At 50.6% G+C, this 57,186-nt stretch carries 58 protein-coding genes, 2 tRNA genes and 1 other RNA gene (1 of these 61 only partly in view); 50 read left to right on the top strand and 11 right to left on the bottom strand.

Going from position 1 to position 57,186, the window contains the following annotated elements; genetic code table 11:
* The 9 genes from CHM34_RS16955 to CHM34_RS16990 all read left to right on the top strand — a co-directional run.
* A partial coding sequence (locus tag CHM34_RS16955) for a phage distal tail protein (protein WP_141201752.1) occupies positions 1–437 on the top strand: 437 nt, incomplete at its 5' end.
* Positions 434–2,908, top strand: a complete 2,475-nt coding sequence (locus tag CHM34_RS16960; protein ID WP_169713798.1) for a phage tail protein — start codon at positions 434–436, stop codon at positions 2,906–2,908. The genes CHM34_RS16955 and CHM34_RS16960, both read left to right, overlap by 4 nt.
* Positions 2,908–3,252, top strand: coding sequence for a hypothetical protein (locus tag CHM34_RS16965; protein WP_094265807.1), 345 nt, complete (start codon positions 2,908–2,910; stop codon positions 3,250–3,252). Before CHM34_RS16960 ends, CHM34_RS16965 begins: the two co-directional genes overlap by 1 nt.
* 16 nt (positions 3,253–3,268) lie before the next feature.
* Entirely contained in the window at positions 3,269–3,676 is a 408-nt protein-coding gene (locus CHM34_RS16970; RefSeq protein ID WP_094265808.1) for a phage holin family protein, read from the top strand.
* Positions 3,663–4,568: a peptidoglycan-binding protein gene (locus CHM34_RS16975; RefSeq protein WP_094265809.1), complete on the top strand. Its 906-nt coding sequence runs from the start codon at positions 3,663–3,665 to the stop codon at positions 4,566–4,568. The genes CHM34_RS16970 and CHM34_RS16975 overlap by 14 nt, the downstream gene beginning before the upstream one ends.
* Before the next feature lie 124 nt (positions 4,569–4,692).
* On the top strand, positions 4,693–5,448 hold the full coding sequence (locus CHM34_RS16980; RefSeq protein WP_094265810.1) for a hypothetical protein: 756 nt from the start codon (positions 4,693–4,695) through the stop codon (positions 5,446–5,448).
* A gap of 553 nt (positions 5,449–6,001) precedes the next feature.
* Positions 6,002–6,139, top strand: a complete 138-nt coding sequence (locus CHM34_RS19415; RefSeq protein WP_169713799.1) for a hypothetical protein — start codon at positions 6,002–6,004, stop codon at positions 6,137–6,139.
* A gap of 228 nt (positions 6,140–6,367) precedes the next feature.
* Positions 6,368–6,625 carry a helix-turn-helix domain-containing protein gene (locus CHM34_RS16985; RefSeq protein ID WP_094265811.1) on the top strand — a complete coding sequence of 86 codons (258 nt, stop codon included), beginning with the start codon at positions 6,368–6,370 and terminating at the stop codon, positions 6,623–6,625.
* A complete protein-coding gene (locus tag CHM34_RS16990) occupies positions 6,622–7,506 on the top strand; it encodes a hypothetical protein (protein WP_094265812.1) in 885 nt (294 codons plus the stop codon). Before CHM34_RS16985 ends, CHM34_RS16990 begins: the two co-directional genes overlap by 4 nt.
* A 29-nt stretch (positions 7,507–7,535) precedes the next feature.
* Here the strand turns inward: CHM34_RS16990 and CHM34_RS16995 are convergent, their stop codons facing one another.
* The 3 genes from CHM34_RS16995 to CHM34_RS17005 all read right to left on the bottom strand — a co-directional run bounded on the left by CHM34_RS16995 (position 7,536) and on the right by CHM34_RS17005 (position 11,138).
* Positions 7,536–8,162, bottom strand: coding sequence for a hypothetical protein (locus CHM34_RS16995; RefSeq protein ID WP_094265813.1), 627 nt, complete (start codon positions 8,160–8,162; stop codon positions 7,536–7,538).
* Positions 8,163–8,518: 356 nt separating this feature from the next.
* A complete protein-coding gene (locus tag CHM34_RS17000; RefSeq protein WP_094265814.1) occupies positions 8,519–9,838 on the bottom strand; it encodes a Na+/H+ antiporter family protein in 1,320 nt (439 codons plus the stop codon).
* 484 nt (positions 9,839–10,322) lie between these two features.
* Positions 10,323–11,138 carry a ZIP family metal transporter gene (locus CHM34_RS17005; RefSeq protein WP_094265863.1) on the bottom strand — a complete coding sequence of 272 codons (816 nt, stop codon included), beginning with the start codon at positions 11,136–11,138 and terminating at the stop codon, positions 10,323–10,325.
* 180 nt (positions 11,139–11,318) lie between these two features.
* Here CHM34_RS17005 and CHM34_RS17010 point away from each other — a divergent pair, with 180 nt between their 5' ends.
* From CHM34_RS17010 to CHM34_RS17030, 5 genes are all read left to right on the top strand, one after another.
* The gene (locus tag CHM34_RS17010; RefSeq protein ID WP_094265815.1) at positions 11,319–11,900 is read left to right on the top strand and encodes a TetR/AcrR family transcriptional regulator; all 582 of its coding nucleotides are present in this window, start codon (positions 11,319–11,321) and stop codon (positions 11,898–11,900) included.
* 211 nt (positions 11,901–12,111) lie between these two features.
* Entirely contained in the window at positions 12,112–13,098 is a 987-nt protein-coding gene (locus CHM34_RS17015; RefSeq protein ID WP_094265816.1) for an ATP-binding cassette domain-containing protein, read from the top strand.
* Positions 13,098–13,931, top strand: coding sequence for an ABC transporter permease (locus CHM34_RS17020; RefSeq protein WP_094265817.1), 834 nt, complete (start codon positions 13,098–13,100; stop codon positions 13,929–13,931). The genes CHM34_RS17015 and CHM34_RS17020 overlap by 1 nt, the downstream gene beginning before the upstream one ends.
* Positions 13,932–14,233: 302 nt before the next feature.
* Positions 14,234–15,307 carry a chitinase gene (locus CHM34_RS17025; RefSeq protein ID WP_439116343.1) on the top strand — a complete coding sequence of 358 codons (1,074 nt, stop codon included), beginning with the start codon at positions 14,234–14,236 and terminating at the stop codon, positions 15,305–15,307.
* Positions 15,308–15,462: 155 nt separating this feature from the next.
* Positions 15,463–16,311 (top strand): endonuclease/exonuclease/phosphatase family protein, encoded by an 849-nt coding sequence (locus tag CHM34_RS17030; protein WP_206093834.1) that lies wholly within the window; start codon positions 15,463–15,465, stop codon positions 16,309–16,311.
* A gap of 58 nt (positions 16,312–16,369) precedes the next feature.
* Here CHM34_RS17030 and CHM34_RS17035 read toward each other — a convergent pair whose 3' ends face one another.
* On the bottom strand, positions 16,370–16,678 hold the full coding sequence (locus tag CHM34_RS17035; RefSeq protein WP_094265819.1) for an ArsR/SmtB family transcription factor: 309 nt from the start codon (positions 16,676–16,678) through the stop codon (positions 16,370–16,372).
* A gap of 482 nt (positions 16,679–17,160) precedes the next feature.
* Between CHM34_RS17035 and CHM34_RS17040 the strand changes: the two genes are divergently transcribed.
* Complete coding sequence (locus tag CHM34_RS17040; protein ID WP_094265820.1) at positions 17,161–18,075, top strand: cation diffusion facilitator family transporter; 915 nt, start codon at positions 17,161–17,163, stop codon at positions 18,073–18,075.
* Between the two features lie 266 nt (positions 18,076–18,341).
* On the opposite strand, the gene CHM34_RS17045 is transcribed toward CHM34_RS17040, so the two are convergent.
* Complete coding sequence (locus tag CHM34_RS17045) at positions 18,342–18,629, bottom strand: hypothetical protein (RefSeq protein WP_094265821.1); 288 nt, start codon at positions 18,627–18,629, stop codon at positions 18,342–18,344.
* Between the two features lie 63 nt (positions 18,630–18,692).
* A complete protein-coding gene (locus CHM34_RS17050) occupies positions 18,693–19,343 on the bottom strand; it encodes a hypothetical protein (protein WP_094265822.1) in 651 nt (216 codons plus the stop codon).
* Positions 19,344–19,624: 281 nt separating this feature from the next.
* Here CHM34_RS17050 and CHM34_RS17055 point away from each other — a divergent pair, with 281 nt between their 5' ends.
* Positions 19,625–20,407, top strand: a complete 783-nt coding sequence (locus CHM34_RS17055; protein ID WP_169713800.1) for a 4'-phosphopantetheinyl transferase family protein — start codon at positions 19,625–19,627, stop codon at positions 20,405–20,407.
* Between the two features lie 187 nt (positions 20,408–20,594).
* On the opposite strand, the gene CHM34_RS17060 is transcribed toward CHM34_RS17055, so the two are convergent.
* From CHM34_RS17060 to CHM34_RS17075, 4 genes are all read right to left on the bottom strand, one after another.
* Entirely contained in the window at positions 20,595–21,704 is a 1,110-nt protein-coding gene (locus CHM34_RS17060; protein ID WP_094265824.1) for a GerAB/ArcD/ProY family transporter, read from the bottom strand.
* A 23-nt stretch (positions 21,705–21,727) separates the two neighbouring features.
* Positions 21,728–22,945: a Ger(x)C family spore germination protein gene (locus CHM34_RS17065; RefSeq protein WP_094265825.1), complete on the bottom strand. Its 1,218-nt coding sequence runs from the start codon at positions 22,943–22,945 to the stop codon at positions 21,728–21,730.
* Positions 22,942–24,525, bottom strand: coding sequence for a spore germination protein (locus CHM34_RS17070; protein ID WP_094265826.1), 1,584 nt, complete (start codon positions 24,523–24,525; stop codon positions 22,942–22,944). The genes CHM34_RS17065 and CHM34_RS17070 overlap by 4 nt, the downstream gene beginning before the upstream one ends.
* A 127-nt stretch (positions 24,526–24,652) precedes the next feature.
* The gene (locus CHM34_RS17075) at positions 24,653–25,240 is read right to left on the bottom strand and encodes a spore coat protein (protein WP_094265827.1); all 588 of its coding nucleotides are present in this window, start codon (positions 25,238–25,240) and stop codon (positions 24,653–24,655) included.
* A 305-nt stretch (positions 25,241–25,545) separates the two neighbouring features.
* On the opposite strand from CHM34_RS17075, the gene CHM34_RS17080 reads away from it, so the two are divergent.
* The 19 genes from CHM34_RS17080 (at position 25,546) to CHM34_RS17165 (ending at position 43,208) form a co-directional block, all read left to right on the top strand.
* Positions 25,546–26,445 carry an SDR family oxidoreductase gene (locus CHM34_RS17080; RefSeq protein WP_094265828.1) on the top strand — a complete coding sequence of 300 codons (900 nt, stop codon included), beginning with the start codon at positions 25,546–25,548 and terminating at the stop codon, positions 26,443–26,445.
* Positions 26,446–26,609: 164 nt separating this feature from the next.
* Entirely contained in the window at positions 26,610–26,834 is a 225-nt protein-coding gene (locus CHM34_RS17085; RefSeq protein ID WP_094265829.1) for a YczF family membrane protein, read from the top strand.
* A 173-nt stretch (positions 26,835–27,007) separates the two neighbouring features.
* Complete coding sequence (brnQ, locus tag CHM34_RS17090) at positions 27,008–28,330, top strand: branched-chain amino acid transport system II carrier protein (RefSeq protein WP_094265830.1); 1,323 nt, start codon at positions 27,008–27,010, stop codon at positions 28,328–28,330.
* Positions 28,331–28,542: 212 nt separating this feature from the next.
* Positions 28,543–30,387: an asparagine synthase (glutamine-hydrolyzing) gene (gene asnB, locus CHM34_RS17095; RefSeq protein ID WP_094265831.1), complete on the top strand. Its 1,845-nt coding sequence runs from the start codon at positions 28,543–28,545 to the stop codon at positions 30,385–30,387.
* A gap of 123 nt (positions 30,388–30,510) precedes the next feature.
* Complete coding sequence (locus CHM34_RS19420) at positions 30,511–30,648, top strand: hypothetical protein (protein WP_169713801.1); 138 nt, start codon at positions 30,511–30,513, stop codon at positions 30,646–30,648.
* A gap of 382 nt (positions 30,649–31,030) precedes the next feature.
* Entirely contained in the window at positions 31,031–31,993 is a 963-nt protein-coding gene (locus tag CHM34_RS17100) for a tyrosine-type recombinase/integrase (protein WP_169713802.1), read from the top strand.
* 334 nt (positions 31,994–32,327) lie between these two features.
* On the top strand, positions 32,328–32,531 hold the full coding sequence (locus CHM34_RS17105) for a helix-turn-helix transcriptional regulator (protein WP_094265833.1): 204 nt from the start codon (positions 32,328–32,330) through the stop codon (positions 32,529–32,531).
* Between the two features lie 203 nt (positions 32,532–32,734).
* Positions 32,735–33,700, top strand: a complete 966-nt coding sequence (locus CHM34_RS17110) for a hypothetical protein (RefSeq protein WP_141201753.1) — start codon at positions 32,735–32,737, stop codon at positions 33,698–33,700.
* A 246-nt stretch (positions 33,701–33,946) separates the two neighbouring features.
* Complete coding sequence (locus CHM34_RS17115; protein WP_169713803.1) at positions 33,947–34,177, top strand: helix-turn-helix domain-containing protein; 231 nt, start codon at positions 33,947–33,949, stop codon at positions 34,175–34,177.
* A gap of 165 nt (positions 34,178–34,342) precedes the next feature.
* Positions 34,343–35,332 (top strand): hypothetical protein, encoded by a 990-nt coding sequence (locus tag CHM34_RS17120; protein ID WP_141201754.1) that lies wholly within the window; start codon positions 34,343–34,345, stop codon positions 35,330–35,332.
* 190 nt (positions 35,333–35,522) lie between these two features.
* On the top strand, positions 35,523–36,335 hold the full coding sequence (locus CHM34_RS17125; protein WP_094265837.1) for a hypothetical protein: 813 nt from the start codon (positions 35,523–35,525) through the stop codon (positions 36,333–36,335).
* Between the two features lie 127 nt (positions 36,336–36,462).
* The gene (locus tag CHM34_RS17130) at positions 36,463–37,359 is read left to right on the top strand and encodes a hypothetical protein (RefSeq protein ID WP_094265838.1); all 897 of its coding nucleotides are present in this window, start codon (positions 36,463–36,465) and stop codon (positions 37,357–37,359) included.
* 1,550 nt (positions 37,360–38,909) lie between these two features.
* On the top strand, positions 38,910–39,311 hold the full coding sequence (locus CHM34_RS17140; RefSeq protein WP_094265840.1) for a hypothetical protein: 402 nt from the start codon (positions 38,910–38,912) through the stop codon (positions 39,309–39,311).
* 32 nt (positions 39,312–39,343) lie between these two features.
* Entirely contained in the window at positions 39,344–39,766 is a 423-nt protein-coding gene (locus CHM34_RS17145) for a hypothetical protein (protein ID WP_141201755.1), read from the top strand.
* Between the two features lie 192 nt (positions 39,767–39,958).
* Entirely contained in the window at positions 39,959–40,318 is a 360-nt protein-coding gene (locus tag CHM34_RS17150) for a hypothetical protein (RefSeq protein ID WP_094265842.1), read from the top strand.
* A 113-nt stretch (positions 40,319–40,431) separates the two neighbouring features.
* Positions 40,432–40,572 (top strand): hypothetical protein, encoded by a 141-nt coding sequence (locus CHM34_RS19425; RefSeq protein ID WP_169713804.1) that lies wholly within the window; start codon positions 40,432–40,434, stop codon positions 40,570–40,572.
* Complete coding sequence (locus CHM34_RS17155; protein ID WP_094265843.1) at positions 40,572–41,039, top strand: hypothetical protein; 468 nt, start codon at positions 40,572–40,574, stop codon at positions 41,037–41,039. The genes CHM34_RS19425 and CHM34_RS17155 overlap by 1 nt, the downstream gene beginning before the upstream one ends.
* A complete protein-coding gene (locus CHM34_RS17160; RefSeq protein ID WP_094265844.1) occupies positions 41,039–41,551 on the top strand; it encodes a phBC6A51 family helix-turn-helix protein in 513 nt (170 codons plus the stop codon). Before CHM34_RS17155 ends, CHM34_RS17160 begins: the two co-directional genes overlap by 1 nt.
* A 1,066-nt stretch (positions 41,552–42,617) precedes the next feature.
* The gene (locus tag CHM34_RS17165; protein ID WP_094265845.1) at positions 42,618–43,208 is read left to right on the top strand and encodes a site-specific integrase; all 591 of its coding nucleotides are present in this window, start codon (positions 42,618–42,620) and stop codon (positions 43,206–43,208) included.
* Between the two features lie 93 nt (positions 43,209–43,301).
* On the opposite strand, the gene CHM34_RS17170 is transcribed toward CHM34_RS17165, so the two are convergent.
* The gene (locus tag CHM34_RS17170) at positions 43,302–43,592 is read right to left on the bottom strand and encodes a helix-turn-helix domain-containing protein (protein WP_094265846.1); all 291 of its coding nucleotides are present in this window, start codon (positions 43,590–43,592) and stop codon (positions 43,302–43,304) included.
* 198 nt (positions 43,593–43,790) lie between these two features.
* Between CHM34_RS17170 and CHM34_RS17175 the strand changes: the two genes are divergently transcribed.
* The 15 genes from CHM34_RS17175 to CHM34_RS17250 all read left to right on the top strand — a co-directional run.
* Positions 43,791–44,720, top strand: coding sequence for a winged helix DNA-binding protein (locus CHM34_RS17175; protein ID WP_094265847.1), 930 nt, complete (start codon positions 43,791–43,793; stop codon positions 44,718–44,720).
* A gap of 281 nt (positions 44,721–45,001) precedes the next feature.
* Entirely contained in the window at positions 45,002–46,063 is a 1,062-nt protein-coding gene (locus tag CHM34_RS17180) for a DNA adenine methylase (protein ID WP_206093835.1), read from the top strand.
* A gap of 12 nt (positions 46,064–46,075) precedes the next feature.
* A complete protein-coding gene (locus CHM34_RS17185; protein ID WP_094265848.1) occupies positions 46,076–46,933 on the top strand; it encodes a hypothetical protein in 858 nt (285 codons plus the stop codon).
* A 93-nt stretch (positions 46,934–47,026) separates the two neighbouring features.
* Positions 47,027–47,293 (top strand): hypothetical protein, encoded by a 267-nt coding sequence (locus CHM34_RS17190; protein WP_094265849.1) that lies wholly within the window; start codon positions 47,027–47,029, stop codon positions 47,291–47,293.
* Between the two features lie 438 nt (positions 47,294–47,731).
* A tRNA-Arg gene (locus CHM34_RS17200) sits at positions 47,732–47,807 on the top strand.
* Positions 47,808–48,041: 234 nt separating this feature from the next.
* The gene (locus CHM34_RS17205) at positions 48,042–48,653 is read left to right on the top strand and encodes a TetR/AcrR family transcriptional regulator (RefSeq protein ID WP_094265851.1); all 612 of its coding nucleotides are present in this window, start codon (positions 48,042–48,044) and stop codon (positions 48,651–48,653) included.
* Between the two features lie 81 nt (positions 48,654–48,734).
* Positions 48,735–50,780 (top strand): YhgE/Pip domain-containing protein, encoded by a 2,046-nt coding sequence (locus tag CHM34_RS17210; RefSeq protein WP_094265852.1) that lies wholly within the window; start codon positions 48,735–48,737, stop codon positions 50,778–50,780.
* Between the two features lie 216 nt (positions 50,781–50,996).
* Positions 50,997–51,770 carry a metal ABC transporter ATP-binding protein gene (locus CHM34_RS17215; RefSeq protein WP_094265853.1) on the top strand — a complete coding sequence of 258 codons (774 nt, stop codon included), beginning with the start codon at positions 50,997–50,999 and terminating at the stop codon, positions 51,768–51,770.
* A gap of 62 nt (positions 51,771–51,832) precedes the next feature.
* A complete protein-coding gene (locus tag CHM34_RS17220) occupies positions 51,833–52,702 on the top strand; it encodes a metal ABC transporter permease (RefSeq protein WP_439116344.1) in 870 nt (289 codons plus the stop codon).
* A gap of 16 nt (positions 52,703–52,718) precedes the next feature.
* Positions 52,719–53,162 carry a Fur family transcriptional regulator gene (locus CHM34_RS17225; RefSeq protein WP_094265854.1) on the top strand — a complete coding sequence of 148 codons (444 nt, stop codon included), beginning with the start codon at positions 52,719–52,721 and terminating at the stop codon, positions 53,160–53,162.
* A 10-nt stretch (positions 53,163–53,172) separates the two neighbouring features.
* A complete protein-coding gene (gene tadA, locus CHM34_RS17230; RefSeq protein WP_094265855.1) occupies positions 53,173–53,637 on the top strand; it encodes a tRNA adenosine(34) deaminase TadA in 465 nt (154 codons plus the stop codon).
* Between the two features lie 144 nt (positions 53,638–53,781).
* Positions 53,782–53,874: transfer RNA gene (locus CHM34_RS17235), tRNA-Ser, on the top strand.
* Between the two features lie 135 nt (positions 53,875–54,009).
* Positions 54,010–54,930, top strand: coding sequence for a Gfo/Idh/MocA family protein (locus tag CHM34_RS17240; protein WP_094265856.1), 921 nt, complete (start codon positions 54,010–54,012; stop codon positions 54,928–54,930).
* 326 nt (positions 54,931–55,256) lie between these two features.
* Positions 55,257–55,523, top strand: an RNA gene (ffs, locus tag CHM34_RS17245) — signal recognition particle sRNA large type.
* 256 nt (positions 55,524–55,779) lie between these two features.
* Positions 55,780–57,186 carry the 5' portion of an ATP-binding protein gene (locus CHM34_RS17250; RefSeq protein WP_094265857.1) on the top strand. It continues 27 nt past the right edge of the window, so 1,407 of the gene's 1,434 nt are visible here — the first part of the coding sequence; the start codon lies at positions 55,780–55,782; the stop codon falls past the right edge of the window.

The raw sequence follows: 57,186 nt of genomic DNA on the forward strand, positions 1-57,186 counted from the left end.
AAGTCGGTACGGATATGACCGGGAAGGCCGTTTACACGCGGCAGGTGTTGAAAACCAGCGATCCCGAAACAACACCGACCCTTCACCGTCAGCTATGGACAGTGGAGCCGGATAGCGACGATGCCGTGGACTATGCCGGAACCTATCGTGCCTATCCGGTTATGACGGTTGAGTTTAAGGATTACGCCGACCACTTCGAGATATCCGACCCGAACACGGGAAACCGGGTATTCGTGGACTATTCGTTTGAGCCGGGGGACGTGTTGGAGATCGACAACACGAAAGGCTCGGTTCGGATTAACGGAGTTTTGTCACTGGACCGGGTTCCGTTGGGCGCGGAGCAATGGATCTATTTTCAAAAAGGATCCAACCCGATCAACATCGATCCGGTTGGATCTGCTGAGGTCCGCGGTAAATGGAGGGAGGTGTTCAAGTGAGCAATACGCCGGATATCCATATTTTCGCCCATGGCACCGAAGACAACCCGCGAGAACACCGGATAGCGACGTTGAGTAACGATCTGCCGGAGGCTTGCAAGATCCAAGAAATGAAGCTCAAACAAAAAATCAATGGAGGCGAAACGCTGACCTTCTCCGTCCCCGCCCACCATCCTGAGGCGGGTTTTGTTATGCGCGGATATTGGGCGGTTTTCAAGGACTTGGACGGATCGTTTCGGGCCTTTGTCATTCAAGAAGAGACGGAAAGGCACAACCAGGGCGAAATGGTCCGGGAAGCCTGTTGCGAAGAGTTGGCCGTGGTGGAGTTGAATGACGAAATTGTGGAGGATGTCCGGCCGCGAAACACCAACGTCCGAGATGCGTTGAACCGCCTTTTGGAGGATTCCCAGTGGGTAGCGGGAACCGTTGATGATCTGGGTACCGGAAGCGCCAACTTTTACTATGAAAACCGGATGTCTGGGATCAAAAAGATCATCGAGGAATGGGGCGGAGAAATCCGGTTCCGGGTGGATATCGAAGCCAATAACACCATCACCGGTCGGTACGTTGACGTTCTGGCACAGCGGGGGCGCCGCACAGGGAAGCGCTTTGAATACTCCAAGGACTTGACCAGCGTGGAACGGATCACCGACATGAAGCCGATCAAGACTGCGCTTTACGGACGGGGAAAAGGAGAGGAAACGGATTCTGGTGGTTACGGGCGGCGGCTTACCTTTGCCGATGTGGAATGGAGCGAGGGCGACGGGGACCCGGTTGACAAACCAAAGGGCCAAGAATGGGTTGGAGATCCGGACGCGCTGGCAACGTGGGGCCATGTCAATCCCGACGGGACCCGGCGACACCGATTCGGGGTGTACACCAACGAGCAACAAGAGGACGCGGCGCAATTGTTACAAGAGACATGGGAAGAGCTGAAGCGCCAACGACAACCAGAGATTACCTATAAAATGGATGTTCTCGACTTAGAGCAGGTAAATGCAGGGGAATACAGTCATGAAGCGGTCCGCTTGGGAGATACCGTGGCCGTCATTGATCGAAATTTTGCATGGGATGTTCAAATCGAGGCCCGGGTATCTGAGATCGAGCGGGACTTTATCGCACCGGAGAATACCCGGATCACCCTGGGGAACGTTTTGAAGGATATAACCGGGGTGGTTCGGGAAATTCAGGACCGGGTGGAAGAGAAGATTGGACGGGATGACCCGATTGGGTGGTTGCGGGGCATAATTGATGCGGCCCGCTCCGAGTTTCATTCGCAGAATGGCTACGTCTACATCACAGATGAGGACGGGATTTTGATCACAAATCGTCCGCGTGACAATATCGATAACCCACCGGATCAGGCTATGCAATTGAAGCACGGAGGCCTTGCCATTGCAGGAAGCCGAAACCCTGACGGAACATTCAACTGGGAAACTTTTGTGCTGGGTGATCAAGTGATTGCCGACCGGATCAATACCGGGCGGATCAGAACAGATAATGTGACTGTCGGGGATGATTCGGGAATGGTCCGGATCAGCGGCGGCAATGTTGTTATTAAGGGCGGCGGCTTGGAAGTCTACAGCACGCCGGACGCCTCCGACAATGGGGTGATGATCCGGGGGAATAAGATTTCGACTAACTTTATTAAAAACGGGGATTTTGATAACCAACCTTCCGGAGATGAGGCGATCGATTGGAGATACATGGGGACGGCCCATTACAATTCATCCGGACGACGGATTGATATAGACGTCTCGCCCGATATGGGGCCACAACACGGCGTAGTACAGGAATTTCCGGTATTTAACGAACGGGCCACTTTCCAGGCTTTATTCCGCTGCAACATCACGCGTGGCTCGGCGACCAATCGGGTCCGGTTTTACTGGTTTTTCTACGACAGCGAGACAGGTGGACGTTTTGATGAGTTGGAATATGTGGAAGAGCTAGCACTCTATCAGGATTGGCACCTATTAACCCGAACCATTGATTTTCCGCCGGGGACTGTCAGGGCAAGATTATATGTACAAGCGTGGACCGATGGTCAAACAATGGATGATGGTTTTGAGATTCATTGGGTGCGCGGATACTATGACGAGATGGTTCGTCAGGATCAGTTGCTGGAATATCCTCGTGACCTGCACAGTGTTCAGGCTGCCCCAGAAATTCAACAGTTTTCTATATTTATAACTCTCACTAAAGACTTAGGAACCGAAACATATAGCGCTGGGAATATGTATTTTCCGCGTGTGTTTAGCGATCCGGGTTCACTAGGGCGTATAGCCGTTGTATTAACAGGGGTAGATGGATGGTCCCCTTACTACAACTACGGAGCCTATAATATCTCCCGTTCAGGTTTTGAACTCAAAATTAAACCAAGAGGAACCGCGCTTTCGGCAGGAACCGAATTGAGTTTAAATGGAATTGCCTACCGGGTCGGATACCTTGGTAGTACAGGGGGGAGCATTTAATGAAAATTCGAGAATCGAAGATTTTAGCGGGTTCGGATGGAATGTCTGGACTTGATGTAATGTTTGATCCCGCCACGCTGACCGTCGAGGTTTCCGGCGGGATTTTATGTGGTGTGGTTTTTGAGAATGCAACCTTTCAAGCCGATTCGACAGATGAAGACACAAAAATAGATGTCCGTCTATTACAAAACGGTGAGATCCATTTTGAGCAACAACCGATTCAAAATCCAAAAGAGCGGGTGGAAGACTTACCGCTACTTCATAACTTAGCGGAGCTTCGGTTTCATTCCGGAGTGGGAAACAAGGATGACCGCGATTTTATCCATATCGGAAGACTGGTTTAAAAGGGGATGAAAGAGAGTGGAAACAGTGTTGAAAACCTTGGTGGGAATTGGGGCGGGGATCGCCTCTTTTTTATGGGGAGGTTGGTCCGCCGCGTTGGGATCTCTGTTGTTTTTTGTGGCGACTGACTATGTCACAGGAGTGGTTGCAGCAGCGAAAGAAGGTCAACTTTCCAGCCAAGTCGGGGTATACGGAATTGCCCGCAAGGTCGGGGTATTCGCGATTGTGGCTCTGGCCCACATGGTTGATCAGCAACTGGGAGATGGTCACATGTTCCGGGACGGGACGGTGGCCTTTTATCTTGCGAATGAGGCTTTAAGTATTATTGAAAATGCTGGGCGGATCGGGGTGCCGATTCCGCCGAAGGTCCAAGAAATGATCGAAACCCTTCGAAGAAAAGGGGAGAAGAAGAATGAAAATCAATAAGAAGTACATTCCGGTCAGTCATAAGAAAACCCGTCCGGGATACCAAATAAATCCCCGATATATAACGGTTCATAATACCGGAAATACCAGTGCAGGTGCTGACGCTGAAGCCCATGCCCGCCTTCTTTACAACGGTAACAGTCGCCAGGCATCATGGCATTTCACAGTCGATGATAAAGAAATTTGGCAACATCTCCCGACAGATGAAAACGGTTGGCACGCCGGAGATGGACGAGGATCGGGAAACATGGCCAGTATCGGAGTGGAAATCTGTGAAAACCGGGATGGAGACTTTGCCAAAGCAGAGGCTAACGCTGCTCAATTGGTACGTCATTTGTGCGATGAGCTGGACATTCCCGTCAGCCGGGTGGTCCCGCATCGCCACTGGAGCGGGAAAAACTGTCCGCATCGGACATTACATCATTGGAGCCAGTTCATAGAGATGGTGAAAGGATCAAAATGGGATGGGAAGAGCTTCCCAGGGCGGAGTGCTTTCAAGATAGGGAAGAAACACCCGGCGGTAACAGTGCTGGGTGAACGCCTCCATGAACATGGGTATGGGAAATACTACAAAGTAGGTCCTGGACCGCGTTTCTCTGAGGTTGATCGAAAAGCAACAGCGGCTTTCCAACGGGATCAAGGTTGGAGCGGAAGCGGAGCCGATGGCTATCCAGGGCCACTTACTTGGGAAAGGTTGATGGAGCCACCGAAGAAGAAAGAGGAAAAGAAATTGAAGGAATTTTGGAGGCTCTACAAGAATGGGGAGCAATTCGGGTATTTTGATGTTGATGAGAATGCCCGAAGAAAAATTGCTGAAGTACTTGAGAAATCCATGACGGACAATGAAAAGGAAATCAATATCAAAGTTGAACGCGATTTGAAATATATTTGAATATATACTGAAAACCAGGTGGAGAGTTAACCTTATATTTGGAGCCACTCTTTGGGAGAGTGGCTTTTTGCTCCTTGTTACGTGTCGTATAATCAAAGGGAAAAGGTTGCAAGGAGGAATCAGATTGTTTGGTTTGAATAAGGAAATATGGTCTGCAATAGACGCCATTGGTGGCTGGTTAGCTGCTTTTGGTACGATCTTAGCAGTTTGGGTGGCGGTTAATCAGAATCGAGGTAAAGCAAAATTGGTTGCATCCGAAATTAAAAGAATTTCGAGTGAAAACCCGGATACACAAGGAGGAATAAAGATTATACTTCGGAATCCAACAAATGTGGATTTGTGTGTTATTGACTATGGGATAGTGATACGCAAACCGTGGATCTCAACACCTAGATGGTTGAAAAAGACTTTGGATATGGTAGGAAATTGGTGGAAACGTGGATCTGAATGGCGGAAGAAATACATCTGGGATTATTTTGATCGGTGGGAAGTAGGTAGTTTCGTTTTACGGCGCTGGATAGTTCAATTGTATAAAAAGTGGAGATATGTTTCTTTGTTGTGGAAGCCAATAGCTATGATTAAACCATTAAGTCGGTTCAAAATAGGGGTAGAAGGGCTAGATCCAAAAGGGAAAAAAGGGAAGAAAGTTGAATGTCCATTTACAGTGGAAGCAATGTCTTGTAAACAATATTACATCAACTTCTTACATATAGTGAATACTGTAGATGAAATCAAAGAGCGGACATTGATTCAATTTTATTTTTTTAATATTGACAATCGATCTTTTCGAACACCCCCCTTTTGGATGGACCCGGATGAATGGAGAAGTTATGAAATATTGGATATAGAGGAACAATCAAATAAGATACCATTGAAATGAAGAAAAAAAGAGGAAAAAGCCTATGTATAGAAAATGAACATTTGTATATCATCTGTAAGCTTTAAGTTGAATATCCTCACACAAAACGTGTATAATAAGGGCAAGAGAGAACAGAGTAGGGATGCCCCACTGTGGGCCTGTAGCCGTTAACGAGATGCCGACTCGTTAGCGGCTTTTAATTATGCTAGCCCAAATCCAAGGGGTCAACGCCGCTTATTCCGGCGGCGATCATGCCACTCTAGGAAGAAGCGAGCAATGGTCACAAGTGCGACGATTATCGCCGCAATTCCTTGCAGCCATTCCATACGCCTCACCCCCTTTGCCGTAAACTCGGCCCTGGCGGTGAGGCTTTTCCGTTCTCTCTTGCCTATGAATATTTTACCATGCAAAGGAATAATAGACTAGGCGAACAATTCATATAGATCGGATAAACCGGACAGGGAAATATCCTTGTCCGGTATTTTATTGATGGAAAAATCCGAATAATTCTTAAAAATCTATTTACTTATATTCATAGGTTTGGTATTATAGAATCAGAAAGGAGGTGAGGGAAGTGGAATTTTGGATCAAGGTTCTGGCTCTGATCGTCGGGGTACTAACCATCATCGAAAAGATGATGACCATCCTCGAAAAGATGGAGCCAAAAAAGAAAAAGACTCACCACAAACGCCGTCGGAAGCGTAAAAAGTAGTGAGTCACAGGAGGGGGAACGCCCCTCCCCCTCCTAAAATTATACCAAAATTCCACTTCAAATATCCATGGGTAAACTAATGGGAGCGACATTCTGGGTGTTTTTCGTAATATACCTGGCTGTTCGAGAATGGCCATTTGGTGATACGTTTCAAACCGTTACGGATACCCTAGTATTAATCGCTGCAGGTTTAACCGTTGTCAATTATTTCTTAAAAAGGTGATATGGATGAAATTCAAGGATCGGGAGGATCTGGTCCGCTTTCTGGCGGACCAGGTTCTTACCACAGCGGAAGTGATGGAAATATTGGGTGTTACTCGGCAGAACATCACCCGATTGATGAAAAAGGGTGACCTCAGGACGATTAAAGATGCTTCCGTCAAATTGTTCCTCCGCCAGGACGTGGAGGAATTAAAGCCACGGCTTGAGAAATTACGGGCGCAATACCGCCCATATGACAAAAAGGAGGAGGAAGGCGACAAATGAAAGAGACGGCCCGACAACCGGCGGGGGACATGGCGTCCAACCTTACCCCGCCGATCACAACAGACCGTCCAGGTGAAACTATATCATATTTGAAAACAAAAATCTTCACTCGATGGGTGACTGGTATTCTAAGCACGGTCATATTCGGTTGTGCTCAAACCCTTTCTTACCTTCACACATTGCATCTTTTTGAGCGGCATGGATACACCGGGTGGCAGGCTCATCTAGGTGTGATTATGTTTGAAGCGTTGTTTTTCTTGGGTGCATTCGTTACCACTGTATTCCATTTCATTGGGACCCAACCGGGTATCCCTGTGAGGGTGGCCACATTATTGGGTGCGTCGTTTGTGGCCTGGTCGAATATATCGTATGGTTGGGAATTTGGTCGTGGCGGGGTGGCGATTGGTATAGCTATTATCCTTTGCGCGCTCGTGGCTGAGGCAGTTGTTGGAAAAGCAATCCTACATACCGGGCAGAAGACCTCCACCACCAAGCTGGAGAATCAGGTGGAGAGGGTGGAGAAGTCCACCCATGAATGTGGAGAAGTGGAGAAGCATTCTCCTGCCACATTGGAGATGGAGGATGGAGATGTGGAGAATCCTTCACACAATGTAGGAAAACGGGAGAGTTCCTCCACCCTGGAGGTGGAGGGGGTGGAGCCTGCCTCCATGTCTCCACCCTCCACCTCCACCTCGGAGACTGGAGAAAGCTCCACCATTGTTTACTCTCCAGGAGATGATCCCCTGGAGATAGCCCTGGAGATAATGAAGATGGAGAATAGACGTCCAGGACGTCCACGTCTCATGAAAGCAGGTATGAGCGAACACACAGCCAAGATGACAGCCAATAAACTGAAGAAACTAGAACAAAAGGCATCATAAAAACCGGGAGGGATCACCCTGCCCGGTTTTTAATAAGAGATATTACGAAACTCAGGATGCCACCAGTTTATAGCGAGTTCATCGAAATTGTTAAGAGATATATTCTCCCAATTGATTTTTTCGGCTTCTGTTCGGTCTAAATTAGCGCCTATAATACTAAGTTTATCCTCATCTCCATATTTATCTTGACTTGCGACAAATACTTGAAGAAGTACCTTGTCTACTTCTTTTCGGTTAAAAATTCCTTGCATTGTATCTGCAATATCACTGTTTAGAGTTATCTTTTGATTACTGTCTATGGAAACAAGCTTTCCATAGTATATTTGTACTTCGACTTCTCCTTTGTCCTTTGAGTATTCAACTTTTTGTGCAGTGTCTTTTCCATTTTTCTTATCTCCGAAAACTTTATGTACAACATTTTTTACATGTTGTTCAATAGATGGTTTTGGTTTGTCGGCTCCAGTATCAGCTTCTGTACCCTCACTGGTACCCTCACTGATGGCTCCTCCAATTACACTGAATATAAAGAACAACAATCCACCACAGGTTATTAGAGCTGCCTGTTTTCTTGATCTTATTATCCAAAACGGTTTAATCAAAGTGACAAAGCCAACCAGAAAGAGGAACGTAGACAATATAGCTAAGAATAGGAACATAACACTCCACCTTTCATATTTTCACTTGAAAACAATATAATCCCATTTTTATTCTTCGTACACCCTTTCTATTTTTAGTCCACTTTTTCCTTTTTGCCACTGCAAACGCTTTGCAAACCAACTGCAAACAAAAAATGCAATTGAATTTGATTTTGATAGATAAACAGTGGATATTATGGGCTAATTGAACGGTATCAAACGATATTGAATTATAGGCATCAAACTTGAAAACCGCCGAGGGTTTACGCCCTCCGTGGGTTCGAATCCCACCCTCTCCGCCAATCGATCAAATACGGCCGTTTGTCAGCCTCAGAAAAAGCCGCCCAGTTCGGGCGGCTTTTTGTAGTGCTGGGGATTTATAAGACAAGAGCGGCGACCACCCCGAATAGGACGAGTGGAATATTAAAATGCAGAAATGTCGGCACGCAGGTATCCCAAATGTGGTGGTGATTCCCATCCGCATTGAGCCCGGATGTCGGCCCCAGCGTACTGTCCGACGCCGGTGATCCGGCATCTCCGATCGCACCCGCCGTTCCGATCAAGGCGGCGGTGGCTAAGGCGGAAAATCCGGCTTCAGCACAGAGGGGCACATACAAAGCCGCTATAATCGGAATGGTACCGAAAGAGGAGCCGATGCCGATCGTCACTAATAAACCGACCAGCAGCATCACGACGGCGATCAATAATTGGTTATCCCCTAAAAGGTCGGCGGCGGAAGCGACCAGGGATTTAATCGCACCTGTTTCCTGCAGAACCGTTGCATAGCCGGAGGCGATCAGCATCACAAAAGCAATCATACCCATCATTTTAATGCCTTCATGAACGATATGATCGCCTTGACGGAACGGAACAACAAAAAATATAAACATGGATATCACGCCGGTCAACGCACCTAAAACGAGAGAGTCGGTTGTCAATTGAACCGCGAGGGCAGCGGTAATGGCGACAAGGGTGAACAAATGGTGCCTCGAAAATGTTTCCACAGCCCCTTCATCAGCAGCGGAAACCTCGGCTTCGCCGGGAGTCACATGGGCTTTGCGAGGTTCACGTTCTTTTCTGTACGAAACAAAGACAGCAAATAATAAACCGAAAATCATGCCTGTACCGGGGATCAGCATGGCGGTTGAAACCGAGGAAAGTGCGATTTCCATCCCATTGGCCTTCATTTCATCAGCAATAATCCCCTGAAAAATAAGACCGAACCCTGCCGGGATCATCATATAAGGTGCTTTCAGTCCGAATGTTAACGCTGTGGCCACCCCGCGGCGATCAATTTTCATGGTGTCAAACAAATGCAGCAGCGGAGGAATCAGAATCGGTATGAATGCGATATGAACCGGTACCGCATTTTGTGACAAAGAGGCCACTCCGGCAATGGCGAGAAAAAGAACGGAACGTTTTCCTTTCAGTAATCGGATCATCCGTTTAACCAAAAATCCGACAATTCCCGAATAGCCGATCATAACCGCAAAAAAGCCCAATAATAAATAACTTAAGGCCGTATTGGCTTGTCCGCCCATCCCGGAGACCAGTAAATCGGTCGTTTCCGTCAACGATAAGCCGGCCATCAAACCTGCCGCCAGTGCCGCGATTAATAGGGCCAGAATGACGTTGACCCTGAACAAACTCAAAGTGATCAGTAAAAGTACCGAGAGAACAACGACCGCAGCTCCCATTTTATCCCCCCTTGATGTCCATTTCTATTTTGGATGCTTCTATGTTTATTTTTATACTGAACATGATCATCCCTTTCCTTTATATCAAAACATGAAAAAATTCTTCAGCCATTGGTTCCCCCAGCTGAAGAATCGCATCCATGCGGGACTGTGGTTTTACTATGAACGCCGACTGTCGGAAGCGTCTCGATCTCTAAAACAGATAAGAAATCAAGAGGTAAGCAAGGAAACCGAGTACGACGAGCACAGCCGGGACAAATCTCCAGAGTTGGGCAATGGTCATTTGAGTGGCAAAAGTCCTGGTCGTCAAATCCGCGTTGGGGTTTCTTTTTATTCGAGTCCATAAAGAAAGCCTTCTGTGAGGAAAATCCGGTTTGTTCCCAAGTCTATCATATGATTGATAGAAAGTCCTACTTTTTACCCTTTACCCATTTTATCACAATGATGTACCGGAAAGAAGTGCTTCATTGGAAAAAAGACGGTGTTACCCCAGCGCCACGTCCAGAATCATCATAATGGCGAAACCGGCCATCAGGGACATGGAGGCGAGATCTGTATTTCCTTCTTCCTGCGATCCGGGAATCACTTCCTCAACGACGACGAAAATCATCGCACCTGCGGCAAAACTGAGGGCATAGGGTAAAAGAGGCTGAACAAAGATAACCGCCAGTGCACCGATTACACCGGCGATCGGTTCCACAATACCGGATAGTTGGCCGTAAAAAAAGCTTTTTTTACGGGACATTCCGTCCCGCCTGAGGGGGAAGGAGACTGCCACGCCTTCGGGAAAGTTTTGAATGCCGATGCCGAGACCGAGGGCGACGGCTCCAGCCAGTGATGCAGACGGAAAATCGGCCGCCACCGCCCCGAATGCGACACCGACGGCAAGACCTTCAGGGATATTATGAAGCGTGATTGCCAGTACAAGTAATGTACTGCGCCGTCGGGTTTTCGGATAGAATCCTTCCGCTTCACTTTTCGGCAATGTCGGATGAAGATGCGGTAACACTTTATCCACGATTAACAGGAAAATGCCTCCTGATATAAAACCGATTGCCGCCGGGATCCATTCCGGGATTTCGGATTGCCTCGCCATTTCAAGAGCCGGTGAAAGCAGAGACCAGAAACTGGCGGCGATCATGACACCTCCGGCAAAACCGAGCATCCCGTCTAAAAGTTTTTGGTTGATTTTTCTTGTCATAAAAACCAGTGCGGCTCCGAGTGCGGTCATTAACCAAGTGAATAATGTTGTAATCAAAGCCTGAAAGACAGGGTCCAGCCCGATAAAAAAGTCAATCATCACGAGATCCATTCCTTTCTCATCATCTTACAGTAACCCAAAATCAGTGTATGATAAAATATTTTGTTTCAGGTCTGCTAATCCATGCGGGCCGAATCAAGACGCGGTTGATGGATGGGGAAAAAAGATGTATGATTTACATTGTTAGTGTTTACTAACACGGAATGCGGAGGTTGGATCATGGCTACAGACTCTATGGACACCAAAGACAAAATTCTGCTCGCGGCAATCGATCGGTTTGCGGAGAGAGGGTTTCGCTCCGTGACGACGAAAGAGATTGCCAACGCCGCTTCCGTCAGCGAAATGACGGTTTTTCGCCACTTCGGCACCAAGAAAAACATCCTGGATTACGCCATCGATCAATCGTCTCATGACAGCCCCATGCAAACGTTTTTCAAGGAGAAGATTGTCTGGGATTTGGAAACGGATCTGTTGATGTTCAGCCGGGAGTACCGGCGCCATATAAAGAAAAACGAAAAAGTGTTTCGGGTTTTCATGCACGAGATCCGAAACTTTCCGGATTTGGAACAAAAGATGTTATATAAAAATCCCCATCAGTTGAAAAAGCTCCTGGCGGACTATTTTTCCCGGATGCAGGAGAAGGGGAAGCTGCTTCAGACCGAGCCAGAGGCTCCGGCAATCGCGGTGGTCTTCCTCAATATGGTCGGGGTGATCGGAGTGGAAGAAATGTTTTCGGATATCAAGGATGAAGATTTTATCAAGGATGCGATCCGTATATTCGCCCGCGGTCTTACTCCCTAGTGCCCCTTCTAAGAAAGTCGATCGTGTTTCCGACAAGGGAGGGGCCGGTTTTTCACGGAGTGCCTTCATTTGTCGATGCGAAGCGAAGGGGAAAACCGGCTCCGACCGTTCCTGTGGCCCACCCTTGGCAGAAAGACAGAACCAAGTGGCCTGAAGGGGCACTAGAAGAAAAGAACGGTTCACCTTTTAAATCGGTCCGGGAGGAGTCATCATGGATCCCATTATTGAAGTCAAGGGTCTCAAAAAAGATTTCAAACAGTTTGAAGCAGTGAAAGAGGTCGACTTTTCTGTGGAACAGGGTGAAATCTTCGGCTTTTTGGGCCCGAACGGAGCGGGAAAGAGTACCACGATCAACATGTTGTCCACCATGCTGAAACCGACGGGGGGCGAGGCGAGGATCAACGGTTTTGATATCGTAAAAAGCCGAAATGATGTCCGAAACAGTATCGGCATCATCTTTCAGGAAACAACACTGGATGATAAATTGACAGCCAACGAAAACCTCATGCTCCATTGTAAGTTTTATGGCGTAGATCCGTCGATCAGGGAAGAGCGAATCAGAGAAGTACTCCATATTGTCGATCTAGCGGATAAGCGCAAACAAATCGTGGAAACCTTTTCCGGCGGTATGAAAAGACGTTTGGAGATTGCCCGGGGGTTGTTGCATTATCCCAAGGTTCTTTTTCTGGATGAACCGACGGTGGGGCTGGATCCTCAGACGAGATCCCACATTTGGGAGTATATTTTAAAGCTGAAGGAGAAGGCCGGGATCACCATTTTTTTGACTACTCATTACATGGATGAGGCGGAAATATGCGATCGCATCGCCGTGATGGATCATGGTGAGCTGATTGCGCTGGATACGCCCTATGAATTGAAAAACAAGGTCGGCGGCGATGTTGTGGAAATTTCCACCTCGGATAATGAAGCCGCTCAGGCCAAGATCGAGCAGAACTATGAAAGAAACGTGAAGAACAAAGACAACCGGCTGACCTTTCATGTGACCAAAGGGGATGAATTTTTGGTTCAATTCGTCAGGGAATTTGAGGTTCCCCTTCACAGTGTCAATCTGCGCAGACCGACGCTGAACGATGTTTTTCTACACCTGACCGGTAGAGAAATCAGGGAAGAAACCGCTTCTCAAAAGGAGATCATGAAACGGAATATGAAAATGAGCATGAGAAAGGGGCGTCGATAATGGCGGGAATCGTGGCCATATGGCAGCGGGATGTTTTGAAATTCTTCCGGGACCGGGCCCGGTTGGTCGGCTCTTTTGCCATGCCGTTCATGTTCTTGATCTTGTTCGGAAGCGGTATGAGCGGGGCGATGAAAGCCATGATGGGCGGGACGGGTGCTTCCGGTCCGCTGCGCGATTTCGATTTTGTGGAGTTCATGTTTCCGGGGATCGTCGGTATGGCAGTGTTTACAACTTCCATATTTTCCGCATTATCTGTCGTACAGGATAAAGAGTTCGGTTATATGCGTGAGATCCTCGTTTCTCCGATCTCCCGGATGTCCATCGCCATTGGAAAAGTACTCGGGGGCAGTACTGTCGCTGTCTTTCAGGGATTGCTGATGATGATTTTCGTGCCGTTCATCGGCCTGGAAATCAATCTGTCCATCATCTTGCGGCTGATCCCGGTCATGTTTTTGGTTGCGTTCGTCATTTCCTCGATCGGCCTGCTGATCGCCAGTACCTTGAAGACGTCACAAGCGTTTCAAATGGTGATCCAAATCCTCATTTTTCCCATGCTGTTTCTGTCAGGCGCCTTCTTTCCCCTTAGTGGAATGCCGGCCTGGATGAATGTGTTGGTAAAGATCAATCCGCTGACCTATGCGGTCGACATGTTTAAAAAGATCATTTTGCAGGCGGATCAGATGACTCCTGCATTAAAAGAAGCGATGGGATTAAACTTATCCGTTTTCAATCACACCATCACCTTTACGGAAGAAGTTTTGTTCATGGTGGCGGCGGGGCTTATCTTTATCATTTTGGCCACCGTCAGCTTCAGCCGAACGGAAGCCACATAAAAGAAGTCCGAAAAGCCCTCTTCTGTTCTTTCGGAAGAGGGCTTTTATATAAGAAAAATTGGTATAGACATCCGCATCCCATTTATATAAAATACGAAATAGGTGGAAAATTCATTCCCTGATAGCCGATGATGTTCAAGGAGGTGTGAACCCCCGAACCAACAGGATGGTGAATGGTTGTATCGGTCTGTCCCTTATTTTCCGACTAGTCGGAAGAATGGTGATCGAAAGGGGAGGAATCCGTTATGGGGATGAGAAGGACAAGCTTTCAAAAGCGAGCTTAGTTAAAAAGCGGATCGGTGTTGACGTTGGTTTTGACTCTTCTCCTCGCTTGGATCCCGGTTCATGGATTTGCGGCAGTTGAAGGGCAATCTGTCGCCGAACAAGGGGGGAGTAAGTCCCTGATCGGTTATTGGCACAATTTCGATAATGGGTCGGAAGTGCTTCGTCTCCGGGAAGTTTCGCCCCGGTTTGATGTAATTAATGTTGCTTTTGCAGAACCGACCGGAAGGGTTCCCGGCGAAATGGGGTTCACCCCTTTTCAGGCCACCCCCGAAGAATTTAAGGCGGATATCGAATATCTCCAAAATCAGGGCAAAAAAGTGATCATCTCCATCGGCGGGGCCAACGGTCATATCCGGCTGGAAAACAGCACGGAGAGAGAACGTTTTGTCGAATCCATGTCAGAGATTATACGGAGTTACGGTTTTGATGGAATCGATATCGATCTGGAAGGCAGTTCTCTTTTCTTGGACCCCGGGGACACGGATTTTAAAAATCCGACGACACCAGCGATTACTCATATGATTTCCGCGATTCGTTCGATCCGCAGCGGTTTTGGCTCCGATTTTGTCTTATCGATGGCTCCCGAGACCGCTTATGTTCAGGGAGGATATACCGTTTACGGCGGGCCTTGGGGAGCCTATCTCCCTGTCATCCATGCCCTCAGGGATGAGCTTACTTATATTCATGTCCAACACTATAATTCAGGGGCGATGACCGGGCTTGACGGTCGCAGCTACGCCCAGGGAACCCCTGATTTTCAGGTAGCGATGGCTGAGATGTTATTACACGGCTTTCCTGTGGCAAACGATTCTGATCAATTCTTTCCGGGATTGAGAGAAGATCAAGTCGCGTTCGGCCTTCCGGCTTCTCCATCCGCCGCTCCGTCGGGAGGATATCTGGAGCCGGCGGGGATTGAAAAAGCCCTGAATTATCTCGCGAAGGGCGACTCTTTCGGAGGTACTTACCAGCTGAGAAAATCCGGTGGTTATCCCGGGATCAAAGGTGTCATGACTTGGTCGATCAACTGGGACCTGGCCGCAGGCGAGACATTCTCCTCCAATGTCCGAAACGTTCTCGATGCCTTGAAATAAACCGGTGACGACCCGTATCCGACTGAACTCCCTCTGAGCGGTCCGTACTCCGAGGGGGTTTTTTCATAAGATAGAAACAGAATAAAATAATCAATCCTTTGACCTCATCCCTCAGTGTTCCGCCTGTCGTGAACGGGTAACGAAGGAGGATGGATATGAACAGGTTTTTTTCCGCAGGGCTTGTTTTTTTGATCGGAATGACCTTCTTGTTTTTCCCGGTAAACATCGAAAAAGCCCGAGCCGGCCCCCAACAAACCCTTCGGGTTATGAGCTATAACATTCATGCCGGGATCGGTTGGGATCAGTCTTATGATCTGGACCGGATCGCGAGGGTGATCCGTGAATCCGAAGCGGAAGTGGTCGGTCTGCAGGAGGTGGATGTTCATTGGGGAAGCCGCAGTCGTTTTGAAAACGGAATCGAGATTCTGGCTCAAAAGCTGAATATGAATGTTTTTTTTGCCCCGATTTACAGTCGGGACGGTCAACCCCCCAGGGAATTCGGAGTAGCTGTATTAACGGAATACCCGATATTGGATGCCAGGAATCACGAGATTACCCGGCTTTCCACCCAGGAGCCCGATCCTTCTCCGAAGCCGGCCCCCGGTTTTGCCGAGGTGGTGGTCAATGTGAGGGGAGTGCATCTTCCGGTTTATGTGACCCATTTGGACTACCGGTCGGATCCGTCGATCCGGGAAATGCAAGTGAAAGACATGTTAAACATTGTGTCCCGGCGTCATCGTGAACATCTTTTGATAGGGGATTTGAATGCCACACCGGAAGCGCAGGAGTTAAAGGATTTGTTCCAAAAATATGAGGATGCATGGGCTTCCCGTTCGGACCCGGGTTACACCTTTCCTGCCGGTGAACCGACAAAACGGATCGACTATGTGCTGGCCACACCGGGAATTCGGGTTGAATCGGCCCATGTGCCGAACACCCTGGCCTCCGATCATCGACCGGTCATCGCAGACTTAACGTTGAGGCGCGGATCGCCCCATCCATAGGCGAAACAGGCGGGCGTACACCAAAGCACTCTCCGATACTGGAGAGTGCTTTGGTGTTTTAATCGTGTTCGATATGACGAATGGTTTGTTTTAATAAGGTAATCACGTGGTCATCATCACAAGAGTAATAAAACGTATGCCCGGCTCTGCGATAGCGGACCAGATGGAGATTTCTCAGCAATGCGAGCTGGTGTGAAACAGCGGATTGGGATAGTTCCAGCACTTCCGAAATGTGGCCCACCGAACACTCCTCCTGGGAGAGGAGATACAAAATTTTGATGCGGGTAGGATCCGCCAGTGCCTTAAAGGTTTGGGAGACTTCCTCTACTAATTCCGGAGACAGGAAATCGTGATCGCAGGCTTTCAATATGTACCCCCCCTTAAAATGGATCGTCCTCCAAAGGCGATGGGACGAAAGGGTTATTCAAAAATGGAATCGTTACCACGGCACAAACGTATGACATGATCGGATGAACTCTGTCTTCCAGTATAAATCGATCTTGTATGTAAGGGCAAAAAATAGACAAACAGAGGATTGTTATACAGTCACTGGTGTTTTTGTAGATACCAAAAATCATTCACTGATAAGGCCGCTGGTCCGTATAAAGAAAAGGCTCCAGCATACAGAGATGAAGGTATAACCCTGAAAAAGGAGCTTGATAAACCCCTGTACTTGCGATAAACTATAATAAACTAAATATGAGCATATACTCATATAAAAAATAATAAACATATTTTGTAAAAGCGAGTGTTTAGGAAACAGCGATCAAGGAGGTTGGAAAGTCCGGGCGATAAAAGGGAAAACCGGATCTGGTCGATATTCACTCTGACGATAGGGGAGAGGAATGTATGCATCACCATCATCACCACGGACATCATCCTCAGATCGATCAACGGAAGGGAAACAAAAAGGGCCTGACGATCGCTTTTGTCATTACGACGGGAATCATGTTGCTGGAGTTCTTTGGGGGATTGGTAACCAATAGCCTGGCATTGCTGTCGGATTCCGGACACATGCTGAGCGATGCAGGCTCTCTCGGGTTGAGCCTGCTTGCCATGCGGTTCGCTACACGTCCACCTTCCCCTTATAAAACCTTTGGTTTTTATCGTTTTGAAGTCCTGGCGGCTCTGTTTAATGCAGTGACGTTATTTGTGATCGCCGGCTTTATCATATGGGAAGCCGTCCAGCGATTCATCGAACCTCCCCGAGTCGCCGGCGGTTCGATGATGGTCATCGCTTTGATCGGTTTGGTTGCCAATCTTTTCAGCGCCTGGTCCTTGGTCAGCCAAGGGGATGTCAAAGGCAATGTGAATCTGAGGAGTGCCTACCTGCATGTGATCGGAGATGCATTGGGCTCTATCGGAGCGATTGTCGCGGGATTGATGATGATGCTGTTTTCCTGGTATCTGGCTGATCCTTTCATCAGTGTGCTGGTCGCTCTGTTGATTCTGAAAAGCGCCTGGGGGGTTTTACGACAAACCATACACATTTTGATGGAAGGAACACCGGTTGCGATCGATCAAAAAGAGGTCAGAAAATCGCTGCGGAATATATCCGGCGTTTCCGATGTTCATGATCTGCACATTTGGACGATTACTTCCGGTTTAGACGCATTAAGTTGTCATCTTGTCATCGAGGAAGACCGGGACGGACAAAAGATCTTACGAGAGGCGCTTCAAAAGGTGGAAGAGGAATTTCATATTCGCCATACCACCATTCAAATCGAGACCTCTTGCTTGCAATATTCACAGATGATTGTGTAGGCCAAAGGCGGGAAAAAGGGACGGACTGCCGGCTTGAAAAAAAACCCTGTATCGCAGGGGATAAGGGGTCATTTCGCCGTTTCCTTCACGCCGGTCAGGCGGCGGTCGAAATCGGGTTCGAGAACCAAAACACACGTTTTGCAATGAAGCGACTATCGATTGGACAAAAAAGGATGACTGTTCTCCGGATGGAGAAAAATCGGTACGTTCCATGAAAAATCCGAGACGAACGCGGATGTTAAAGGTCTTTTAGACGGGGGAAACGGTTAAGCATGAAATTCGGTATCGAAAACCGTTTCCTCCCGGAAGTGTTTTAATGGATTTTTGAACTGTTTTAATGGACGAATTTGAAGCAGATAATCGACGGTACTTTGGACATCTTGGGAATAGTACGGGTTCGTTCGAGTCGGTATTTCAACAACCCAATACATTTCGGCTGCCCGCATCACCCGGCGGATATGGATCTGCGTATGGTTGACGGTGAAGGGAAAGGTCAAGGTCTGGTTTAACTGCATACTTTGAAGTAATTCCACGATTTGTTCCCGATTCGTCAACAGGCTCCCCCTTCCTGTAGTGGAAGCCCACACCCCTGAGGGGTGCAGGCAGTATCCAGTATCTTATGAAGCGACCGAACGGAACTTCCACAAGATCCCCCCTGCCAGAAGGGTCATGGAACCGATCAACAACTGGATCGGTTCAGATGTGGCGGTATCAGGCATTTCCCCGCCGCCTTTAGCGTTATCGATCCGGTCTTCCGGGGATTTTTGGTTGTCCTTCGGTTGGTTATTGTTGTCATCGGTTTTTTCGCCATCCTTCGGTTGGTCCCCGTCATCCGGCTGGTTTTCTTCATCCGGGTTTTCCTGATCCGGTTTTTCGGGAATCGTCACCTTGTCTTCCTCACATTCGACCAGTTTAACCTCTTCCGTACCCACTTCGGCTTGGAAGCACTCTTCGACGGTGACTTTTTTCCCAGCAACGGTTCCGTAGAAGGTGACACTACCCTTGTAAGTGTGGCCTTTCTCCAAACCTTTCAGAGTCTCCTCGAAATGAGGGCCCTGTTGGTCCATCACAATCGGTTTCTTCCCATGAATGTGGATCGTTGTCTTTCCTTGGACTTGATTGGCATCAGCGTTGACTTTTCCCTTCAGCAGGTGATCCCCCTCCGATGTTAGTTGAATATCGACTGGGGCTTTGGCGAAGGTGGCAGGAGCCGAAAGGACAGATATGAAGCAGAACGCCAAGGCTGCCGACAAAATACGCATGTGCATGAGAAAAAACCCTTTCTGAAGAGATTTGTTAACTTACATATTCAGTGTATATGTCAGTTAACAAAAATACTATCCATAAAAAGATTTAATTTTTTGTAGGTCCCAGGGTCATATAAAATGTGGTGATCGGCTTATCCGGCCTAGTTCCCTTTGATCAGGTGAATGTTCCCTCGGTTGGAGGTCCCATGGTTTCGTGAACAGGAATTGAATGCCCGGATGAAGAAAGTTCATGTACTGGTGAACGTCGAATATGATCTTTCGCATGATGGGGGATGGCGGTTTTGCAGGAGAGAAGAGTATTACAGCCGGGGGAATGTCACGTCTGGTGGGCTCGGTCGACGGATTTTTCCCCTTTTTTGATCCATCTGTTTGATCAGGATGAAAGGAAACGCTTTCATGCATATCGCTTCTCAGCCGACCGCGATCGATTCGCCGTTGCCTGCGGGGTGATGCGGCTGGGTCTCGCTTCGTACTCGGGGCAGCCCCCGGAATCCATCCCGATCTCGCGGAGTTGTCCGCAGTGCGGAAAACCGCACGGCAAACCGGAGGTGACAAATCTGTCGCCGCCGGGAATCCAATTCTCCATATCCCACGCCGGGGACCGTGTCATCGTCGCCTTTGCCGTAAATACTCCGGTGGGTGTCGATGTTGAGGAGGTTTTTTCGGAATGGTCGGGAGAAAGCGTAGCGGAAGCGGCGTTGACGGTGGGGGAGATGCGAGCTTTCAGCCGTATAAAAGAAGCGGAGAGAGCCGCCGGTTTTCTCACGTACTGGACACAAAAGGAGGCGGTGGTTAAAGCCGTCGGGGAAGGGTTTACCATCCCTCCGAACCGTTTCAGCGTTTCCGGAAGGTCGGATTCTCCGCAGCTTCTCAGCTGGCCGAGGGATCCCGGACTTCTCCGGCGGATCTCCCTTTACGATCTATCGCCGGGGCCGGATACCGTGGCCAGCCTCGCCGTTTTGGGCGGCTGCTGTCGGATTCGATACCTGGACGGCTCCGCTTTGATCGGGGATTGGTGCGGGCGGGATCGTGCAGATTCGTCCATACGCGGGCCGTCGCTGTGATTTTTCCCATATGGCGGTCTGTATCGGTACCCGGGAGAGACCGCCGGCCATACGATCCGAGAATAGAAAGGCTGCGACAGTGATGGGCTCAGATTTGCACGGACCCGGTAGCGGGTTCGTGCCTCTTTCTTTTCAGGACTCTTCCATATAACTTCCTCCTCAATCCCTTTTTTGAAATACTCTTTCCTTACGGCCGAGGATGTTGAGAGCGACCCATCCGTCTTTTGATCCAGCTCACCCCCAGGAGGAGAAGAGGGATTCCGGTCTGAAGCGGAAGGTGTAGATACCGGGGAACGATTTCGAGACCCTGTTTCAGATGTTCGGAAAGACTGCTGGAAATCATCATCGCCAAAAATACGAAGATAATCCCGATCGGCAACAGGAGTCGTCCCCGATCCTTGATCCGGAATAAATCGGCGGTTCCCAGGACGGCGGCAAAATAAAAAATCACGATTTTAAAAAAACCACCGATTACGAGAATCATGATCGTCAGCATATCCACCCGTTGGATAAAATCCTTGATATTCACCTTGGTCATGGTGGACATCAGAGGAAAGGGAGAACGGCTGGCGATATGGGCACCTGTTACGGAAATGTCGATGGCGGACAGGAGGCTGATAAACAGACCGCTGATGATAATCGCCAACCACCCGATTTTCAAGCCGGACCGGGGGTTTTTAAGATACGGAAGCATCATGGTAAAAACGATCGTTTCGCCAAAAGGAAACGTATAAACCATGGGATATGCCGTGGAGAGAATCAATCCCCAATCCTCCCCCACGGGGAGAAGAAAGTCCAACCGGATCAGGCCGGAAGCTACAATCAATGCGATGGATAGCAAAAGGCTGAACACATAGACATAGAAATAAATTTGATTGGTTTTCGCCAATACCTTCGGACCGTGGTACAGGATATACGCCATCGACAGAATCAACATCATATGGATCACCACAAGCGGGGTACGGTCCAGCCACGCCGTCGTCAACAGGGTGGAAATATCGCGTAAAACCCGGGATCCTATGTAGATAAAGTAGACGATGTACACCAACCCCAAGGGCCACCCGAGGATGTTACCCAAAATACAGCGGATGTATCCTGTCAAAGTAAGATCGGGATAATGTCGATGAAGAGAGCCGAAAACCCCGTACAGAATAAGGCCCCCTATCATCGCGAGCAGAATGGCGATCCAGGCATCTTGTTTGGCTTCCAATCCTAATCCCACGACAATGGAACTGCCCAGTTCAAATAGAAAAATCAAACAAAACCATTGCATGGGAGTGATTTTGGCGCTTTCCATGGGCGGCCTCCTTTGCGGGAGGTTTATCGAGGGTTGGGGTACGTGTTGATGCGCATTCCGGTGAGACGGATAAACGTGTGCACCTTGATTTCGATGCGGGCCTTTGCAAAGTGTCGGGGCCAGTCTTTTTTCAGAGACCTCCAGGTTTGCGGGTCCTGTTGATGGAGCAGTTCCCCGAATCCAAAGATATCGCTTTTGGATTTTTGGGCGGTTTTGATCGCCTCTCGGATATCCTTTTTGATTTTTTGATTGGATTTCTGTTGCAGACGTTCGATCTGCCGAGGATCCTCCAGGTTCAGCGGGCAATCCATTTCCCCGATACTTCCTTCCGAGTTCACATCGATCCGGATGACGGGTTTATTTTTGCGGACTCGGATGGATCTTTTTGTGGTGAAACGGTTCAGATAGATGCCGACCGTTTCTTTCTCCGATCCGTCACAGCCGAGAGTGAGTAGGGTTCCCTGTAAACGATTGAGAATAAAAGCAACGCCACGGGCCCTTTCCCCTTCCAGCCAGCGAACCAACTTCCCCTTTTTAAACATGGCGACTCCATTCAGTTCGGTCCGGGCTGAAAGTCGGGATTCTTGGATATTCGTTTGTTGATCTCCCATCTGTTGATCTCCGATCAATTTGACACCGCTGACCAAGGGTTCCTTCCCTTTACTGGACAGATCATTGATCACTTCGCTCAGATCGGTGACCCAGTTCATACCGGTAAATTGTTCCGCTACTTTCAGGGTTTCCGACAGAGAATAAGCCGAGATTCTTTCCAAAGGGGATAAGAAGTTGATCAACGACTCCGCCTGACCGTCCCGGACGACCATGACGATGATGTTCAGACGGCCGTGTTCATCTCTTTCCAGCCGGTCTAGAAGATGTTCGATCCCTTCCCGGGCCACCGACTCCCCGATCAATAAAAGGCGTTGGTGAGCGAAAAACAATTTTCGAGGCGCTTTTAGATTGGTATTGACGATGGTTTCATAAAGGTTGTCCCCTGTCGAGGAATAGGTGACTGTAGGGGTTCCTCGGGTACCGGTTCCTCTCCCGCTTTGACCTCCCCCTCCCGCCAATGAGCCGGAGTTGACCACCTGGTAGGAGACCCGGTACCGTTTTCCTTTTTCCCCTTTATCCACACCCATCGCCGTCACAACGGACCAATCGTCTAATTCCCGGTAATTCCAACAGCCGGTTAACAGAAAGAGGATGCTGGCGATACATAACCAATGAAGGATTTTACTCATCTTGGCCGCCTGCCTTTTCGCCGTTTGGTGAGATGCCGCTTTCCTTCGGGGACCTTGGTATCCTGAACCGGGTGAATCGATTTGGGACGCCGGTATAACGCCCAGATTGGCACTCGGATCAGGGTGTCCTTCTGATCGTTGACAATCAGAGGGGCAAAAGGAGCGAGATAGGGGGTGCCGAAGGAGTAAAGCGTGTTCATGTGGGCGATTAAGAGGATCATAGCCAGCAGGATGCCGAACAGCCCGAAGAAGGCCCCTAATAACATCAATAGAAAGCGGATCAGCCGTGCCGATATCGAGATGGGGAATGAGGCGGAGGCGAAGCTGGCGATGGCGGTGATAGCCACGACGATCACCATGGAAGGGGTGGCGAGTCCCGCTCTGACTACGGTCTCCCCGAGAACGATCGCTCCCACGATCGTAACCGCTCCGCTGAGGACCCGTGGAGCCCGAACTCCCGCTTCCCGGATCACTTCAAAAGAGAATTCCATGGCCAGCGCTTCCACCAATGCCGGGAAAGGAATCTCTTTCCGCTGACCGATCAGTTTGATCAACAGGGGGGTGGGGATCATCTCGGGATGAAAGGAAGTCAACGCGATGTAAATCGCCGGGGTGACCAGAGAGACCAAATAAGAGAAGTACCGGATCAGACGGGTGAAAGTGGCGATGTCGAAGCGTTGATAGTAATCCTCGACAGATTGGAAAAATTGAAAGAAAGTCGTGGGAACGACGAGGGCAAAGGGTGTATTATCCACGAGAATTGCTACCCGCCCCTCCAGCAGGTTTCCGGACACAATATCCGGACGTTCCGTGGAGAAAACCGTGGGAAAGGGCGTCCAAGCTTTGTCCTGAATAAACTCTTCGATATATCCCGATTCCAGGATCCCGTCGATTTCGATCTTTTCCAGCCGCTTTCGTACGGTATTCAAAAGCTCCTCATTGGCCAGTCCTTTGATATAAACCATAGAGACTTTGGTCCGGGATATTTTCCCGCAATTCGTATTCTCCACCCACAGGTTGGGAGTTTTGAGACGGCGCCGGATCAGTCCGAGATTGGTTTGAAGCGTCTCCGTAAAACTGTCTTTAGGGCCCCGGACCACCGTCTGGGATTGAGGTTCGGTGATCGGCTTCGTCTCTCCTCCGGTGGTGTCACCGCTGATCGCCTCCGACCATCCCTCACCTAATACAATGGCCTGACCGTTAAGAAGGGCGTCGATCATCTGATTCCAGGAACGGTGGCTTTCTACGTTGCCTACGGATAAGGCGCTCTTTTTAATCAGTTCCAGGGCCTCTTCCTTCGAGATTTTTTGATCAAACTCTCCGGAATCGATCATCAGGGTTTTCATGACCCATTGATTTAGCACCTTTTCGTCGACGATTCCCTCCATATAGACCACAGCCACCCGGAAGTCCGAGTTTTTCCCCAAATCAAAAGAGCGTACGACCAAATCGGGGCTGTAACCGAGCTCTTTTTTGAGTTGCTTGATATTGGACTCCAAGTCGTCATTCAGGGGAATATCCCCGCTCCGTTCCATTTCGGAGGCTTGTCGACCCCTCTTGGATCTGTGAAAAAAACGCATACGCTCGATCCTCACTTAGCTGTTCATGGGATATCATGTAGGATGTAAATTTGAAAAAAAGTTATACATCCAGAAGGGAAGATCCACCTTTCCCGTTCGGGTCCGGTGGATCTTTTCAGTGCCGGTTTTAGTGGGGATTGGTGGCCTTGGCGGTTGAGGGAGTTTCCTCCGACGCGAGACGGTATATTTGACCGATGGTTTGAATGGACGGTTGAGGGGCGGGTTCCAGCGGATAGAACCCTTTATTGACCATGTATTGCCAAACATCGTAGGCGTGACTGCTGCTCATCAAAAAAGCCGTCTCCAAAAAACCGCGCAGATCCGGGTTGGCCGCTTCCATGGCTGAGTAGGCATATTCACGTCCGGCGCGCTTCAAATTGAGTAGGTACCCCGTCGCCATTTCCCGGTCATTCATCTCCGGGACTTCGGTTCGGGGTGTGATCGGCGGATACTGACCGGCCGGGGACTTTGTGAAAGAAGGGAGCTTGGGATCGATTTTCATCATTTTTAACTCCCGTTGCGGGCCTTGGGCTTCATTCAAAAATTCCACTTTCATGTTATAGTCCCGAACATGGAGAGGAAAGTGTTTTTCCAGAAGGGCTTTTAATTCGGAGCATTGCACATGCTCGAGGAAATAAGCCATATGGGTGATCGAGTTGACACAACTCAAGGTCAGTTCATGCAGATCGTGCAGTTCATGGGCTGCTAATTGCATCGGTTTTCCTCCTTCAAGCAACTTTGGCACTGGGGGTATGTCCGGTTAGTCGCCGGAAGTCGTTGGGTGCGGTTCGGGAGTCAATGGAGGGACCGGTTGACGGGCACACTTGGCGCGGGAGTCGGTCGTCCCCCAGTTGACTGATCGCGGTAAACTACCAGAACCCCCCTGGCACGCTCTAGTATGTGGATTCAAAGGTGAAGCGATGCAAGGCGATGTAAAAATCCAATCGATCGGATAAAAGCGGAATGCCTTTCAACCGACTGAATAAAGTGAGAATACAACTCTAATGGGGGGCGAAATCGATGTATCCGATGGTCCCTTATTACGGAAGAAAAAAGGTGTATCGGGAGATCCCGCTTACCTTTCCGCCTCAGCAACAGAATCGGCAACCGGGTCTGGAATCACTCATGGTTCCGAGGCCGATCAGCGATAATCCCTCGTACAGCGGAAGTGGAAAATTGCGGGGGCAGGTTGCCATCATTACCGGGGGAGACAGTGGAATCGGTCGTGCTGTGGCCATTGCCTTCGCCAAAGAAGGCGCCGATCTCGTGATTGTCTATCTGAATGAACATGCTGATGCGAAGGATACCCAATCCAGAGTGGAATACTACGGAGCACGCTGTCTGTTGATCTCCGGTGATCTCCGGGAAGAGTCGTTTTCTCGGGAAGTAGTGGATCAAACCCTCCGGAAATTTGGCCGGATCCATATCCTTGTGAATAACCATGCCATCCAGTTTTATCAAAAAAGTATTTTGGACATTTCGGCGGAACAGTTGGATCATACCTTCCGAACCAATGTCTATGCTTTTTTTTATTTGACCAAGGCGGTCTTACCGTATTTGTCCCCCGGGAGCTCCATCATCCAGACGACCTCTGCTGTCGCTTATGAAGGGCATGAAGCCTTGCTCGATTACTCAGCGACAAAAGGTGCGATTTTATCTTTTACCCGAGCTTTATCCCAATCCCTTCTAAATCGCGGCATCCGAGTCAATGGAGTCGCCCCCGGGCCGATCTGGACCCCTTTAATTCCGTCCAGTTTTCCCCCGGAGGACGTGAGCACCTTTGGGGTGGATTCGCCGATGAAGCATGCGGGGCAACCCTTTGAACTGGCCCCCGCCTATGTTTATTTGGCTTGCGACGATTCCAAGTATGTCAGCGGACAGGTTTTGCATGTCAACGGGGGAGAAATGGTTAGTTCATAAACGATTCGGTATTTTTTGGGCGAGTGAATCATAAAAGGATGAGCCTTTTTGGCCGCGACCGGGGGCGGTGTTTACCGCCTCCTTTTCATATGGAGATCGCCCCCGGGATAAACCGGATCGGCAAACGGCAAAATAGGATTAAATGAAGGAAGAGGGTGTCATCCATGAAATCATTCCTGATATTTCTCATCCTATTGTTTCTCGGTGCGGCCACTTCGGTTCTCGTAAATCTCCTGGCGGGTGACAGTTTAAAAAAAGCCTTGTTCCATTTAAAAAATCCTTTTTGGGTGATTGATCCGGCGGAGGTTTTGTTAATTGTGTTTTTTTTATTGCTTCCATTGGTACAAGCGTTCCGGCGGAGAGCGAAAGCTAATCAATCCAAGCGATAAGGTGTTGGATTGCAGGTGTCACCCGTTAGACACACCGGTTTGAACCCTCTCTATGTCATCTGCATGGAATGGATGTTTTTGGATATCCTATAACGGTACCAAGTATCAACCAATTTTGATAAACTGTTTTACTTGCGGAAAGGAATCAAGCAATTATAAGGAGATCAAAAATCATGAACACTTTATCAAAACGGGAAACTTTATCGATCGGCCTCATGTTGTTCGCTTTATTTTTTGGAGCCGGAAACATGATTTTTCCACCGGCTTTGGGCCAAGCCTCGGGCTCCCAGGTATGGGCGGCGATGGCCGGATTTATCATCACAGGGGTTGGGCTCCCTTTATTGGGGGTTGTCGCGATCGGCCTATCAGGGGGGAATCTGCAAACCCTGGCCAGCCGGGTTCATCCCGTTTTCGGTATCATTCTGACTGTTGTCGTCTATCTGACGATCGGCCCGATCTTTGCGATCCCCCGTACTTCGACCGTCGCTTATGAAATCGGAGTTGTCCCGTTTTTATTCGAAGGGGTGGAAGAGGCCGGCTTTCCCCTTTTCATTTTTTCCGTTCTGTTTTTCCTTCTCACCTATTGGTTGGCACTCAATCCGTCCAAACTGGTTGATCGGGTCGGGAAAATTCTGACTCCGATTTTGTTGACCATTATCGTTGTCTTATTCATAAGCAGTTTGATTGAGCCTGTCGGTCCCGTCGGAATACCGGTTTCTCCCTATAAAGAAGCCCCGTTTTTTGAGGGATTTATGGAAGGATATTTGACGATGGATGCCTTGGCCGCTCTTGTGTTCGGAATCGTTGCTGTAACGGCGGCTCAAGAACGGGGAGTCACTGATCGAAGGAGTCTGGCCTGGTCGATTATCAAAGCGGGCATGATCGCCGCTGTCGGTCTGGGTTCCGTCTATCTGATCCTGGCCTATCTGGGATCCACCAGTCAGGTCCTCGGTCTTTCCGATAACGGCGGTGAGGTATTGACGAACGTCGTTCAAACCTTGTTTGGCCCTGCGGGCTCCCTCCTTCTGGGTTCCGCTGTTACAGTGGCTTGTTTGACGACTTCGGTGGGGCTTGTAACTGCTTGCGGAATCTATTTTTCAAAACTGTTTCCCTCCATTTCCTATAAACAGGTGGTTGTCGCAGTTGCCCTGTTCAGCATGGGAGTTGCCAATCTGGGACTGACTCAGATCATCGCCGTATCGGTTCCTGTTTTAGCCGCGTTGTATCCTCTCGCCATCGTACTGATCTTATTAACCTTTACTCATCAATGGTTTCGGGGGGCTCGTTCAGTTTATGTCGGTGCGATGCTCGGAACCGGGTTGGTCAGTTTGGCCGACGGTTTAAAAGCTTTTCAAGTGGACTTGGGCGCCCTGGAGGGGGTGTACAGTTGGTTGCCTCTGTATGAACAAGGGGTCGGTTGGCTTCTGCCCGCCTTGCTGGGGGCTTTGATCGGTTTTTTCGCCGGTGGTGGAAAACAAAAAGATTCGGCAGTATAGAGTATCCCTCAAAGAGGACATCGAATTTTCAGCGCCTCATTCCCTTAAGCCGCCCGCAATCGGGCGGCTTTTTCGGGTTGAATCCACCCTGCTTCACGTCTGGGCGGAGCCTACATAAGATAGGTTTGGGGCATTTATCCACAACATCCTGTGGATAAGTATGGCGCGGTTGTGAATATCTCGTCCAAAACGCCCTTTGGAGGGATGAAACCATGTGCGGTATTTCCGGATGGATGGATTGGGAACAGGATCTGAGCGAACAACGACGGGTCCTGGAGGGGATGAATAAACAGCTGGTCTGCCGCGGGCCTGATTCAGAAGGGATTTGGCTGTCCCAACGGGCTGGTTTTTCCCACCGACGGTTGATTGTCATCGATCCCGAGGGCGGGGCCCAGCCGATGGTTCGCCGTTATGGGGAGCGGAACCTCATCATCACTTATAACGGTGAATTGTACAACATGGAAGAGTTGACTCGGGAACTGAAATCCCTGGGCCACACATTGTATTCCCGCTCGGATACCGAGTTGATTTTAGCCGCCTATGCCGAGTGGGGGGCGGACTGTCCGAAACATCTCAACGGCATTTTCGCTTTTGCCATCTGGGATGAAAGAGAACAATCCTTATTTCTGGCCCGGGATCGCATCGGCGTTAAGCCCCTCTTTTTTGCGAGAAGGGGAAGCGCCCTTTATTTTGCTTCCGAATTGAAGGCGCTTCTCGCCCATCCGGAAGTGGAGCCGGTGCTGGATGAAGAAGGGCTGGCGGAGATCTTGGTCATGGGTCCTTCGCGAACACCGGGCCACGGCGTGTTCAAGGGAGTGGAGGAACTCCGTCCGGGTTGGTGGTTGAGGGCGGATCGGGACCAGGTGACGACCCGGCCCTACTGGTCCCTGGAAAGCCGGTACCATACCGACGATTTGGATGAGACCGTGCAAAGAGTCCGCGATCTGTTTCGGGATGCAGTCCAGCGGCAATTGGTTTCCGACGTACCGATCGGAACCATGCTCTCCGGGGGGCTGGATTCCAGTGCCATCTCCGCAAGCGCGGCGGAACACTTCCGGGAAATGGGGTTCGGTCCCTTATCTACATTCTCAGTGGACTATGCGGGGAACGAGCGCCACTTCACCCCCAATGAGTTCCAGCCCCATGCCGACGGCCCATGGGTTCAGCGGATGTCGGATTATCTAAGCAGTCGTCACCATCCCGTCTTCATCGATAACAGCGACCTCATCTCCTCTCTGGATACTGCTGTCCGAGCCAGGGATTTGCCGGGAATGACCGATGTGGATGCTTCCCTCTATCTGTTTTGCCAAGCGATCAAACAGGAAGCGACAGTCGTTCTTTCCGGCGAGTGCGCCGATGAAGTATTCGGAGGTTATCCCTGGTTTCACCGGGAGGAGATGGTGAATGCCGATACGTTCCCCTGGGCCCGATATACCGCGGAAAGAGTCCGTTTTCTGTCACCGGAAGTGAGGGAGAAAATCCGCCCCTTGGACTATGTGGGGGATCGTTACAGTCAGGCGTTGGCGGAAGTGCCCCGCCTCCCGGGGGAAGATCCCGACCAAGCCCGCATCCGGGAAATCTTTTATCTGAACTTGACTCGGTGGATGCCCACTTTGCTCGATCGCAAGGACCGGATGAGTATGGCGGTGGGGTTGGAAGTGAGGGTTCCTTTTTGTGACCATCGTCTGGTGGAATACGTATGGAACATCCCCTGGTCGATGAAGCGGCTGAACGGGAGGGAAAAAGGACTTCTGCGGGAAGCGATGAAAGGAATCCTTCCTCCAGACGTTCTGAAACGGAAAAAAAGCCCTTACCCCAAAACCCATAATCCCGCCTATCTGAGGGAAGTTCGGGATCGGGCGATGAAGATTCTCGATGAGGGAACCTCTCCTGTACTGGATTTGGTCGATCAAAAAGAATGGCGCCGCTTTGCAGACCGGGATTTGAGCGGTGTTCATCTTCCCTGGTTCGGTCAGTTGATGAATGTACCCCAGCTTTTCGCTTATCTGATCCAACTGGATCTCTGGATGAGAGAATATCGCGTCACCATTCGATAAGAGACTCCCTGTGGGGGTTTCTTTTTTTATAGGAGAAATGGAGGAATCAGGCTATGAAAATGCGAACATATGTTCTATAATGAAGGGCAAGGAGTAGTTGCCTGTCGCAAAGGGGGAATGTGTATGGAAAAGTGGATTCAGCTCTTGGCGGCCGTGGCCTCCCTGCTCCGTTTGATCATGGAACTCCCTGAGACGATCATCAAGTGGAAGAAGCGGATTCGAAAAAAGGGAAGAGGGCGAAGTCCCAAGGATGGAGAGTAAGTATCCTTCTGCGGATCCCGAAAGCAGACAGGCCCAAGTCATTCGGTATCTTCAGACAAAGCGGCATGGGTCGCCGCCGACCTTGGAAGCGGCGGCCTTTTTTGCGGATCTTGCGAAAGAAGTCTGTTCATGGTAAAATAAAGTTTGAAATATATGCGCCCGTAGCTCAGTGGATAGAGCAGCGGTTTCCTAAACCGTCAAGGAGCCGTAACGGAGAGCGAGCGGGTATACGGGGCTCTAATATCCGCACAGCTACGCCGTAAATGCTGTTTCGTACATAGCGTAAGATATGACGCGTAAGATATACTCCGGTAGGGTTAACCGCGTGGTCTCCATTCCGTTAAAAGCGTGTCAGATTCGACGGAAACGGAGGCTTTTTCGTATGGTTTTAAAGCGCGTAACGTACACGAGCGGCCCCGCCAGGCCGTCGTTAAAGTTGTCCGAGGCCCTGGAGTATGTGATATCGGTTAAAAGGGCGGAGAACCTACGAGAGAGAACGTTAAAGGACTACCGGGAATACTTCGAACGGTTCGTCGACTGGCTGGCCGAACGTTATCCGGACATCACAAGGGCGGACCAGGTAGGCGCGAAAATGATTCGGGGGTATGTCGAGTACCTGCGCGGGGAGCGTTCGCTTAGTCCTTATACGGTTAACGTCCGCCTCCGGATTATCAAAGCCGTTTATAACGCGCTCAGGAAGGACGATATTATCGCGAAGGACCCGGCCCGCTCTGTTCGCTTGCTCAGGACGGACGAAAAGCCTGTCGACAACCTTACGGAGGACGAGCTGGCCGCGCTCCTTAACGCGCCTGATTGCCGCCTGTACAGTCAATTCCGGGATAAGGTCGCTATGTTCGTCGCACTGGATACCGGGCTCAGGGTCCGGGAGCTCTTTTCGCTTGAGCTTGACGACCTGGACCTGGCGAGCCATTCGATAACCCTACCGGCTAAGAAATCGAAGAGCAGGAAAACGCGTATCCTTCCGTTAAGTACGGATACCGTCCGGCTCGTCCTAGAGCTGATAGCAGAGAATAAGGAGCAGTTCCCGCGAGCCCGACACCTTTTCCTCTCCGATAACGGGAACCAGTATAGGGCGGACTCCTGGCGTAAACGGCTCCACTTTTACCGGGATAGGGCCCGAATCCGGAAGCCGCTCTCTCCGCACCTTTTACGAAAACACTTCCTTATCACGTACCTACGCAACGGCGGGGATTTGTTTACCGCTCAGCGCATTATGGGACACGCGGACCTATCGACGACGCGCCGCTACTGGGACTCCACGGCCGACGAAATGAAAGAGAGGCACCAACGATATAGCCCTATCGCCAGGCTCCGGAGGAAATAGGAGGAACGGAATACCGTACGGGGATGTACGCTATTGGATACCGACATCGAAGAGGTAACGACGGAGTAAACGGGGCCCCGATGTGGGCCTTTTTTTTCGTATCGTTAAATATCGGAATGTTATGTGTATTTTGTACGGTGTGCGAGATGGGCGAGCTCTCCAAGTAGATGGACCTGTAGAGAAAAAAATACGACTCCCTCCGAAAGTGTCGAAAAATCAAATCACGCCCCCTTTAAGGATACGTAGGGTAATAACGAGCTTGGCCAAGCGGTCGGGCTTTTTTGTTTGGTCATTCATTTACCTTTTCAAAACTTACGAGTAAGGAGTGCTGTTCATGTACGGACCTACTCTTAAAAAGCTTCGCCTCCTTCGCGGTCTCACTCAAAAGCAGGTCGCCGATAAGGTCGGAGTAACGCGGAACATGATTACGATGCTGGAGAAAGGTGTAGCCCGTCCGTCCCCTGCGCTGGAGAGACGCCTTAAGGAAACCCTGGACGCATCGGAGGACGTACTGGAGGTACTGGAACGGTTTAAGTGATGCCACGAGGAAGCCGACTAACACCTGGCCCGTCGGTGAGAGTCCGCGGGCTTTTCTGATGCCTACAAACAGAGATAGAAACGGAAGGGGAAAAGCGAGTGGGAAAGGAACGTACCGCGAGGAAACAATGGAATTACACTATGCTCGGTATTCACTATGACGTAAAGGGCGACTCCGTTAATTTCGATGAGGTGGCGGACCGTATGGACGCGGCCCTGGAAGACTATTACGACTTTGTCGGCTCCTTTGCGGGAATCCCTGGCGAACAGGGGCCCGAGGACAGGAGGCCGTCGGTAAACAGTCCGCGTGGGAGTTTCGGAACCTATCCGCTCTCCTGGGCTGGCGAGCAATTGGACCGCGTGGCCGAACAGTTGGAGCGGGAACGGTTCGAGGCGGAGCTATTGTCGGACCCGGACGCGTTAGAGGCGGCGGAGGAGAGCTACTATAACGCGGATAGATACCCGGCGATTCCTGCGCCCGTACCCAGCCAGAGTCCGGAGTGGGGAGGCCCTGCGGACGTTTCTTCTCAGTTTGCCTTTTCCGCCCCTGGGACGGCGATTTCGGAGGCTGACGTAAAACACGTCCTCCCTCGTTTGCTGGATTCGCTAGTAGAGTCCGGACGGATTACGAGGAAGGAAGCGGACGCAGAACTCGCCCGCTGGAGGCCGTGTGCTAACCCGTTCTGTAACGAGTGGCATAATCGGAAGGGCCGCGCTACCGTATGCTCCGAGTATTGCCGTAACCAGCTCAAGGAACAGCGTAAGCGGAAGCAGGATACCGGGACTATCCTTCCCTGTAGCTATTTCGGTTATAAAACCGATTCGCTAGAAGCCCGATACGTCCGTATGGAGATTCCGATGGATGGCGAGTATCAGGAAGAAGGCGGGACCGACGACGAAAAGGTGGTTAACTCCCTTCTCGACATGTTCGCACATGGGACCGACCGTCGGGACATTAAGCGAGCCCTCCGGACCCATGCTTACGGCCTAATCGTCTCTTACGATGACCAGGGCTACGCTATCGGGTGCCGTCCGCTAAGGTCGGGGAGGCCGCCGATAGAGAACGCGTCCATATTCATGATTATTGGACGGAGCCGTCGCGGTATCATAAGCGACGGCCGCTCGGTGAGGGTTATAGGGACCGGAAGCTGGCGACGGAGACCGCGCTAGCCCAGGCGGAGGCAGACGATTATTTCGCCCGTATCCGGAGCAAGTGCAAAAACCGTTATCGGGGGGCATGTCCTAGTTATATATGAGGGAGCGGTTATCCTCCCTCCTCTCGGGTAATCGGTACTGCTAGGTACTCCTTTCAATTCGATATTCCCCTTTCGAAATTGACCGGGCTTACTTCCGGTCCTTTTTCTTTTGGGGATTAGTGAGGAATACGCACATAGATAGGAGGAGCTTATTTTGCTCATGGAACATAAAAACCTGACTATTCTACGGGAAGCCTTCGGGCTGTCCCGGAAGGAGCTTTCCCGCCGGACCGGGATTCCGGAATCCTCTCTCGCTATGACTGAGCGGGGCGAGCGGCGGTTAACCCCGGAGCGACAGCGCTGTATCCTGGCCGCCCTGGGAATCGACCCGGTTACGGCCGCGGAAATAGTCTCCCATCTCGAAGAGATTCGTAAGAGTATGCCGAAATGATTCCTCATTTAGCTGCTTGACTAACTAACCGGATAGTTTTATGCTTAGATAGACATATAGATAAACGGAAGGGGTAATCGGATGAGAGCTTGGTCCGTAGTGCTTGGATTCATCATATTTGTTTGCGTCGTAATGGTCTCATTTTCACATACGGTTGATTTGTACATGCGCGTAGGTTTTGTACTCTGGGAGGCTGTTTTAATTACGATAGCTGTCGAGACCACTTTCCTTCTGTCTGGCTGGTCCATCCTGTGGAACCGACAGCGCGGAACCAGCCCTGGCGCTCCTGCTTACTGGGGTTTTTCTTATGGACTCGGGCTCGTCTTCTTCTCCAATGCTGCCTACACGGTTGGACTCGGTTACCTGTTCGAAAACCAGTTCGCAGGGTGGACGCTGGCCCTTTCGGTAGTGGCCGGGGTGATTATCAGCGAGGCGATTATAAGTCGGAACCTTGCGGCTGGACGGCCGGATGAACGGGAAACCGAATCGACCAGCGGCCAACCGACCATTAACCGGATGGATGAAACGGACGGAATGGACGAAGTGGTTGAACCGTCCATCGACCAGTACTCGGGAATCGTCCGACCGGATGAACCCGTTAAGCCGACCAGCGGCCAACCGGACGAAGTGGTCGAAGCTGGACGGATGGATGACCAGGACGAAGTGGCCGACCACGAAGTTAAACCGGACGAAGTGGTCGAAATGGTCGAAACCATCCGACCGACCAGCGCGGCGGAGCTGGACGAACTGGCACGCCGTCGGATGAAGAAGGAACGGCCGACCGACCACGAGGAGCAATCGACCGACCAGAAGAAAGCGGATGACGGCCGGATGGACGAAACGGATAAAGTGGACGAAGGACAAGCGGACGACGAAGCAGTCGACCAGAACGAAAACGAATCGACCATCGACCATCAACCGGAAGAACTGGATGAAAAGCGGTCGACCAAATCGACCAAACGTTCGACCAGTACGCCAACCAGTAAGAGGTCGACCAAGTCGACCGACCAACCGGCCGCGGACGAGGAGCTGGTCGAAGTCGCTAAGAAGTACCTGGACGAAAACGGCCGACCGCCCAGCCGCCGACAACTGGCCGAACTGGCGGGCGTCACCCAATATAAGGCTGGAAAAGCTCTTAAGGTTATCGCTGGCTGAACCGGACAAAGCGTCCGGCCCTGCCTGCGACTCATCTAACGAGGGGTGATTCGCAGGGAGGGACTCGTATCCCTCCGCTTTCTCCTTTTCAGCTAGCGGATACCTTTTCCGCGCATATAAGCAAGACCGGGGACCGGGACCCTACGGGGTCCTTTTACTTATTCTAAAAGTTAAGGAGGCTCTTCGGTCAATGAATGAACCTGTTCGCCGCACTGGTAGCGGTCTCGAATTTTACGAAGTAGACGGCAAGCACAAGGCGCTAGTTGACCTGGAAACCCACGTAGTTACCTCGAAGAAACAGAGAGACGCGTACCGCCGTAAAAAGGAGCTGGAGGAGCTCGGAATACAAGGGAGAACGCGTTCCTTCGTCCTATGTTTCCACGACCCTATCCGCGCTCTTATGGGACGGCTTACTCTGGACGAAATGGGCGCGCTGATTAAACTCTTACCGTATTTGAAGTACGGAGAGGCCGGAGACCTGGTCCACCAGGGTAAGCGGATGGATAAGGCCGCGATAGGCAAAGCGATAGGGAAAAAGCAGCGCCAGACGGCTGCCATTCTCTCGAAACTCACTAAGGAGGGGGCGCTTATCGCTAAGAAGGAGGGCCGTAAGTCGGTTTACGCGGTAGCTAAGGAAATCCATACGATGGGAGAGGCCGGGGGTAACATGTTTACTAAGCTTTTTCAGACCTACGCTAAGAAGCAGCTCGAGAAGCTCACGACCCAGCAGGCCGGGGTCCTTTATGCGCTCCTGCCGTTTTTCCACTATCGGGATTATATCCTGGCCGTAAACCCTAACGAAACCGACGACGACCTTATCGAGCCCATGAATATTGAAGAGGTCGGAAAAATGCTCGGCATAAGCAAGGCCTCCGCTTACCGCCATATCGGGGCCTTAACCCGTGAGGGCATTATGTTAGAGACCCGAGCGTATGGGGTGTCGACGTTTTACGTTAATCCCGATTTTATGTTCCGGGCGACTCGCGGAAATGAGTTTACCTAATACATCGCGGGGAGGGTTACGTGAGCCCTCCGCTCCTTTTTCATAACGATATAAGTTTCTCCGAAGGGCGCTCCGACGGGGCGTCCTTTTTACTTATTATCGAAAACCACCCGAGGAGGACCTAAAAATGCCGTATGAATATCGAGAAGGGGGCCGCGGGAGGCCTGATTATCTTGTTAACACGGAAACCGGAGAAATACGAATCGTATCCAACCCGGAAACCCATTACGTCGGCTCTAAGAAGCAGAGAGACGCCTATAAGGCTATCATGGAAGCGGAAGAAGCCAAGCGAACGAAGAAAACACCTAACTTCGTGGTGTGTTACCACGATACGGTTATCGACCTGGTAAAGCGCCGCTCTATCGAGGTGCTGGGCGCGCTTATGAAACTGCTGCCTTACCTTAAAATCGGCCAAGGGGGAAAGCTGATTATGAATAACCAGCGTATGGGCATCGCGGAAACTTCTAAGGTTATTGGCAAGGGCGAGCGGCAGACGAAAACCATAGTTAAAAAGCTCGTGGACGAGGGCGTCCTGCTCAAGGATAAAGAGGGCCGCCGCCTGGTTTACGCGGTAGCTCCCGAATACCATACGGTCGGAAAAGCCCTCGAGATGAAGTTTACGAAGTTGTTTACGGTTTTTGCTAAGGAGCGGCTCCAGCTCCTTACGAACCAGCAAGCCGGGATTCTTTACGCGGTCCTTCCCTTCTTTCATATTTCGACCTTCCGGCTCGTCCATAATCCGGATGAGCACGACGAGGACGAACTCGACCCCATGACGCATGATGAGCTGGCCGACTTCCTGGAGATGGACCCGAAAAACCTTCGTACCTATATGAACGCCCTTATGGACGCGGGGCTCGTTATGAAAAGTCAAATGTCCCGAATCGTCCTCTATACGGTCCACCCGGACCTCATGTACCGCCAAGCCGAAATCTCGCCCCACGTTTACACCGTCCGTAAGCAGTTCGAGGACTTCGCCCGCAAGCGTAAAAAGGGAGTCCGCCGTCGTCGCCGTAAAAAATAACGGCGGCTGAAACCCTTGCGCCCCAAGGGATTCGGACGACACCGGGCAAATATTGCACTTTAAAGGCCAAATACCGGGCAAATATTGCACAGTTAAAAATCGCTGAAACCCGCATTATACCGGGCTTTTTCGGGATTTTGGGGCCGAATGGACTCTTATTCTAATGTCTTCGAATAAGAAAAACCCAGCGCGAGGAAACAGATAAACCAAACAACCTAAAAGAGTCCTAGCTTTCGCTCCGCCCTTCGGGACGGGGTTTCATGCTTACGCCCCTTTTAAGTCACATACAGAAAAACAAGCGCGAGGAACAGATAGTAGACCAGGCCGCCCCCTTTTACGCTTCTTAACGTTGGGAGGCGGTTTATTCATGCTGGCCGCGCCTCTTACAGTACCGAGAATATTACGAGAGGGAAAAACATCCAGCGAAGCGATAGCTTAGCAGGCGGCAGCCTAGGGGTACGTAAGGGTAACGGACGGGAAACTGGGTTAACGCGACTCCCGACCGGGTTCCCTTCCAGTTTTTAAAGGTGATTCCTTATAAGTTATTACGTTCTTATAAGGCACTACCTTTAAACACAGATGAAGACTAACCATACGAATCCTAACCGTTCCATAGCGCGACCCTTACCCAAAATACCGATACCAGGTCGGATATCTATTAGGGTTTTCAACCCTCCGCCCTTCGGGTCGGTTTTTCCTTTTCCTCCGCCTTTTAAATCGTATGAAGAAACTGAGGGACCGAAAGGCGACCGTAAGGGAGACAGTAAGCCGTAAGGCGCAACTAATGGAGAAGCGAACCGTTAACGAACTGGAAGGCGGGGGCCTACTTATTCTCCGCGCCCGGGTTCGTTATGTACTTGTATTTCCGCGACTCTCTTAAAAGCCCGTAAGGGCCCTCTTAAAAAAGAAACGAGTTAAGCGACTGGGAGTCGTGCCGATTCATGTTCCGTGAAAGGAGGCGAGCCCGTGAAATACCTGTTTTATATGCTGACCGTCCCGACTCTGTACGCGTTATGTCTCTACTTAAACCTGCTATGAGGAGGCGGTATCCGCGTTGAATGAAACACCCGAAAAAGTGACGGTCCTATTACATGTCCAGCGAATCCAGGGCGACGAGTTCGCCGCGGGTATCAGGATTTACCGCGGGTCCCGCGCTAAGGACTGCGTAGACGAAAACGAACTCGGATTCGCTAGCCTATACATTCCGGACGGAGGCTCGACCAGGAAGGCCGCGAGAGACGCCGCACGGATAGCGCTCGATATGTTAGTCGATATGACCGAAGGGAATCCTCCCTTGTTTCCGGACCTACCCGTGCAAACGACCATACGTAACCAGTGCAACGGACTGAACGAGGGTCGAATCCGTAACCGAATCACCCTTCTTTATGCTAACCGCGGTACCTATGTCCGATTCCACCCCGACCCGATAGCCGTTAAGTTGGCGAAGGATATAGCCGACGACGCGGCCCGTAGGAAAACTACTATTACCGAGGTCCTCCGAGGCCCTGCCGAAGTATTCTAAAACACCACTGAAAAGGAGTAATGCCATTATGAGCAAAATGGAAAAATCCCGTAACCACCTGGAGAAGGCCCTGCAACTTAAAGGCGAGACCCGCGCCCTCGCCCTCGATATCAAACGTAAAACCGAGCGTAAGCTGTCCGAAATCCATGCCGACGTAAAACTAACCGAGGTCGGTAAATCCGAAGCTCGACTCGAAGCTCAGGAGCTGGCCGCAGTCGAAGCCTCCCGCCGCGCTCTGAACCTCCAGCAGGGAGTCCGCGCTAACCTGGCAATGGCTAAAAAGGCCGCTCAGGAGGTCGTAAACAGAAAGGTTAAAAAGCCCTCCGCGGACCAGGTAGAACGGTTCCAACGAGAATTAAACCGCGTTAAAACGTCCTTAATGTTGGAGCGGGAGGGCAAAAAGGCCCTCGACAGCTTAACCGGTTCGTAGACTCGATTCCGGGTCCTTACGAAGCCCAGCTCGTGGAGGATAGTTTCGCAGACCTGGCCGGACATGTGCTCGCGCTCGACCCGGCTGCTAAGCTCCATCTGTCCCGAACCTTCGAAAGGGTACAAACCGACTTCGAATCGGAAGACGTTAAAGAAGCCCGCGCCATTATCGAGCAGGCCGAGCGCCTGGAATCCGCTAAGCTGTTTAAGCCTCTGGAAGCCGATGCCGTGCGCGAAGTAACTAAGGAGTATTTCGCCGTAGACTTGAACCAGCCCGAACGGCTTTACAGTACGGAGGAATGGAAAGGGATGGAGCCCGACCCCCATCCGGACCTTAAGCGCCTGGAAGCGGAAGAAAAAGCGGACCAGAAGATGGCAAAAGACGACGGGGAGCTTAGCATTATGGACCTGTGGAAGTTCGACGAAAACGGTAAACTCGTTCGCCGGGAACAGTAAAGACTCGTTCCTCGTGCGAAATATGGGGGCCGCTATGCGGTCCGGCTGGTACTTCATAAGAGCGGAGCGAATCCGCACCTTGTCGACGGCGGAGCCGGAAGGAGGGGCCGGTTTCCGCTTTACATAACGCCCGTTCCATAGCGGCCAGCGGTCGCGGGACGGAGCAAATATTAAATCTAAGGAGTGGTTATCTTGTTCGTCTTGAAAAAAGACGCTAACGGCCACGTTATCGAGGAAAGCGTAAAGAAGGTCGCGTACGCTCATTCCGCATCGGCCAGCGTAGCCGCGGGAGGGAGCGAGACTATCGTTATTCAGATTCCCGCGGGGCGGCACGCTTTCGTTAAGTCGCTGAGCGTGTCGGGCGGGTCCGTCTCGGAAATCCGAATCGACGGAGCACCTATCCCCGATAAGGCCAGCGTAGACGATTTCGCGGCCGTTTACGGTCGGTTACCTTCGACTCGTACGACGGTCGAGGTTGAAGTAGCTAGCTCCATAGGCGAGACCGTCACGGTCGAAGTAAAGGGCTATTACATTCCCTTCCGTGTGTTCTGAGCTTAAGTATTAAGGAGGATTAACGCCGTTTTCTTCTATGGTTCCGACTACTGTTCACTCACCCCCGAGGCCTTATCCCTTCGGGGGATTTTTACTTACAAGGAGGAAACCTAATGTCCGAAAAGTCGAAAATCCTGGAATGCTTTATGATTGTCGCGAGTCCCGAGACCACCACGGAGCAGAAGCTCGAAGCGTACGCGGACTTCGTTATGCTTATGCTCGATAGGGAACTCGCACGGGAGAAGGCCGAATAATGCCGCTTAAGGAACTCGAAAAGCTTAAGGAACTGGCTGAAAAACACGCGACCGAGGATACAGAGCCCGTAGCGGAGCCCGAACCAGTAAGCAACGCGGACGTAATAGCGCTCTACAAGCTCCATCCTACCCTCGTAAAGATGGCGAAAGCATACACGGCCGGGGCTACGCTCGAACTAAGCGAGAAGCAGGTTGAGGCGTTTGAAGCGTACAAAGACAAGGCACATAGGATTTACCTAGCCGAAATCACCGGAAGAGTAGGCCGGTACGCATTCCACGCTATGGCCGCGCTGAGCAGCCTGCTCGCTCTCGATAAGACAATTAAAAACGGTGAAGAGGTCGAAGAGGACGCGAACGGATGGACCCGTGAACTACGCGTATCATCCTTCGCGGAGCATGTTACCGCGATGGTTAACGACCACGGAATTAAGCTCTATATCGAAGCACGAAAGGGGAAACAGAACTAATGGCAAAGCCGCAATACCTGGTAAAGCTCGAAGCGCAGCTAAGCCCTATTCAACGTAAGGCCGCATATATGCTCGCGGTTAATGACCTAGGCATCGACGGACCGCGGAAAACTCAAATTCAAATGGCGGGGGAAATCGGGGTCTCGGACTCCACTATCCGCAGATGGAACCAGAACCCGGCCTTTATTAAGCTTATGGAGTACCATACGGATATTATAATGAACCGATACCATGCCCGCGTAATGGGGAAACTGATTAACCTTATCGAGCAGACCGACGCCACCAAGTCCGTTAAGCCACTGGAGCTCTATATGAAGTTACGCGGACTCCTGGCCGATAGACACGAGCACCACTGGACCGGGGAAATGGATAAGAGCGCGGAGCCGAAAGACTGGAGTAAGGAACTGGACGCGGCGGAAAAGGCTTTACGGGACCTGGATGACGTAATAGATATCGAGGCCGAGGACGTAACGGAAGACGAGAAAGAAGAAGAGAAGAAGTCTAACGGATAAGACCCGCGGTCCTTTATAGGGGCCGCCCTTTTTACATAAATGAAGCGGATAAAAGCCTCGCTCAGTGCCGATTTAAGGCCGGTTTATTTTCCGGGTAGGGGTATAGGGCCGCTTACGCTAAAAAGTCGCTTAGGAAGGCGGACAGAGGCCGTTATGGATTTAACGAAAGGGGAGGGCGGGGGCTTGAAAGCGTAGGCAGGACGCGGGGTCCGGGCGATTAGGGATACGTGGGAATATACGCATGGGGAAACGGGGCCAGATGCGGAAGGCTAAACGTTAATTCACGAGATAAACCTTATCGGTACAGTATTACGCATATTTACCCGCTGTCCGCCTGGTATGGAGACCGACCTTCCGAAAATCAGGGGGTGTAATTATCAGTCTATTGCGATATGTATAAACGAAGGCCAGCGTATGCGCTCATCGTTATGTATAACGTTAAACCCAACGAATGGAAAACGTGATAACCACGCTGGTTATACGCCTTGTATGACGAACTGTATATACATAGCCTATATTCCGCCCTGTTCAATCACCGCCTAAAACCCTTGACATTAAAGGGATTCAAGCGATAAACCTTACGTGAGTTTTACTTAATGTTAAAACTGACCAACCTGCAATCGTGTGTATAACGATACATAACGGAATTATCTGAATAATGAAAATCGCTGACCCCCAGGCCCCCGCGTAAAAGGTCGCTCCCCTGGCGTAAGACTATTACGAGCTACTAATCCGGATATCGGCACCCTAGCGTAAGACCGTAGCGGACGGGTTTATCGGACGGCATTCACCGCGACCCAGGTGACCCCTTTAACGATAAGGTCCTGGCCAAAAAAATTTTCTCCGCCGGAATTTTGAAAATCGGGGACCTTTAACGGCGGATATCGCGGGAAACCGCCCGCTCTATACCCCTCGGATAAATTAACGGCCCCTCTCTCGACCTTCTATTAGAGCATTTTATTCGAATTCATTTCGTAAAACCCGTTGACATACGGACGGCCAGGGTTTATTATATTCACAAAGTCAAACGGCGAACTAAACAAATAGCGAAGGAGCTGTTTACATAATGGAATTGACCCAACCTATCCGGGACGTTGAAAAGCTGGCCGCTATGAAACAATATCTCCGCGCTCGTTCCCTCCGTGATTATACCCTTTTGACCCTGGCCCTTAACTCTGGCCTCCGTATCTCGGATATACTCTGTATCCGCATCGGGGACGTAGTCGACTATCAGGGCCGCGGTACTTGGACCGTAAAGCAGGCGTACGAGCTCCGCGAGGGTAAGACGCGTAAATACAAGCGGTTTCCTCTTAACGCTACGGCCCGTGAAGCCCTAACCGAATACCTGACCGAGCAGGGCGTTACTAAGGCTAAGCTGTCCGTCTACCTCTTTAAGTCGCGCCAGGGCTATAACAGGCCCATTTCGCGGCAGATGGCCCATAATGTTATCAGTAAAGCGGCTAAGGCAGCCGATATCCGTGAACGTATCGGATGTCACGGATTACGTAAGACCTTCGGCTATCACGCCCATAAGTCCGGCGTGGACGTGACGGTCCTTCAAACGATATTCAATCACTCGCACCCGTCGGTAACCCTTTCCTATATCGGTATCACCCAGCAGGACGTCGACGACGTGTATAATGCTCTCGCACTTTGATATGGACCCTCCGGGGTCCTTTTTTATGTTAGAACGACCTCCGTTCACTGTCCGCACATACAAAAAGAGCGCCCCACGGCCGCCCCTCTCGCTTTACTCCTCTTTTTTCTTCCTTTTCCTTCTTCCGAGTTCTTGAAGCCTGTTAAACTCTTCTACCGTTACGGATTCGAAAAGGTCGGAAGGCTTGAGACCCAGGTGATGGGCTATATCCTCTATATTTTTCCTGTAAATAGATTCCTTTTTGTTGTTTATGATAGCCGACATAACACTTGCTGTCATTTTCATTTCATCCGCTAATTCTGTCTGGGACATTTTCCGTTCGTCCAAGATTTTATCTAATTTAATCCTCAGTTTTAGCTTATTTTCCCTCTTCTTGTCATCCATTAGTGCCCCTCCTTCCGCGATTGTTCGCTTTCTCCATTATAGCCAAGTTCGTTTCCCAGGTAAATTGTCACTTTATACTTTACAAACCTACGGAAGCAGTTTATACTTAGTCTTATCATTTCGTCAAACAGCTAAATGTCAATAATGCAATATAGCAATTTAAACCAATGAAAGCAAAGAGCGAAGGGGAGAGCGCCCATGCATCCGGTTTACATCGAACAGATGAAGGCTTACCAGACGTTTAAGTCCGCGAAGGACGTACGCGCCGCTATCGAGGCCCACCTGTCGCGCCATATTCTTACCGAAAACCAGCTACGGGTTCTTCGGGTACTGGAGTTTCGTTCCCGTACGGTCCCCGGTGTGGCTATGGTTAAATACTCCACTATCGCGGAAGTGGTCGGAGTGGTTCGTCGTACCGTAATAAGGGCCGTTAACAAGTTGGTCGCGCTGGGAATCGTTGAGAAGTACGGACGGACCCGCGAGGCCCGCGGAGGGGACGGCGCTAATGTCTTTGTCATTGTCCCCGCGCAAGTCCCCACGGATGACCCCCAGGCGGACACCCAGTCGGAGGAGTCCGGAGAGCCTGTCCCGTCTGACTCCGAAGCGGATATTTCCGGGCCGGAAGAAGTGGAAGAGGTTGAAGAGGTCAAAGACTCTTATAAAGATAAAGACATACGTTATAACGTAAGCGGAGCTCGTTCCTTGCAGTCCGTAGGGAAGACCGTACAGGAACGTGTCCAGGACGAAAAAGAAGAGGATAACAAGGAAAAGGATACGCCGCTGGGCGAGAAGTTGCCTAAGGAGTTTATCCCCGCGGATGTACCCGAGTCCTTTGTATCTACCGCCTGGCCTTTCAACAGGGACGCGGTTAAGGTTGCGAACCTGTACGACCGTTGTAAGCTGGCCGCTCGGTCCCTGGGCGATAATGGCGTACGCGAGGAGCTGGCCGTCGAGGCTTTCCGCGTGTCCCTGTTCGCTATGAAGTCGCGTAAGCTTCGCGGGGACCTGGCGGGTTATCTTTACGGGACTTACCGCAAGCTGGCCGAGGAGGAAATGGCCGCGGAAGCTCGGCGTGCTTACTTCGAGGATAACGGAATCGACCTCGGAGCTTTCTTCGGGGTGGCCTAGGACTCGTATGGACTCGCGATAAAAACCTCGTTAGATTTCGCCTCTAAGCTCGTTAACTATCCGTATAAGGGTAAGTGCACCCTCGTATCCGTTTCGCCCGAATTTACCCCCTTAGCGTGGCGCTCAGAGGGTCCTGTGGGTGGTGGTTCCGGTTACCTGTTTAGGAGGTGGTGTAACGGGAACTTGGGTTCCCTGTATAATGGGATTAATCAGCGGGACCGTTGGCAGGTAAGCGAGAAGTAATGTAGAATTAATGATGAATACGAAGGGAGCTCATGTACATGAGTGTTGTTATTACTGGAAATGAGCCGATTTTGAAAGAGCAGGTCCTGGATAATGTATCTCGTTACCCGCGTCTCCGCTTCATGGGGTCTAAGTTTAGGGTGGTTCCGTACCTTTATGACGTGTTCGCTAAGTATGATTCCGAGCGCGTGCTGGACGCCTTTTCCGGGAGCGGTGTAGTCGGCTATACCCTTAAGGCGATGGGAAAACAGGTCACTTCTAACGATTTCCTTAAGTTTTCTTCGACGGTAGCTAAGGCCGTTGTCGAGAATCCGGGTATTTCCCTAAGTGACGAAGACATCGAATTAATTCTTTCTCCTAACGCGGACGGTCGGAGCTTTATTAGAGACACTTTCAGGGGTCTTTATTTCCCCGAGGAAGACCACTCCTTCCTTGACTCTGCATGGTCGAATATCGAGGAGTTACCCGAGTACAAAAAGGAAATTGCTATCGCTTCTCTCTGCCTTGCCGCGGCCAGGAAGCAGCCGAGGGGAGTATTTACCATAACGTCGTTTAGGTACGATGATGGACGACGTAATTTGCGTATGCCGTTAAAAGACTTGTTCCTCGAAGCGGTCCACGAGTATAACGACGTGGTTTTCGATAATGGACAGGATAACGAGGCCCTAAATAAGGACATTTTCGAGGTGGACCCGAACGACTTCGACCTCGTCTATTTCGACCCGCCGTACGTTCCGCCGCGGGACGATAACTGTTACATCAAGCGTTACCATTTCCTCGAAGGGCTGTCCGTCTATTGGCACAATCAAAAGATAATGGAGAATACCAAGACGAAGAAGCTTGAGAAGAAGTATACTCCGTTCTCCTACAAGCGTACCATTACGGATGCGCTCAACAGACTTATTAGCCGATTTCGTAAGAGTACGATTGTGCTTTCGTATAGCTCCAATTCCGTACCCAGTAAAGAAGAAATGCTCGACATCCTAAAAGCGCATAAGTCTAATGTGGAAGTAATTGAAGTGCCGCATGTGTATTCTTTTGGTACCCATTCTACCGCTTTACGGCGGAATGTAAGTGAGTATATTTTTGTTGCTACATAAAGGGGCGGTTACATGGCGGTTATGACGTATGAAGAGCTTTACAACTCACTCGGAGAATTGGGTGCGGGAGGAAAGCAGGTTGATAAGCGTATACCAGTAGCTCAAAAGGAAATCGCTACATTGACCGAACAGATGAATTTGTTAGGCGATATCACGCGAGAAAGTCTTATAGAGCTCGTAAAACGAAACCCTATGGCGGTTCCGTACTTAGGGACATGCGTAGGGCTCTCTAATGACAGGCTGAAAAGCCATCTTAAGCATCTGTACAAAACTGAGAGCTGGAATATTGTATCGAAAAAGCATGCGGAATCATTTGTGGATTACTTTGACGAAAACTTCTCGTTGGTTAATAAGGTTAAAGTGCAATACGAAAGGAACTGGTCGTTTTCGGATGTCCTTTTCGAGAGGTTTGTATGGTCAAAAAGGATAGCGGGTAAGGCAATCGACCAAGGAAAAGCCCTTGAGGACGCAGTCGAGAACGTGGTTAGGGAAATTGGGCTATCGTATAAAATGCGGGATGACTTTATCGGGCGTCGCGGTATTCAGGTGGGTTGTGACCTTAAAGTACCTGCTGAGGGAGAGCCGCTAATCTTAGGAGCCGCGAAAACATACGGCTCCACAGGTAGTAAGCAGGGAGACGCGGTAAGGGAGATTAGGGAGCTCGCGGAATTACGGGAACCCAGGCAATACGTTTTCGCATTTATTGACGGTCTCGGATGGAAAAGAAGGGTAAAAGATTTACAAAGAATACATCAGATGTTAGTTGATAAAGAGATAAACGGGATTTATACAATGTCAATGATGGACCGACTAAAGCAGGATATAGAGCATATCGCGAAAGCTCATGGACTTATAAAGAGTGATACATAAGCCCCCCTTTGCCGGGCGGTTTTTCTTTTGGACACGAAACCACGTCCACCTTACGAATAACTTCTATGAAGGAAGAATAGGGGAGGTTTTGCTATGGGGAAGAAGGTAGAAGGCTTTGTGGTCTACTTTGTTGACGGTAAGCCCAGACATTTTGAGGGCGAATGGGTTAACGACCTATTTAACGAGTTCGTCGAGGACCCTGAGCGGTCGGACGAATGTTATCAAACGAAGGAGACCCCTCGTACAGTAACGGTATTTACCGATGATAGAGCCACTACGCTAAACATGGATAATGTTGTCCGTATCGAATGGAAGTACGAGGAGATGACCGAGCAGGAACGTACGGGGATTTTCCTCTGAGCCACGAAAAGGCCCGTCCTAATAAGGTGTTTTAAAGGAGAGACAGTGTACTATGAATGAAAAACCTTTAACGCCACTGGAGCGAAAATTCGTCGAGTATTGCCAGAACCCTAAAGGTAACGAAGCCCTTAACTTTGACCGTAAGCTTTTAGCTCAAGTACTTGAATGTACCGAGGAGGAAGCCGACGAGACTTTTAACTCCGTGTTTAGCCGGGGGTACGTATATACTGGATACAGTGAATAAATAACGAAGCCGCCCGAAGTGATGGGCGGTTTTATTGTGCCCGTCGCCGCCCATTGATATTTATGGCTATCCGCGTTATAATAAGGACCGCGTGCTCTTTACGGGTTGTGACCGCGTGGTACTTCCGGAACCGCGTGTCGTATCAGCTACGACGGAACATGCTTTACGCCTTGATATTAACGGCTTTTTACCATGCGCCCGTAGCTCAGTGGATAGAGCAGCGGTTTCCTAAACCGCGTGTCGGAGGTTCGACTCCTCTCGGGCGTGCCATGACGACAGGGCGCCTCCCTTTTGGTACATTGGAAAAGGGAGGCGCTTTTTACGTTCTCTTAGAAGTCCGGTGAAAGAGTCCCCTGTTCGGGAGGGTGAGGTTCCACACGGAGTGCCTTTGTCTCGTCAGAACAAGGAAACGGAGTGTGGAACCCCACCCCGACCCACCAAGGACGTGCTTAATCACTAGTCTCTTAGTGGAATCTCGAAAGTGAATAAGGAGGTTGTGAATACATGGGCAGAGAAACGATTGATCAAATTTTTGCGGCCGCTGTCGATGTTTTTGCCCACAGCAGTTTCGAACGGGCCAAGATGGATGAGATCGCCGGTTACGCCGGAGTGGCCAAAGGGACCATCTATTATCATTTTAAGAGCAAAGAGGAGCTTTTCGTCGCTCTGATGAACGACGGCATGGAACAGATCACCGAATTCCTGCGGCGCCGGATCGCATCGGCGGAAGGGGCGGCAGATCAGCTGAGAGAGGCTTTGGAAGCTTATGTGACTTATCTCTTTCGCAATGGGACTTTTGCCAAACTTCTCCTCAGCGAAGTATGGGGGTCGACCCAGCGGCAACACGTTTTCCGGGCGCGGATCCGGGAGCTGGTGGCCATCATTGAAGAGGTGTTGGCCCAGGGAGAATCGGAGGGTGTTTTCCGGCCGATGGACAAGCGGGAAACGGCTGTTGCCGTCTTTGGAGCGGCCAGTGTGACGGTCCTTCAGGAGATTTTTCACCGGCAAGAGGGAGGGGACGACATGGAGATCGATGAGAGGATCCCGTCGTTGGTTGCCGCGTTGGAGGCCCTTTTGTATCGCGGAGTGATAAGTTCAAGAAATTTTAACGGTTAACTCCTCTTTTCACAGACCAAAAATCCTAGTATAATCTTTTTTGTACTGACTGGTCAGTTCAGTCCGAAGGAGGAGCCTTTTATGCCTTGGAATAAAAATCGACTCGCTTTATATGATATCCTGCAAAAAAATCGGCGCATGGCTGTCGTTATTTTCGGTATCGTTCTGATTCCACTGGTGTACAGCTATCTTTATCTTTTCGCTTTTTTCGATCCTTATGAACACACCAAAAACCTGCCGGTGGCCGTTGTCAATGAAGACTCCGGCGCTGAAGCAAAGGGTTCCTCCCTCAATGCCGGGGAGGAATTGGTGGAACAGTTAAAACAGGACGACAGTATGAAATGGGACTTTGTGGACAGTCGGGAGGAGATGGACCGGGGGTTTCGTCAGGACCGCTATTATTTAGGGGTCGTCATCCCTGAAGACTTTTCCCGTCGGGTGACCCATATTCAGGATGAGGAGCCGATTCAGGGACATATTCAATACTATGCCAATGAAGGTTCCAACTATCTGAGTTCCCAGATCGGCGCCCGGGCGATTCTGGAATTGGAAAAGAGTGTGGAACAAAGCCTGATCCGCACCTATGCGATGGGGATCTTTGACGAATTGGACCTATCCGTCGAAAAGCTGGATAAGGCGTCGGACGGTGCTTCGAAATTGGCGGATGCGACGGAAGATGCCGCCGGCGGAGCGAAGGATTTGGAAAACGGAACGCGTCTCTTGAAAAATCGGGTGGATCAATTTCGCGGAGCCTCTCAGCAATTGACCGAAGGAACGGCACAATTGACCGAGGGGGCCGACAATCTTGCCGCCGGCTTGGGTCGCATGAACGAAGAGGTTCAGGAAAAAAGCGGGGAGATTCCCCGGTTGAAGAAGGGTGCACAAGAAGTGCAGGCTGGGATCGGTCAGATCCGGGACCATTTGAATGATCCGACCCTGAACGCCTGGGCGGGCCGCATCTCTGACAAGGCCAAAAAATTGAAGCAGAAAAATGAGGAAATCCATGAGGCTTTTGATCGCTTACTGGAGAAAAACCCGGATCTGGCATCGGATCCGGATGTGAAGCGGATCAAAGAAAAATTGGACCAGTCCACCGAAAAATATGAGGATCTGGTGAATACAGCGGCTCAATTGGATTCCAAACTGAATGGCTATCAGCACGATGTCAATCGTCTGTATGAGGGACAGGGAAAAGTGATTGACGGAATCGGCCGGGTTCAAACCGGTTTTCAAAAACAGACTTCCGCCCTGAAACGGCTGGAATCCGGTGCACAGAATTTGTCGAACGGACTGAAAAAACTTCATGGCCAAATACAAAAAGTAGCCGGGATTCCGAAACAACTTTCTGAGGCGTTGTCCAAACTGGAGGACGGTTCCGGAGAATTGAAAAACGGATTATTTCAGATCCTGGACGGTCAAGGGAGTTTGGCGGACCGATTGGCGCAGGGGGTGGAGGATGGAGAGTCCCGGCTGCAGGATAAAGACAGTCAGGCCGATAAGATTTCCAACCCCGTCAAGGTGGACGATCAGTCCGTCCATCCGGTCCCCAATTATGCCACGGGATTCGCACCGTACTTTATCGCCCTGTCTCTGTGGGTCGGAGCGATGATTCTCTTTACCGTGATCGATCTGAAACGGGCGAAGCTGGGAGATGAACGTCCCCTTTCCTTCATGACCGCGCTGTTGATCGGAACCCTTCAAGCTCTGCTTCTGGTGACGGCTCTCCGCTATGGACTTGGCATCCGGCCGGAGTTGGAGGGATGGTTTTATCTATTTGCTGTCGTCATTTCCTTTGCCTTTATCGCCATCAACCATTTCCTGGTATCGGTGTTGAAAGACGTAGGGCGCTTTCTCTCCATCGTCATTCTCATGCTTCAACTAACCTCCAGCGCTGGGACGTATCCGGTGGAACTGCTTCCGGACAGTTTCCGGGAACTGCATCCCTACCTGCCGATGACGTATGGAATCGAAGGTATGCGGGCGGCGATTTCTACCGGTGATGAGTCTGTTCTTCTCCAAAATACCGGAATTCTTCTGGGTTGTGCGGTGGGTGCTTACGTGTTGCTCGGAGTGTTTCACGGATTGATCAAATGGATCAACATACGCAAAACGACAGCGAAAGCTTGAGTTTGCCCCGATGGCGGTGTATGGCATAAAAGGGTGAGCGGATTTCCTGATCCGTTCACCCTTTTTTGTACAAAACGTAATAATTCCGTTTTACAAGAAGGTGGGATTGATTTATAATGAGGAAAACGAAATGATTCCGACCGGGATACGGCGGAGACCACCGGCAAAGGAGGGTGGCCCGGGCAGTTGTGAAACGGATCTGCCCGAGCGAATATCATGGCAGAAAGTGTCCTGACATTGAAAGATGTCCATTTTTCCTATGGGGACCAAACTGTATTACAGGGAGTGAATCTGTCCCTGAGACGGGGAGAGTTTCTCGGATTAGTTGGACCCAACGGTTCCGGAAAATCCACCCTGATTCAACTGGCACTGGGTTCGATGGTCTCTGACGCTGGGGAGATCACCTTGTTTGACCAACCTCTGCGCCGGTTTCGGGATTGGTCCAAAATCGGCTATGTTTCTCAAAAAGTAAACAGTTTTAATCGGGGGTTTCCGGCGACGGTTTCGGAAGTGGTTGCTTCCGGCTTGTATGGCAAACTGGGGCTGTTCCGCCGAATGAAAAAAAACGACTGGAACAAAGTGGATGAAACGCTGGAGCGGGTCGGTCTGTCCGACCTTTCCCGCCGAAATATCGGTCGCCTCTCCGGCGGACAACAACAACGGGCTTTTATCGCCCGGGCGTTGGTTCATGACCCGGAGCTCTTGATTTTGGATGAACCGACGGTCGGAGTGGATACCCGTTCCGTAGAGGAGTTCTACACCCTGCTGACCCACCTGCACCGGGAAAAGGGTCTGTCCTTGCTGTTGGTCACCCATGATATCGGTGCGGTAACGACTTATGTGGACCGGATCGCCTGCCTGAACAAAAAGATCCATTTCCATGGAGATCCGGATGAATTCACTCGAAAGCGGCGGAAAATCCTGTCCGTCGCCTACGGCCACGAGGTGCAAGTATTAAAACACGACCACGAGCCCGTACCTTTGGCATGAGCTGTTGGTCTGAAAAGGGGAGGAGGGTTGACGATACCTTTTGAAAGGTGTCGTTTTTCGCTATGATAGAGATGATTGCACAATATGAGTTTATGCAGCGCGCTTTGATCGCCGGAGTGGTGATCGGGGTGATTGCCCCTGTCGTCGGGGTGTTTTTGGTAGTGCGTCGCCTTTCCCTGATTGCGGATGCATTGGCCCACGTCACTCTGTCCGGTGTAGCGGCGGGTTTGCTGTTACAAAAGCATGTCCCCTTTTTTCAGGGGGTCAACCCTCTTTATACGGGGATGGGTTTTTCCCTGACGGCGTCCATATTTGTCGAGCACCTTCGTCGTCTTTACCGCTCCTATCAGGAATTGGCGATTCCCGTGATCCTGGCCGGGGGTATCGGGCTGGGCGTGGTTTTGATCAGCGCCGCCGACGGGTTTAACGTGGATGTAGCCGGCTATCTGTTCGGCAGTATTCTGGCGGTAGGGGCTTCGGAAATCCGCTGGATTGTGACAGTGGGCGTGTTGGTATTGATGATTGTGATTCTTTTCTATAAGGAATTGTTCGCTTTGTCTTTCGATGAAGAAAGCGCCGTTTTCTCAGGAATTCCCCGCCGATGGATCAATCTCCTGTTCAGTGTCGCGGTTGCCATGGTAATTACCGCGTCGATCCGGGTGGTCGGCATCCTGCTCGTTTCCGGATTGGTCACACTCCCAGTAGCAGCCAGCCTGCAGATTGCGGGCAGTTTTCGACAGGCGCTCATCTATTCTGTCCTGTTTGCCCAGGTGGCGGTTCTGAGCGGCTTGGCCGCCGCGTTTTACCTGGATTGGGCTTCAGGAGGGACCATCGTCCTGGTATCGGTGTTCCTGTTGCTGACGGTGATGGGATGTAAACGCATCGGAAGGGTTTGGCGGAAACGTTTGGCTCACCGGGCTCAGATTTCATGATGGGAGGCATAGAGCGATGAACTTGGAACAAGCGCTGAATACGATGAAATCCCGAGGCTACAAGTACACGGGAAAAAGGGAGAAGATGGTCCGCATTTTCAGCGGCCGGGATCGATACCTTTCCGCCAAAGAAGTGATGGAAGAGATGCAGAAGGATTATCCCGGATTGAGTGTGGATACGGTTTATCGCAATCTGTCCCTGTTTGAAGAGCTGGATATCATTGAGGGAACCGAGTGGGAGGGGGAGCGTCGGTATCGCTTTCATTGCGGCGGCGATCATCACCACCACCACTTGATCTGCAAAGAGTGCGGACGAACCAAGCGGATCAACGTATGCCCGATGAATGCGTTGTTGGGGCAGCCTGACGACTTTAAGATTACGGATCACAAATTTGAAATTTACGGCTACTGTTCCGAATGCGACGGTGAGGAAGGGAAAGAACAGGCGGAAGGCCGTTAGGCGGAGGACTATGAGACACGATATCTGGATGAAAAAAGCGGTGGAAGAAGCGAAAAAAGCGGAGAAAATCGGAGAAGTTCCGATTGGGGCGGTCATCGTTCGAGACGAAGAAATCCTGGGCAAAGGCCACAACTTGAGGGAACATCAACAGGATCCCACCGCTCACGCAGAAGTGGTCGCCATCCGGGATGCTGCGCAAAAAGTGGGGAGTTGGCGGCTTTCCGGGTGCCGCCTGTATGTGACCCTGGAGCCCTGTCCGATGTGTTCCGGGGCGATTCTGCTTTCCCGGATCGATACGCTGGTGTATGGAGCCTATGATCCGAAAGGGGGCTGTGCCGGGACCCTGATGAATTTGTTAGTGGATGAGCGGTTCAATCACCGTGTCGAAGTGGTCGACGGCATCGCGGAGGCGGAGTGCGCCCGGCTGTTGAAGGACTTTTTCCGCAGCCTGCGCCGACGGTCAAAGCGGGATTGACAAACGATCCAACAGAGATCCCCGTGATGGTTTGCTGTCCTGTCCATTCTTCCTGTCTGTTCCCGGATGGGCTGTTAAAGCCCTTCTTTTCCCTTGACGGGAATGCGGAGGTACGATATCATAAGGAAATGTGAGATCTTACTTGGAGAGGTGTCCGAGTGGCTTAAGGAGGCGGTCTCGAAAACCGTTGTGCGGGCAATCCCCGTACCGTGGGTTCGAATCCCACCCTCTCCGCCATAGCAAGGGTTTCAGCTTGAAGAACGTGTATGGATATCAGAAGGGGAAGCTGTCCGATGTACGGACAGCTTCTTTTTGTAGATGGGGGAAAACGCCTTCTACGTCGATCAGGGGAAAGGATGGGAGGTATCAATCATGAAGCCGCTCAAGGTGGGAATGATCGGGTTGGGAAGTATTGCTCAAAAAGCTTACTTGCCGATCTTAACGAAAGAATCGGAATGGTCCCTGGTCGGAGCTTATTCACCCACTTCAGCCAAACGGCGAAAGGTCTGTCGGGCCTATCGGATTCATGACTACTCGAGCATCAAAGATCTTATCAACGATTGTGACGCCGTCTTCGTACATAGCTCGACAGAGTCCCATTTTGAAGTGGTTGCGGATTGTCTGAACAGAGGGGTTGACGTTTATGTCGATAAGCCGTTGGCCGCTACATGGGATGAAAGCGAAAGGCTGGTGGAGCGGAGCGAGCGCTTGGGCAGGAAACTGATGGTCGGTTTCAATCGACGGTTTGCCCCTTTCTATGTGCAAGCCAAAAACCAAGCGAATGATGCCGTCATCATACGCATTGACAAACATCGGATCCAGCAATCCGGTCAACCCTTTAAAGTGACTTTGTTGGATGATTATATTCATCTGGTGGATACAGCCCTTTGGTTTGCTGAAACGACTAAGCCGTCGACCGTTGGAACGGTCCATGTGAATGATCAAAAACAGCTGGTATTCGCCCGTCACTCCTTTTCGGAGGACCACAAGATCGTGACCACCGCGATGCACCGTGAAGCAGGCACCCATTTGGAGCAGGTGGAAGTTTTGAAAAGCGGTCAGGTCATCAGGGTGAAAAACCTCGATACGTTGGAAACGGAAAAAGATGGACGATTGACGATTGAATACCCGGATGCCTGGCAAACGATCCTGAAGCGCAGGGGGTTTCACGATGCCGTCCATCACTTTGTGGATTCAGTGAAAGGGGATACACCACCGATCATCGACGGTCGAGAGGGGATCAAGGCCCAACGAGTGATTGAAGAGATCATCCGGCAATATCAGAGCGGTTAGTGTAGGTCTGTTGATTATCCAATAATAGGATGTGAATCGGGGGGATCGTGTTTTGCCATAGCGACCTTTGCCATCCTACTCAGCGGAGAAGCTGGAGGGAGGGAGCTTTAGGGGCAAGATTCACCCTTGTGATGCTTCCGAAGGGCTTTGCCCCTGCCCGACTGGAAGCTTCGGAGCGGACAGACTTCACTTCCTTGCCGGATGGCAAGAGGAGCGGGGCAGAACACGATCTTCCCGCCTGAATATGGATTATAAACACGCCTGCTGTTGATGATTCCGTTGAGGTTCGTTGTAGGATGCAAAGATATGTGTTACAATGGATCTTACCGTGCTAGATGGGGAGCTGGCGGTGCCCTGTAACCCGCAATCCGCCTTAGCGGGGTCGAATTCCTGTCCAAGGTCATATCCGTGTGGGGTCTGGTCCATGCATGAAGTGTTGACGAACAGGTCCTGCGCAACGGGAATCTCTGAACCGTGTCAGGTCCTGACGGAAGCAGCACTAAGGAGACTCTCCCGTGTGCCGCAGGGGTGCCTGATCCGAGCGGATTGGATGGAGTCCGCCCAGGCGGGAATGATCGACGACAGGTGCACGGGTTCTTTATACTTAGACGCCCATAGAGAGTTATTTTCCCTCATACACTGGGAAAATAACTCTTTTAATTTTGTCAAATTTTAATAGCTGATCCTTTCTTTATAGAAAATTTCCAGTAAGGGAAGGAACATGAAGTTGGAAAGCGAATAAAAAATCCAAGGCGGATTTTTGGGTTCGTTTGTCGATTATTAGATTTGAAGGAGCTTGATGGCGGGGAAGGTTATAGTGAGTATAAGGAGGATGGAGGAGGTTACAAAGTGCCCATCGCGTTTCATCTCGACATGGAGCTGGATCAACTGACATCCTGGGTGGAACGGATGCCTCAAGCTGTCATGATCGCGGATGACCGCGGCAGAGTCGTAACGGCGAATGAATTGTTATTGCGCATGCTTCAACGGAGCGAAGAGGAAGTCTTGGGGCAATCCTACAGCTCGTTTGTAGCTCTTCCGGAGCAGGTGGACGATTATCTTCTCCACACGGAAAAGTATGAGGATCCGTTGCAATCGGTTCAAGGAACCCTTCTCTTGCGGCACTCTCCTCCTCAACCTGCGGCGATTCAGGTTATCAGTGGGAAGAGTCGCGGGTCGTGGTATCATCTCCTGCTTTTTACTCCCGCACCAAAGTATTTAAGCCTGCTTCAGCAGTATGCCGAGACTTTGATTACCGATATCAATCTGGGAATACTGGTACTGGATGAATGGGGAAACATCGTAGAGATCAATAAGGCCGCTTGCCGCTTGTTCGGGGTCATACGCAAAAGGGTGTTAAACCGGAAACTCATCGATTTGTTCGAGCGTATTCGCCAGGATGAAAAAGTTCCGTTGCTGGCCGAAAGGGTCCATGGAGGGGATTACTTCCGTAACTTTTCTACATCATGGGTGGTTGGTGACAGGCGGTACCAAGTCCTGGTTGATTTTCAACCGCTTCAAGATGGGTTGGGGGGGACTGTCGGCACTTATTTGGTCATCAAGGATGTGACCCAGCTGCACTCCCTTGAAATGCAGATTCGCCGGACCGACCGTCTGGCGATGATTGGGCAGATTGCGGCAGGGACTGCTCACGAGATCCGTAATCCCTTGACTTCCATCAGAGGATTCCTCCAAGTGATGAAGCATTCACTGAAGGAAAAAGGGGAGATGAAAGAACAGGGTTATACGGAGATTATGCTTCGGGAGATCGATCGGATCAACGCCCTGGTCAGCGAATTTTTGCTGTTAAGTAAGCCCCGCAGCGTCCGGATGCATCCGATCCGGGTGGAGGAAGTGCTCGGGGAGCTCCTGCCGATTATTGAGAATGAAGCGATTTTGCACAACACCGAAGTCAGATACAGAAAGGAGGGGGATTCATTTCCCCGAGTGGTCGCGGATGCGGAGCTATTGAAGCAGGTTTTCCTCAATTTATGTAAAAACGGCATCGAAGCGATGGGGGACGGAGGATTGCTCACGATCCGTCAGACCTTCCTCCATGAGGAAGGCGTTTTAGCAGTGGAGATTCAGGATCGGGGGCCGGGCATTCCCGATGATGTTCTGAAGAGAATCTTTGACCCCTTTTTTACGACAAAAGAAAACGGGACGGGACTGGGACTTTCCGTCTGTCAGCGGATCGTGCATGATATCGGGGGAAACATTCGTGTTTCGACCAAGGATCTGGGTGCCGCCTTCAGC

The sequence above is a fragment of the Paludifilum halophilum genome (assembly GCF_002245355.1).
Classification (GTDB): Bacteria; Bacillota; Bacilli; order Thermoactinomycetales; family DSM-45169; genus Paludifilum; species Paludifilum halophilum.

Excerpts from the sequence above, each read along its gene's own strand:
- CHM34_RS17210 (WP_094265852.1), top strand. The coding sequence starts at position 48,735 with ATGCCTTGGAATAAAAATCGACTCGCTTTATATGATATCCTGCAAAAA.
- CHM34_RS17070 (WP_094265826.1), bottom strand. The coding sequence starts at position 24,525 with ATGCGTTTTTTTCACAGATCCAAGAGGGGTCGACAAGCCTCCGAAATG.
- CHM34_RS17115 (WP_169713803.1), top strand. The coding sequence starts at position 33,947 with ATGGAACATAAAAACCTGACTATTCTACGGGAAGCCTTCGGGCTGTCC.
- CHM34_RS17165 (WP_094265845.1), top strand. The coding sequence starts at position 42,618 with ATGGAATTGACCCAACCTATCCGGGACGTTGAAAAGCTGGCCGCTATG.
- CHM34_RS17125 (WP_094265837.1), top strand. The coding sequence starts at position 35,523 with ATGAATGAACCTGTTCGCCGCACTGGTAGCGGTCTCGAATTTTACGAA.
- CHM34_RS17020 (WP_094265817.1), top strand. The coding sequence starts at position 13,098 with ATGGCGGGAATCGTGGCCATATGGCAGCGGGATGTTTTGAAATTCTTC.
- CHM34_RS17185 (WP_094265848.1), top strand. The coding sequence starts at position 46,076 with ATGGCGGTTATGACGTATGAAGAGCTTTACAACTCACTCGGAGAATTG.
- CHM34_RS17100 (WP_169713802.1), top strand. The coding sequence starts at position 31,031 with ATGGTTTTAAAGCGCGTAACGTACACGAGCGGCCCCGCCAGGCCGTCG.
- CHM34_RS17110 (WP_141201753.1), top strand. The coding sequence starts at position 32,735 with ATGGACGCGGCCCTGGAAGACTATTACGACTTTGTCGGCTCCTTTGCG.
- CHM34_RS17180 (WP_206093835.1), top strand. The coding sequence starts at position 45,002 with ATGAGTGTTGTTATTACTGGAAATGAGCCGATTTTGAAAGAGCAGGTC.
- tadA (WP_094265855.1), top strand. The coding sequence starts at position 53,173 with ATGAGACACGATATCTGGATGAAAAAAGCGGTGGAAGAAGCGAAAAAA.
- CHM34_RS17175 (WP_094265847.1), top strand. The coding sequence starts at position 43,791 with ATGCATCCGGTTTACATCGAACAGATGAAGGCTTACCAGACGTTTAAG.
- CHM34_RS17015 (WP_094265816.1), top strand. The coding sequence starts at position 12,112 with ATGGATCCCATTATTGAAGTCAAGGGTCTCAAAAAAGATTTCAAACAG.
- CHM34_RS19425 (WP_169713804.1), top strand. The coding sequence starts at position 40,432 with ATGTCCGAAAAGTCGAAAATCCTGGAATGCTTTATGATTGTCGCGAGT.
- CHM34_RS17065 (WP_094265825.1), bottom strand. The coding sequence starts at position 22,945 with ATGAGTAAAATCCTTCATTGGTTATGTATCGCCAGCATCCTCTTTCTG.
- CHM34_RS16965 (WP_094265807.1), top strand. The coding sequence starts at position 2,908 with ATGAAAATTCGAGAATCGAAGATTTTAGCGGGTTCGGATGGAATGTCT.
- CHM34_RS17040 (WP_094265820.1), top strand. The coding sequence starts at position 17,161 with ATGCATCACCATCATCACCACGGACATCATCCTCAGATCGATCAACGG.
- CHM34_RS17225 (WP_094265854.1), top strand. The coding sequence starts at position 52,719 with ATGAACTTGGAACAAGCGCTGAATACGATGAAATCCCGAGGCTACAAG.
- asnB (WP_094265831.1), top strand. The coding sequence starts at position 28,543 with ATGTGCGGTATTTCCGGATGGATGGATTGGGAACAGGATCTGAGCGAA.
- CHM34_RS17080 (WP_094265828.1), top strand. The coding sequence starts at position 25,546 with ATGTATCCGATGGTCCCTTATTACGGAAGAAAAAAGGTGTATCGGGAG.
- CHM34_RS17030 (WP_206093834.1), top strand. The coding sequence starts at position 15,463 with ATGAACAGGTTTTTTTCCGCAGGGCTTGTTTTTTTGATCGGAATGACC.
- CHM34_RS19420 (WP_169713801.1), top strand. The coding sequence starts at position 30,511 with ATGGAAAAGTGGATTCAGCTCTTGGCGGCCGTGGCCTCCCTGCTCCGT.
- brnQ (WP_094265830.1), top strand. The coding sequence starts at position 27,008 with ATGAACACTTTATCAAAACGGGAAACTTTATCGATCGGCCTCATGTTG.
- CHM34_RS17215 (WP_094265853.1), top strand. The coding sequence starts at position 50,997 with ATGGCAGAAAGTGTCCTGACATTGAAAGATGTCCATTTTTCCTATGGG.
- CHM34_RS17240 (WP_094265856.1), top strand. The coding sequence starts at position 54,010 with ATGAAGCCGCTCAAGGTGGGAATGATCGGGTTGGGAAGTATTGCTCAA.
- CHM34_RS16985 (WP_094265811.1), top strand. The coding sequence starts at position 6,368 with ATGAAATTCAAGGATCGGGAGGATCTGGTCCGCTTTCTGGCGGACCAG.
- CHM34_RS16990 (WP_094265812.1), top strand. The coding sequence starts at position 6,622 with ATGAAAGAGACGGCCCGACAACCGGCGGGGGACATGGCGTCCAACCTT.
- CHM34_RS17085 (WP_094265829.1), top strand. The coding sequence starts at position 26,610 with ATGAAATCATTCCTGATATTTCTCATCCTATTGTTTCTCGGTGCGGCC.
- CHM34_RS17190 (WP_094265849.1), top strand. The coding sequence starts at position 47,027 with ATGGGGAAGAAGGTAGAAGGCTTTGTGGTCTACTTTGTTGACGGTAAG.
- CHM34_RS17205 (WP_094265851.1), top strand. The coding sequence starts at position 48,042 with ATGGGCAGAGAAACGATTGATCAAATTTTTGCGGCCGCTGTCGATGTT.
- CHM34_RS16975 (WP_094265809.1), top strand. The coding sequence starts at position 3,663 with ATGAAAATCAATAAGAAGTACATTCCGGTCAGTCATAAGAAAACCCGT.
- CHM34_RS17105 (WP_094265833.1), top strand. The coding sequence starts at position 32,328 with ATGTACGGACCTACTCTTAAAAAGCTTCGCCTCCTTCGCGGTCTCACT.
- CHM34_RS17000 (WP_094265814.1), bottom strand. The coding sequence starts at position 9,838 with ATGGGAGCTGCGGTCGTTGTTCTCTCGGTACTTTTACTGATCACTTTG.
- CHM34_RS17160 (WP_094265844.1), top strand. The coding sequence starts at position 41,039 with ATGGCAAAGCCGCAATACCTGGTAAAGCTCGAAGCGCAGCTAAGCCCT.
- CHM34_RS17140 (WP_094265840.1), top strand. The coding sequence starts at position 38,910 with ATGAGCAAAATGGAAAAATCCCGTAACCACCTGGAGAAGGCCCTGCAA.
- CHM34_RS17120 (WP_141201754.1), top strand. The coding sequence starts at position 34,343 with ATGCGCGTAGGTTTTGTACTCTGGGAGGCTGTTTTAATTACGATAGCT.
- CHM34_RS17170 (WP_094265846.1), bottom strand. The coding sequence starts at position 43,592 with ATGGATGACAAGAAGAGGGAAAATAAGCTAAAACTGAGGATTAAATTA.
- CHM34_RS17010 (WP_094265815.1), top strand. The coding sequence starts at position 11,319 with ATGGCTACAGACTCTATGGACACCAAAGACAAAATTCTGCTCGCGGCA.
- CHM34_RS17005 (WP_094265863.1), bottom strand. The coding sequence starts at position 11,138 with ATGATTGACTTTTTTATCGGGCTGGACCCTGTCTTTCAGGCTTTGATT.
- CHM34_RS17130 (WP_094265838.1), top strand. The coding sequence starts at position 36,463 with ATGCCGTATGAATATCGAGAAGGGGGCCGCGGGAGGCCTGATTATCTT.
- CHM34_RS17155 (WP_094265843.1), top strand. The coding sequence starts at position 40,572 with ATGCCGCTTAAGGAACTCGAAAAGCTTAAGGAACTGGCTGAAAAACAC.
- CHM34_RS17060 (WP_094265824.1), bottom strand. The coding sequence starts at position 21,704 with ATGGAAAGCGCCAAAATCACTCCCATGCAATGGTTTTGTTTGATTTTT.
- CHM34_RS16995 (WP_094265813.1), bottom strand. The coding sequence starts at position 8,162 with ATGTTCCTATTCTTAGCTATATTGTCTACGTTCCTCTTTCTGGTTGGC.
- CHM34_RS17050 (WP_094265822.1), bottom strand. The coding sequence starts at position 19,343 with ATGCACATGCGTATTTTGTCGGCAGCCTTGGCGTTCTGCTTCATATCT.
- CHM34_RS17075 (WP_094265827.1), bottom strand. The coding sequence starts at position 25,240 with ATGCAATTAGCAGCCCATGAACTGCACGATCTGCATGAACTGACCTTG.
- CHM34_RS17220 (WP_439116344.1), top strand. The coding sequence starts at position 51,833 with ATGATAGAGATGATTGCACAATATGAGTTTATGCAGCGCGCTTTGATC.